The sequence below is a fragment of the Streptomyces erythrochromogenes genome (assembly GCF_040684695.1).
Taxonomy (GTDB): domain Bacteria; phylum Actinomycetota; class Actinomycetes; order Streptomycetales; family Streptomycetaceae; genus Streptomyces; species Streptomyces erythrochromogenes_C.
The window spans coordinates 112962-170632 of record NZ_JBFBGM010000014.1 but is presented as its reverse complement, the minus strand read 5'-3'; the positions used below and the strand labels follow the sequence as shown (position 1 = coordinate 170632).

Genomic DNA, 57671 nt, shown 5'->3' with positions numbered 1-57671 from the left:
CGGGCCGCACTCGACCTCCTGCTGGCGCACGGCCCGCTGTCCCGGACCCGCATCGGGACCCTGACCGGGCTGTCCAAGCCCACCGCCTCCCAGCTGCTGGCCCGCCTGGAGGCCGCCGGACTCGTCGTGGTCACCGGCACCGACGGCGGCCGCCCCGGCCCCAGCGCCCAGCTGTACGCGATCAACCCGCGGGCCGCGTACGTCGGCGGCCTCGACGTCACCCCGGGGCGCGTCCTGGCCGCCGTCGCGGACCTGACCGGCACCGTGACCGCCTCCCACGAGGTCCCGTACAGGGAGGGCGCGGCGGGCCTCGACCTGGTGACCGAGGCGCTCGGCGGGGCCGTCAAGACCGCCGGGCTGCACCTCTCGGACCTGCACCGGGTGGTCATCGGCACGCCCGGCGCCTTCGACCCGCAGACCGGCCGGCTGCGCTACGCCAGCCACCTCCCCGGCTGGCACTCCCCCACCCTCCTCGACGACCTGGCGGCAGCCCTGCCGATGCCCGTCGAGTACGAGAACGACGTCAACCTCGCCGCCGTCGCCGAGCAGCGCCTCGGCGCCGCCCGCGGGCACGAGGACTTCGTCCTGCTGTGGAACGAGGAGGGGCTCGGCGCCGCGCTGGTCTTCGGCGGCCGGCTGCACCGCGGCTGGACCGGCGGCGCCGGCGAGGTCGGCTTCCTGCCCGTGCCGGGCCGCCCCCTCGTCCGGCAGGTCACCCGGGCGAACTCCGGCGGCTACCAGGAGCTGGCCGGGGTGGAGGGGCTGCCGCGCCTCGCCGCGGAGCTGGGCGTCGAGACGGCCGGCCGCCCGCAGGGCCACCCCGACGCCGGCCCGCACGGCCCGGAGGTCGCCGCCGCCGTCGCGCTGCTCGCCCGCGCCGCCGCCTCGCCCGAGGGGGCACACCTGCGCTTCCTCCAGGAGTACGCCACGGCCCTGGCCACCGGTCTCGCCTCGCTGGTCGCCGTACTGGACCCGGAGATCGTGGTCCTGGCGGGCGCCGCGATCGCCGCGGGAGGGGAACCGCTGCGCGAGCTGCTGGAGGCCGAGCTCGCCGAGCTGGCCCCCTCCCGCCCCCGGCTGGTCCCGGGCGAGGTCCTCCGGCGGCCCGTCCTGCACGGCGCGCTGGAGAGCGCGCTGGCCGCCACCCGGGACGAGGTCTTCGACACCTCCCGCTGACCCCCGCGCCCCTCCCCGCCCGGCCCGGCGCCCTTCCTCCCCCCACACGCTCCGCCGGCACCGCACAGGCCCCCACCGGAAGTTCCCTCCCGCAGAGAGCGAGCCCCGCCATGCCCAGAACCGGACGCCTGACCACCGCAGCCGCCCTCCTCGCGGCGATATCCGTACTCGCCACGGCCTGTACGGGCCGGACCGCCGACTCCGCGACCGACGACCCGAAGGCGGACGTCACCCTCTCCTTCTGGCACGGCTGGTCCGCCCCGGGCGAGGTCAAGGCGATCGAGGACGGCATCGCCCGCTTCGAGAAGGCGCACCCGAACATCAAGGTCGAGGTCACCGGCAACATGACCGACGACAAGATCAACCAGGCGCTGCGCGCGGGCGGCGCCAAGGCCCCCGACGTGGTCTCCTCGTTCACCACGGACAGCGTCGGCAAGTTCTGCAACTCCCGCGCCTTCGCCGACCTGAACCCCTTCCTGCAGAAGTCCGGCGTCGACAAGACGAAGGTCTTCCCCAAGACCCTCCTGGAATACACGCAGTTCAAGGGCAACCAGTGCACCCTGCCGCTGCTGAACGACGCGTACGGCCTCGTCTACAACAAGACCGCCTTCGCCGCCGCCGGCATCACCGAACCCCCCAGGACCTGGAGCCGGTTCGTCGAGGTCGCGCAAAAGCTGACCACGGCGGACGCCACCGGCGACGGATACGAGCGGGTCGGCCTGATGCCCACCTTCCACGGCTACGAGACCACCCCCATGCGGCTCGCCGCGCAGTGGAGCCCCACCTACTTCGACGCCGACGGCCGCTCCAACCTCTCCCGGGACCCGGCCTTCACGAAGATGCTGACCGCGCAGAAGGACCTGGTGGCGGCGCTCGGCGGATACGAGAAGCTGGAGCGGTTCCGCAGCACCTTCGGCGACGAGTGGAGCGCGGAACACCCCTTCCACACCGGCCGGGTGGCCATGCAGATCGACGGCGAGTGGCGGGCCCCCATGGCCAAGGAGGCCGGCGTCGGCTTCGAGATCGGCACGGCTCCGCTGCCCGTCCCGGACGACCAGGCCGCCGACTACGGCAAGGGCTACCTCTCCGGCACGGTCATCGGCATCGCCTCCGGCAGCAGGAAGCAGAACGCCGCCTGGGAACTGGTCAAGTACATGACCACCGACACGGAGGCGGTGGTGGCCTTCGCCAACGCCATCCACAACGTGCCGTCCACGCTCGCCGCCCTGGAGTCACCGGACCTGGAGGTGACCCCGGAGCTGCGGACCTTCCTCGACATCGCCCGGCACCCGAAGTCCGGCACCACCCCGGCCCGGGCCGACGGCGGCACCTACCAGCTGACCTTCCAGGACTTCGCGTACACGGTCGAGAAGGGCGGGGTCGCCGACATCACGGCCGGTCTGGCCGGGGTCGACCGGCAGATCGACACGGACATCGCGAAGGCGGAGTAGCCGATGTCCGCCGCCCCCGCCCCGCGGTCGAGGCGCCTGCGGTCCGCCCTGCGCCCCGCGGCCTTCATGTCCCCCTGGCTGATCGGATTCTCGGTCTTCTTCGCCTACCCCCTGGTGTCCACCGTGTACTTCTCCTTCACGAAGTACGACGGCTTCCGCCCGCCCGCCTTCAACGGCACGGACAACTGGAGCTACGTCTTCACCGACTATCCGCTGTTCTGGCCGGCGATGCGCAACACCCTGTGGCTGGTGGTGGTGATGGTGAGCTGCCGCGTGGTCTTCGGCCTGGGCGTCGGCCTGCTCGTCACGAAGATCAAGACCGGAGTGGGGGTCTTCCGCACCCTCTTCTACCTGCCCTACCTGGCGCCGCCGGTCGCCGCGACCCTGGCCTTCGTCTTCCTGCTCAACCCCGGCACCGGCCCCGCCAACACCCTGCTGGGCGCGGTGGGACTGCCCGCGCCCGGCTGGTTCACCGACGCCGACTGGTCCAAGCCCGCGCTGACCGTCCTCGCGCTGTGGGGGGTGGGCGACCTGATGGTCGTCTTCATGGCCGCGCTGCTCGACGTACCGAAGGAGCAGTACGAGGCCGCCGAGCTGGACGGCGCCGGGGCCTGGGCGCGGCTGCGCCACATCACCCTGCCCAACATCTCGCCGATCATCATGTTCGCCGTGGTCACCGGGGTCATCCAGGCCATGCAGTACTACACCCAGCCGCTGGTGGCGGGGAAGGTCGCGGCCGGGGTGATCGGCGGTTCCGGCCAGCAGTTCGAGCCGGGCTACCCGGACCGGTCCACCCTGACCCTGCCCCAGCTCGTCCACAACCTCGGCTTCCAGCGCTTCGACTACGGTTCCGCATGCGTCGTGGCGCTGGTCCTGTTCGCCCTCTCCATGGCCTTCACCGCACTCCTGATGCGGCGCCGTGGCGGCCTGATCGGAGCAGGACGATGACCACGCACGCGCAGGGCGGCGCCGCCCGCCGCCGAAGGGCCGTACTGCACTGGATCGCGGTGCACTCGCTGGGCGTGGCCGCCGCCCTCTTCTTCGTCCTGCCCTTCGTCTTCCTCCTGCTGACCTCCCTGATGGGCGACCGGCAGGCGCTGACCCGCGACCTGTGGCCCGACACCTGGGAGTGGGGCAACTACGCCGAGGTGTGGCACACGCCGGGCTTCCTGACCTGGTGGCGCAACACGCTCCTGTACGCGGGAGTGGGCACCCTGTTGACCGTGGTCTCCTCCGTGCCCGTCGCCTACGCGCTCGCCAAGTTCCGCTTCCGCGGGCGCAACCTGTCGCTGATGCTGGTGGTCGCGATGATGATGCTGCCGCCGCAGGTGGTGGTCATCCCGATGTACCTCTTCTGGGCCAGGCAGCTCGACCTGTCGGGCAGCCTGTGGCCGCTGATCGTCCCGATGGCCTTCGGCGACGCCTTCTCGATCTTCCTGCTCCGCCAGTTCCTGCTGACCATCCCCGACGAGTACCTGGACGCGGCACGCGTGGACGGCTGCGGCGAGGTCCGCACCCTGCTGCGCGTGGTCGTGCCGATGGCCAGGCCCGGGATCGCGGCCGTCGCGCTCTTCCAGTTCTTCTGCGCCTGGAACGACTACTTCGGCCCGCAGATCTACGCCTCCGACAACCCCGCCGCCTGGACGCTCAGTTACGGACTGGAGTCCTTCAAGGGGGCGCACCACACCAACTGGAACCTGACCATGGCCGCGACCGTGCTGGTCATGGCCCCGGTGATCGTCCTCTTCTTCTTCGCCCAGAAGGCGTTCGTCGAGGGAGTCACCCTGACCGGCGTGAAAGGCTGACGACGTTGAAACTCGCAGTGGTGGGCGGCGGTTCCACCTACACCCCCGAACTGATCGACGGCTTCGCGCGGCTGCGCGACACCCTGCCGGTCGAGGAGCTGGTGCTGATCGACCCGGCCACCGAGCGGCTGGAGCTGATCGGCGCCCTGGCCCGCCGGATCTTCGCCCGGCAGGACCATCCCGGCCTGGTCACCACGACCACCGACCTCGACGCGGGCGTCGCCGGAGCCGACGCCGTCCTCCTCCAGCTGCGCGTCGGCGGACAGGCCGCCCGGCTCCAGGACGAGACCTGGCCCCTGGAATGCGGCTGCGTCGGCCAGGAGACCACCGGCGCGGGCGGGCTCGCCAAGGCCCTGCGCACCGTCCCCGTGGTCCTCGACATCGCCGAACGGGTCCGCCGGGCCAGCCCCGACGCCTGGATCATCGACTTCACCAACCCGGTCGGGATCGTCACCCGGGCCCTGTTGCGGGCCGGGCACAGGGCCGTCGGGCTGTGCAACGTCGCCATCGGCCTCCAGCGGAAGTTCGCCGCCCTGCTGGACCTGGCCCCGTCCGACGTCCACCTCGACCACGTCGGCCTCAACCACCTCACCTGGGAGCTGGGCGTGCGCCGGGGCGGCCCGGACGGCGAGGACCTGCTGCCCCGCCTGCTCGCCGCGCACGGGGAGGCCGTCGCGTCGGACCTGCGGCTGCCGCGGGAGGTGCTGGACCGGCTCGGCGTCGTCCCCTCGTACTACCTGCGCTACTTCTACTCCCACGACGAGGTCGTACGGGAGCTGGGCACCAAGCCCTCGCGGGCCGCGGAGGTCGCCGCGATGGAGCGCGAACTGCTCGCCCTGTACGCGGATCCGGCGCTCGACGAGAAGCCCGCGCTGCTGGCGAAGCGGGGCGGAGCCTTCTACTCGGAGGCGGCCGTTGACCTGGCGGCCGCCCTGCTGGGCGGCGGCGGCACGGACGTGCAGGTGGTCAACACGTACAACAACGGCACGCTGCCGTTCCTGCCCGACGACGCCGTGATCGAGGTCCAGGCGCGGGTCCGCGCGACCGGCGCCTCCGGCGGCTCCGGTCCGGTGCCGCTCCCCGTGCCGCGCCTGGACCCGCTGTTCGCCGGGCTGGTCGCGCACGTGACGGCGTACGAGGACCTCGCGCTGGACGCGGCGCTGCGCGGCGGACGCGAGCGGGTGTTCAAGGCGCTGCTCGCGCACCCCCTGATCGGCCAGTACGACCTGGCCGAAGGGCTGACCGACCGGCTGCTCGCCCACAACAAGGAGCACCTGCCATGGGCGTGACCCGCGTCGCCCTCCCCCCGGTGCTCGCGATCGACGCGGGCAACAGCAAGACGGACGTCGCGCTCATCGACCCCGACGGGTCCGTGCTGGCCACCGGGCGGGCCGGGGGCTTCCAGCCGCCCCGCACCGGGGTGGCCGCGGCCGTGGACGTGCTGGCCGAGGCCCTCGCCTCGGCGGGGGTGCCCGCCGCAGGCGGGTCCGGGCCCGTCGCCGAGCACGTGTCGGCCTGCCTCGCCAACGCCGACTTCCCCGTGGAGGAGCGGCGGCTGGCGGACGAGATCGAACGCCGCGGCTGGGGGCGCGCCACCGCGGTGCACAACGACACCTTCGCGCTGCTGCGCGCCGGCCTGCCCCCGGACGCCGAACCGCGGGGCGTCGCGGTGGTGTGCGGGGCGGGCATCAACTGCGTCGGGATGACCCCGGACGGGCGGACCGCCCGCTTCCCCGCGGTCGGGCGGATCTCCGGCGACTGGGGCGGCGGGGGCGGACTGGCCGAGGAGGCCCTCTGGTTCGCGGCCCGGGCCGAGGACGGCCGGGGCGCGCCGACGGAGCTGGCCCGGGCGCTGCCCGCCCGCCTCGGCCACGACTCGATGGCCTCGCTGATCGAGGCCGTGCACCTGGGGGACGTACCGGCCGGCCGGCGGCACGAACTGACCCCGGTGCTGTTCGAGGTGGCCGCCGCCGGGGATCCGGTGGCGCTGTCGCTGGTGCACCGGCAGGCCGACGAGGTCGTGGCCATGGCCGTGGTGGCCCTGGACCGCCTCGGCCTGCTGGACGCTCAGGTGCCGGTGGTGCTGGGCGGCGGGGTGCTGGCGGCCCGGCACCCCGCGCTCGACGAACGGATCGCGGCTCGCCTCGCCGAACGGGCCCCGCGCGCCCGGATCACCGTGGTCACGGCGCCTCCGGTGCTGGGCGCCGCGCTGCTGGGCCTGGACGCGCTCGGGGCCCCGGCGCGGGCCCACGGAAAACTCCGTGCCCATTTCGGGTGAACCCGCCCGGGAAGGCGCCCGGTCTGGAACCGTTACGGCCGTAAGGACGTATTGACGGTGAAGGGGTGACGAAAGGCACCCGCGGGGGCGGATCGCCCCGGATCCAGCACCGGGTGCTGTGGTCCACCGGCACTACGGCCATACTGCTGCTGCGCAGGGGGATCCCCCTGCGCCGGCTGGGGGACGACAGGACCGAGGGGGAGGTCACGGTGGCGATCACATCACGCGCGCCCGCGCCCGGGGGTGGTGCCTCCGCGCCGCCCTCCGGCGCGCCGGCGTCGCGGCCCGACGGGCCCCCGGGGCGCCGCACCGCCTGGTCCGAGGGAGTGCAGCGGCTGCGCGAGGCGGCCACCACCGAACCGGGCCGGCTGCGGATCATCGGCGCGGTACTGGCCGCCCTGATCGTGCTGTTCGGCGCGGTCAGCGTGTGGGAGATCTCCGACCGGGTCACCGCCGCCGACGACGTGGTGGGCCGCAGCCAGCCGCTGAGCGCCGACGCGGCCAGCATCTACCGCTCCCTCGCGGACGCCGACACCACCTCCTCCAGCGGCTTCCTCCTCGGTGCGCAGGAGCCGCGCGAGGTCCGCCAGCGCTACGAGAAGGACATCGCCAACGCCTCCCGCCTGCTGGTGAGCGCCGCCGCCAACACCGGCGGCAGCAAGGAGTCCCGCGAGCAGATCACCCTGCTGAGCGAACAGCTGCCGCGGTACACCGGACTGATCGAGCAGGCCCGGGCCACCAACCGGCAGGGCCTGCCGCTGGGCGGCGCGTACCTGCGCTACGCCAACGAACAGATGACCACCCAGCTGCTGCCCGCCGCGCAGCGGCTGTACGAGGCGGAGACCCGCCGGCTGCACACCGACGACGACGACGCCCGGTCCTGGCCGCTGGGTTCGCTGGGGCTCGGCGTGCTCGCCGTGGCCGCCCTGGTGTGGGCGCAGCGGCGCAACTACCGCCACACGAACCGGGTCTTCAACCACGGCCTGGTCGCCGCGACCGCCGCCTCCGTGGTGGTGCTGCTCTGGCTGTCCGTCGGCCACACCGTGGCGCGTTCCTCGCTGAGTGAGGCCCGCACGGACGGGCAGGAGTCGATGAAGGTCCTCAACGACGCGCGGATCGCCTCCCTCCAGGCCCGGGCGAGTGAGAACCTGACCCTGATCGCGCGGGGCGCCGTACTGGCCGAGGACAAGAAGTCCGACAAGTACGACGTGGACTTCACGAACAACATGAAGCAGCTGGACACGGGGCTCGCGACCGCGCTGCGGCTGGCCGACGACGAAGAGGGGCGTACGCCCGTGAGCCGGGCCGTGGACGGCGTCGGGCAGTGGAAGCAGCGGCACACGGCGGCCCGGGAGGCGGACTTGAAGGGCGACTACGAGGCCGCGCTGCCCCAGGTGGTCGGGGACGCGCAGCACAAGGAGAGCAGCGGCGCCGCCTTCGACACGGTGGACGCCTCCCTGGAACAGGCCGTCGCCCACGAGCAGCGGGAGTTCACCCGCGCCGCCCAGGACGGTCTGGGCGCGCTGGGCGGTCTGGTGACGGGCTCGGCGGTACTGGTGGTCATCGGCGCGACAGCGGCCCTGCTCGGTATCGGGCGCAGGCTTTCGGAGTACAGGTGAGAGCGATGCGGATACGGGCGAGGCGGGCCGCCGAGGGCCACGAGGAGTACCGGGAGCACGAGCAGCACCCGGAGCACGAGGTCCGCACCCGTGTCCCGGGCCCGGTCTCCGGGGTCCGGCGGGCAGCGCGCCGGCTGCGCGGCTGGGGCGGCGTGAGCGCGATGGCCGTCGCCTGCGCCGTGACGGCCGCGGTGGTGCTGCTGCCGCTGGCCCACGCGACGCCGGACACCACACCCGGTGTGCCCGCCCACGGGCCCGCCCCGGCGGCCCCGGCGGCGCCCTGGGTCCTCTCGGACACCTGCCAGGACCCCGAGGCCAGCCTGCGCCCCTCCGACGTGGACGGGGCGGCCATCGCGCGGATCAGGGCGGCGGGCAAGCTCGTCGCGGGCGTGGACCAGAACAGCTTCCGCTGGGGGTACCGCAACCAGACCGCGGAGGGCGGCCGCCTCGACGGCTTCGACATCGACCTGGTCAAGGCCATCGCCAAGGACATCCTGGGCGACGAGAACGCGGTCATCTACCGGGCCATCCCGACGAGCCAGCGCATCCCCGCCCTCCAGGAGGGCCGCGTCGACATCGTCGTGCGGACCATGACCATCAACTGCAAGCGGCTGGAGGACGTCGCCTTCTCGACGGCCTACTTCGAGGCCGGGCAGCAGGTGCTGGCACCCAAGGGCTCGCCGATCACCGGGTACGACGCCTCGCTGAAGGACAAGCGGATCTGCGTCGCGGCCGGTTCCACCGCCGAGAGCGCGCTCAAGGCGCAGTCCTACGGCGCGGCACCGGTCACCGTGGCCAACCAGCTCGACTGCCTGGTCCGGCTCCAGCTGGCCGAGGTCGACGGCATCATCACGGACAACGCCCTCGCCGCCGGCCAGGCGGCGCAGGACCCCTCGGTGCGGCTGGTGGGCTCGCCCTTCACCCGCGAGTTCTACGGGGTCGCGATGAACAAGGACGCCCCCGACCTGGTCCGCCGGGTCAACAAGGTGCTGGAGAACTACCGCGCGGGCGGCAATGACAGCCCGTGGATGAAGGCGTACCTCAAGCACCTCCAGCCCGTGCTGCCCGGCGTGACCGGGCCGCCCGCGCCCAAGTACCGGGACGGATGAGGCCGGTGGCGATTTCGGGCACGGGACCGGGCACGGGGTCGGACACGGAGGCGGACACGGGAGCGAACTCGGAGGCGGCGGCGGAAGCGGAGGCACAGTCGGTGGAGGCGGGGTCTGCAGTGATGGACCGGGACGGCGTCGACCGCGCCCTGACCAGGCTGGGCGCCGAGCACGAGGCCGTCGAGACCTCGCTGCTCGCCCTCCAGGACCACGCCGGGCGCCGGCTGCTGGAGGGCGCCGAGCTGGCCGGGCTCACCAAGGAGCGGTGGGCGGGGACCGACGCGGACATCACCCGGCTGTGGACGTACTTCGACGCCTACAGCGGGGCGCTGGCCGCCGCCCGCGAGATCCGTGAGCGGCGCCGCTGGCCGGGCCGCGACGACCTGATCGAGCTGACCGAGCGCCTGCGCGGGCCGGGGGTGCTGATCGCCGGGGCCGCCACCGAGGGCGCCGCGCTGGCCGAGCGGCTCTCCCTCGCCGAGCTCGTGGCCCGGATGAACGACCTCTACGCGCGTTCGCTGGACGTGGTGGTGGCGGCCGACGCCGTCTGGTCGGCGCTGCCCGCCCGGATCGACCTGCTCGCCGCCGAGCTGCACCGCACCCGTTCGCTGGCCCACTCGGTGGGCGTGCGCCCGGGCGAACACCCCTCGGGCGACGACCTGGAGTACATCACCGCCGAGCTCACGGACCTGCGCGCCCGGGTGATCGCGGATCCGCTGGCCTTCTGGCGGTCCGCCGCCGGGAGTTCCGCGCCCGGCGGCGGCCGCCCCGACACCGGGCGCTACGACCGGGCCGCGCTCGCGCTGGAGGACGTGCGCCGCGAGGTCGAGGCCGTGCTGGCCGTACGGCAGGACGCCGAGCAGCGGCTGATCAGCCTGCGCGACGTGCTCTCGCGCGCCGACCGGACCCTGGCGGAGGCGCGGACGGCCCGCGGCGAGGTGCTGGCGAAGATCGCCGCGTCCGAGGTGCCCGTGGTCAGCGGCCCGCCGACGGTGCTGCAGGAGCAGCTCGCGGCGGCGGCCGACCACCGGCGCCACGCCCGCTGGCACCGGCTCTCGCCGCTGCTGGAGTCCCTGGAGGAGCGGGCCGAGGAGGAACTGCGCAGGGCCCGTGAATCGTTGACCGCGGTGACGGCCCCGCTGGCCGTACGGGCCGAGCTGCGCGGGCGTCTCGACGCCTACAAGGCGAAGGTGGCCCGCCACGGGCTGGCGGAGGACCCCGTGCTCGTCGAGAGGTACGACACGGCCCGGCGGATGCTGTGGAGCGCACCCTGCGACCTGCGGGCCGCCGAACAGGCCGTCCTGCGCTACCAGCAGGCGGCGGCGGAAGCGCTGGTGGCGCAGCAGCGGACCGAGCAGGAGATCCAGCAGCACCGGGAAGAGCGGCCCGACGGGCCGGGGACGGAGGACGCATGAGACCGAGCGGCGCAGCGTGCGTGCGCCCCGGCTGCCCGGGAACGTACGAGGACATGGGCGGCGGCGAGCTGTACTGCGACACCTGCGGGCTGGCCCCGGTCGGCTCGGTCGCGGCGGGTGCGGAGGAGCTGGTGTCGCCGCCGACGGGGATGACCAGCGCGGCCCGCGGCTCCCTGGGGGCCAACGGGTCCCGGGGATCCCACGGGTCGCAGGGGTCGCACGGTTCGGCGCGGTCCTCGGCCTCGGCCCGTTCCTCCCGGTCCTCCTCCTCGCGCCGTTCGGTGTCGGGGCGGCTGTCGCGGTCCCTGACGGGACAGGCTTCCACCCGCTCGGTCTCGGTGCGCAGTTCGGGCTCGGCGGCCTCCTCCTCGGGGCGCAGCCGGCTGGGTGCGGGCCTGGTCAGCGTTCCGGAGGTGCCGCGCCCCGACCCCTCGGCGGCGGTCCTGGAGAACCCGGAGGTGCCCGAGCGCAAGCGCTTCTGCTCGCGTTCGGACTGCGGCGCCCCGGTGGGCCGGGCCCGCGGGGACCGGCCGGGCCGGACGGAGGGCTTCTGCACCAAGTGCGGGCACCCGTACTCCTTCGTGCCCAAGCTGCGCGCCGGTGAAGTGGTGCGCGGCCAGTACGAGGTGGCGGGCTGCCTGGCACACGGCGGCCTCGGCTGGGTGTACCTGGCGGTGGACCGGGCGGTCGCGGACCGGTGGGTGGTCCTCAAGGGCCTCCTCGACACCGGCGACCAGGACGCGATGGAGGCCGCGATCTCGGAGCGGCGCTTCCTCGCGGAGATCGAGCACTCCAACATCGTGCGGATCTACAACTTCGTGGAGCACCTGGACCAGCGGACCGGTTCGCTGGACGGGTACATCGTCATGGAGTACGTCGGCGGCAAGTCGCTGAAGGAGATCGCGAACGAGCGGCGCCGGCCGGACGGCCGGCGCGACCCGCTGCCGGTGGAACAGGCGTGCGCGTACGGCATCGAGGCGCTGGAGGCCCTCGGTCACCTGCACAGCAGGAACCTCCTCTACTGCGACTTCAAGGTCGACAACGCGATCCAGCAGCAGGACCAGCTGAAGCTGATCGACATGGGCGCGGTGCGGCGGATGGACGACGAGGAGTCGGCCATCTACGGCACCGTGGGCTACCAGGCCCCGGAGGTCGCGGAGCTGGGGCCGTCGGTCGCCTCCGACCTGTACACGGTGGCGCGCACGCTCGCCGTCCTGACCTTCGACTTCCAGGGCTACACCAATGTGTTCGTGGATTCGCTGCCGGATCCGGAGCACATCGAGGTGTTCCGGCGGTACGAGTCGTTCTACCGGCTGCTCGTCCGGGCGACCGACCCGGACCCGGGGCGGCGGTTCGCCTCGGCGCAGGAGATGGCCGACCAGCTGACGGGCGTGCTGCGGGAGGTGGTGGCGCTGCAGACCGGCATGCCGCGGCCGCAGCTGTCCACCCTCTTCGGCCCGGAGCTGCGGGTGCCGGACACCCGGCTGTTCACGGGTACGGACACGGCGGACACGGTCGTCTCCCGCCTGGGCGACCGCCCGATCGCCCCCCGGGGCGGCGGCCTGCGCGGCCTCCTGGGCCGCGCCCCCGCCCGGCCGGCGGCTTCGGCCCCGGGCGGACCCGGGGCCGCGGCCGCGGCCCCCGCCCACACCCCGCCGGGCGGCACGCCCACGCCGGGTGCCGCCTCCGCGTACCCGGCCGCCTCCGCGTACCCGCCCGCCTTCGGCGGAGGAACCCCGCCGGGCGGCGCACCCGGGGCGGCCTCCGGCACGCCGGGGCCGCGGCACGCAGCGCCCGCGCAGCCGACCCGGCTCGGCGTCGGCACACCGCCCGGCGGCGTGAGCCTGCCCGGGTCGGCGCCCGGCGCGGGAGACCCGTCCTTCGGCGGAGGCGGCCCGACCGGGGCGGCCCCCGGCAGGGGCGGGCTCGGGACCACCGCCACGCACGTGGCGGGGGCCGCCGTGCCCCGGGCACGGCAGGCTCCCGCGACCGCGACGGGTCCCGCACCCGTCGCCGTGGCCCCGCTGCCCGCCGGGCCCCCGCGGCCCGCCACGACCCTCGACGCCCGCGACACGGCCCTGGCGCTGCCGGTGCCGCTGGTGGACGCCGCCGACCCCAACGCCGGCTTCCTGACCGGCCTGCTGGCCTCCGCGCCCGCCGATCTGCTGGGCGCGCTGGCCTCGGCCCCCGCCGACTCGGCCGAGCTGCGGCTGCGAGAGCTGCGCGCCCGGCTGGAGCTCGGCGAACCGGCCGCGGCCGGGGACGCCCTGGCCGAGCTGGAGGCCCGCCACCCCGACGACTGGCGGGTCGTGTGGGCCCGCGGCATCGCCTCGCTGGCCACCGGTGACGACGAGATAGCGGCCCTGTCCTTCGACGCGATCTACGACGCCTTCCCGGGCGAGCCCGCGCCGAAGCTGGCCCTGGGGCTGTGCGCGGAGGTGCTGGGCCAACTGGACAACGCCGCCGAGTACTACCGCCTGGTCTGGATCACCGACCCGGGGTTCGTCAGCGCCGCCTTCGGGCTCGCACGGGTCCAACTGGCCGCCGGCGACCGGGACGGAGCCGTCCGCACCCTGGAATCCGTGCCGGAGGCGTCCATCCACTACACCGCCGCGCGGGTGGCGGCCGTACGCGCACGTCTGCGCGACCGGTCACCGCAAGAGCCGCTGCTGGCCGACCTGGCGGCCGCCGCCGACCAGGTGGAGGCCCTGCGGAGGTTCGGGCTGGACCCGGAACGGCAGGAGTTGCTGGCGACGGAGGTTCTGGGCTCGGCCCTGGACTGGGTACTGTCGGGTAGCCGGGGTGCCGACCCCGGCCGGACCTCGCTGCTCGGCAGTCAACTGGACGAGCGGGGCCTGCGCTTCGGACTGGAGCGCTCGTACCGCGTCCTCGCCCGGCTGGCACGGCGTGGCGAGGAGAGGATCGAACTGGTGGAACGGGCCAACCGTTTCCGTCCCCGGACGTGGGTGTGATTGATGTCGATGCATCGGCTGTCGGGCTGCCCCAGCTGCGCGGAACCCCTCGAAGAGGGTGACCGTTTCTGCGGTCTCTGCGGCTATGCCCTGACCCCTTCTCCCGCGGCCGCGTCCACGGACCACCCGACCGTGCCCATCCCACCGGCGCCACCGGCGCCACCCGCGCCACCGGCGCCGGCCGCCGCCCCCGCGCCCCCGGCCGCCGTCGCCGCGCCGGCCCAGGCCGCGCCCGCGGGCGGCTACGGCATCCCGGCCCCGGCCGGCGCGCACGGCTCGCCCGGCGCCGGCGAACCCGCCCCCGGCTGGGGCAGCGTGGCCGCGGCCGCGCCGACCCTGGTGGGGGATCCGGCCGACTGGGCCGCCCCGGCACAGCATCAGCCGGAGCCGGAACCGGAGCCTCGGCAGGGCCCGGCCGGAGCCGCGTACCCGGGCCCGGGCCACGAGAACCCGTACGGCACCGGCACGCCCCCCGAGGGCACTCCCCGGGGTGCGGCCGGCGCCGCCCGCCCGGGCCACGAGGACCCGTCGGACGGCCCCGAGACCCGCCACGACCGCCCCGGCGGCGACCCCGGCACGCCTCCCGGGGCAGCGCCCTGGGGCGCGGAGAACCCGTACGGGAACGGCTACGACAGCGCACCCCCGTCCGGCGCCGCGGCCGGCGCCGCACCCGGCGGGAAGACCTGCGTGGCCTGCCGGGCCGGGCACGTCGACACCGACGGGTACTGCGAGCACTGCGGGCACGCGCAGCCCCGCGAGCGCGACCACGTCGAGGAGGAACTGGGCAGCGTCGCGGCCGTCAGCGACCGGGGGCTGCGCCACCACCGCAACGAGGACTCCTTCGCCGTGTCGGCCACGGCCCTGCCCGACGGTTCGGCCGCCACCGTGGCCATCGTGTGCGACGGCGTCTCCTCCGCGAGCCGCCCCGACGAGGCCTCGGCCGCCGCGGCCGGCGCCGCCAACGAGGCCCTGTTGGAGGCCCTCCCCCGCGGCGCGCACCCCCAGGAGGCCATGCACGAGGCGATCCTGGCGGCCGCAGCGGCCGTCAACGCCCTGGCCCCCGAGGTCCCCGGCGCGCAGAACGCGCCCGCCTGCACCCTGGTCGGCGCCGTCGTCAGCGGCGGCCTGCTGACCATCGGCTGGGTGGGCGACAGCCGCGCCTACTGGGTGCCCGACGACCGTGCCGCGCTGCCCCGCCGCCTCACCGAGGACGACTCGTGGGCCGCCCAGATGGTCGCCGCGGGCCTGATGGGCGAGGCCGAGGCCTACGCGGACGTCCGCGCGCACGCCATCACCGGCTGGCTGGGCGCCGACGCGTACGAACTCGAACCGCACACCGCGATCTTCAAGCCGGACCACCCCGGCGTGGTGGTGGTCTGCACCGACGGACTGTGGAACTACGCGGAGTCCGCGCGGGAGATGGCCCAGGTGCTGCCCGCCGACGCCGCGGTCCGCCCGCTGCACAGCGCGCAGGTGCTCGTGGGACACGCCCTCGACGGCGGCGGCCACGACAACATCACCGTGGCCCTCGTGCCGTTCGCCACGCAGCCCGAACGGGAACCGGGAGCGGCCCCGCAGCCCGGCCCGGCAGCAGCACCGGAACCGGAAGTGGAAGCGCGCCCGCAGGTCTGACCCGCCTGCCCGAGCCCTCTAGGAGTCCAGCCGATGGCGAATTTCGCCAAGCCGAGCGCACCGCGCTTCAGCGTGGACGTGTACCAGAACGAGTTCCTTCCCGAAGGCGGGCGGGACGTCCACGCCATCGTCACCGTCACCGCCACCGGCGGCGGCAGCGTCACCCGCGGGAAGCCCGCCGACGGCACCGCCGCCGTCGTGATCATGGTCGACTGCTCCGGTTCCATGGAGTACCCGGCGGAGAAGATGCGCGGCGCCCGCGAGGCCACGGCGGCCGCCGTGGACACCCTGCGCGACGGCACCGCCTTCGCGGTGATCGCCGGCACGCACGTGGCCAAGGAGGTCTATCCCGGCCAGGGACGCCTCGCCGTCGCCGACCCGGCCACCCGCGCCGAGGCCAAGGAGGCCCTGCGCGGTCTCAGCGCCGGCGGCGGCACCGCCATCGGCACCTGGCTGCGCCTGGCCGACGGCCTGCTGCGCGGCTCCACCGCCGCCATCCGCCACGGCATCCTGCTCACCGACGGGCGCAACGAGCACGAGGAGCCGGCCGTCCTGCGCGCCACCCTCGACGCCTGCGCGGGCCGCTTCACCTGCGACGCCCGTGGCGTGGGCACCGACTGGGAGGTGAAGGAGGTCACCGGCATCGCGAGCGCCCTGCTCGGCTCCGCCGACATCGTGGCCGATCCGGCGCACCTCACCGAGGACTTCACGCGCATGATGGAGAACGTCATGGGCAAGGAGGTCGCGGACGTGTCGCTGCGCCTGTGGACCCCGGTCGGCGTGGAGATCCAGTACGTCAAGCAGGTCGCGCCGACCGTCCAGGACCTGACCGACCGCCGTACCGAAGCGGGCCCGCGCGCGGGCGACTACCCGACCGGGTCGTGGGGCGACGAGTCCCGCGAGTACCACGTGTGCGTGCGCGTCCCCGGTGCGGCCGTCGGCCAGGAGATGCTCGCCTCCCGCGCCACGCTGGTGCGGCCCGCGACGGCAGGTGAGCCCGAGGCCGCGCTGGCCCAGGGGCTGGTGCGCGCGGTGTGGACGAACGACCTGGCCGCGTCCACCGCCATCAACCCGCAGGTCGCCCACTACACCGGGCAGGCGGAGCTGGCGCAGGCTATCCAGCAGGGCCTCGAAGCCCGCAAAATGGGCGATGTCGATGGTGCTACGGCCAAACTCGGACGGGCCGTACAACTGGCCAGCGTCTCCGGGAACGCCGACACAGCACGACTCCTGTCGAAGGTGGTGGATGTGGTGGACGCGGTGGCAGGTACTGTGCGGCTGAAAGCGAAGGTTGCCGACGCCGACGAGATGACTCTCGAAACACGTTCGACGCAGACCGTCCGAGTGAAGAAGTTCTGAGAGCCTCCCGCGATGACGCAGGGAGAAGAAGGGGGAAGAGCCGCCATGCCGACCTGCCCGAACGGGCACCAGTCCGCCTCCGACGACTGGTGCGAGGTCTGCGGCCACCGCATGGGTGCCCAGGAGGGACCCCCCGCGGTGCCTTCCTACGGCTACGGCTTCCCCCCGACCGCCGGTGAACCGACCGCCCAGGCAGAGCTCTGCCCCCAGTGCCGCACCCCGCGCGAGGCCATGGCCCCGTTCTGCGAGGAGTGCCGGTACAACTACCTGACCCGTTCGGCGACCTCGTACGCGCCGCCGGCCGCCGACCCGGCTCCGCAGGCGCCGCCGGCGCACGGCACGGGCGCCCCGGGCGGGCCCCGCCCCGGCAGCCCGCCCCCGCCGCCCGTACCCGCGCCGGGCACGTACGCGCAGGACCACTTCGAGTACCAGGGCTCGCGGCCGTCCCGGGTCAACCGCCCGGCCGAGCCCCTGCAGCGCGAGGACGACTGGCTGCTGTCCCCGCCCTCGCACGAGCCGCCGCAGGCGTACCAGCAGGCCCCGCAGCCCCCGTACCAGCAGCAGCCCCCGCAGCAGCACCAGCGCGAGTACCAGCAGGAGTACCGGCAGCAGCCCCAGACGCCGCCGTACCAGCCCCTCCCGCCCCAGGGCGGGTCCTGGAGCGCGACGATCGGCCCCGACCGCTCGTACTTCATGGCGATGATGCAGCGCAGCGGGCCCGAGGCGACCGGGCTCAACCTGCCCGCGTACTCCCCGGAGCAGCATCTCCCGCTGTCCGGCGGCCAGATCACCATCGGCCGCCGCCGCGCCTCCACGGGCGAGTCCCCCGACATCGACCTGTCGGTGCCCCCGGAGGACCCGGGCGTCTCCCACCAGCACGCGGTGCTGGTGCAGCAGCCCGACATGAGCTGGGCCGTGGTGGACCAGAACTCCACCAACGGCACCACCATCAACGGCGGCGAGGACCCGATCCAGCCCTACGTCCCGGTCCCGCTCGCCGACGGCGACCGCGTCCACGTGGGCGCCTGGACCACCATCACCATCCGGCGCGGCTGATCACGCCTCCCCCAGGGGCCATACGTAGGGCCCCTGGGGATCGTCCAGCCACGACCACTGGCCGTCCGGGCCGACCGAGACGCCGAAGCGTTCACGGGCCGGGCGGCCCTCGCTGCGCCACAGGTCCAGGGCCTCCCGGGGGGTCAGCACCCCGGCGGTCAGCACCAGCATGAACTGGAAGCGCTCGTTCTCCACCAGCTCGTACGGGAGCCCGCGCACCATCGCCATCCGGTCGGGCGGCGGCACGGCCGTGGCCCCGCGCAACGGCACGAAGTAGGCGGCCGTGTGCAGGAAGCGGCCCTCCGCGAAATCGGCGTCCCGGACCGTGAGGGCGATCAGCCCGGTCGACAGCGGGGCCAGGATGCGCGCCCCCGGGCGGCACTGCCCGAGCCAGGCGTGCGGGACCAGCGGGAGCGTGCAGGTCACCAGGATCCGGTCGAAGGGGGCCCGGGCGGGGCAGCCGCGGGCGCCGTCGCCGGTGACCACGGTCGGGTGGCGGCCGAGCCGGGCCAGGTGGGCCCGCGCGGACTCGGTGATCTCCTCGTCCAGGTCCACGGTGGTGACGTGCTCGTCGCCGAGGCGGTGGCAGAGCAGGGCCGCGTTGTAGCCGGTGCCCGCGCCGATCTCCAGGACGTCGTCGCCGTCGCGCACGTCGAGGGCGGACAGCATCTTCGCCATCAGGGAGGGCTGGCTGCTGGAGGAGACCAGCCGGCCGTCGCGCAGCCGGGTCGCCAGCGGGGCGTCGACGTACACGCCGCGCAGCCAGCGGGCCCGGAGCTGCGGATCGGGGTCCTCGGCCCAGAGCCGTTCCTGGCCGGCGCCGCGCTCGGTCCAGAAGTAGGGGACGAAGACGTGCCGGGGGACGGCCGCGAACGCCGCCCGCCAGCGCGGGTCGTCCAGTACGCCGGCTGCCGCCAGCTCCCGTACCTGGGCGGCGTGCGCGGTCTCCCGCAGATCCCGCGTCCCGGTGCCTGCGGTGCGTGCGGTGTGTGCGCCCATGCCTCCACTGTCCTGCGCCCGGCCCGGACGTGCGAGCGCGAAGGCGCCCCCGGGCGGTACCGGGCGTCTGAGACGATGGTCGGGTGAATGAGATTCCGCGGGGCGGCCTTCAGGAGCAGACCTTCTACGAGCAGGTGGGCGGCGAGGACACCTTCCGTCGCCTGGTGCGGCGCTTCTACCAAGGGGTCGCGGAGGACCCGCTGCTGCGCCCGATGTACCCGGAGGAGGATCTCGGTCCGGCCGAGGAGCGGTTCGCGCTGTTCCTGATGCAGTACTGGGGCGGTCCGACCACGTACAGCCAGCACCGCGGCCACCCGCGCCTGCGGATGCGGCACGCGCCGTTCCAGGTGGACTCGGCGGCCCACGACGCCTGGCTGAAGCACATGCGGGTGGCGCTGGACGAGCTGGGCCTGGCGCCGGAGCACGAGGCGCAGCTGTGGAAGTACCTCACGTACGCCGCAGCGTCGATGATCAACACGGCGGGCTAGGGACGTACGGGGCAGGGCGCGGAAGGACGGGGCGCGGCGCGGCAGAACAGGGCGCGGCAGGACGGCGGGCCGCGGGCCGCGCGGCCCGCGGGTCAGACCGGGCGGACCTGGAAGGCGCCGAGGCCGCCGGTGGCACCGGGACGCCGGGTGGCGACGGAGCCGTACGGGGTGCGCAGCCGCAGCCAGCTCCCGGAGGAGAGCAGCGCGACCGGGTCGGGGGCGGCGGTGGACGCGGAGGCGGCCACGGCGGCCCGTACCGGCCGCAGGAAGCCCAGGGACTGCGCGGCGTGCGCGACGCGCAGCGGGAGCTCGGTGTCGCCCAGGGTGCGGGACCAGATCTCGCGGCCGATGCGGTCGCGCTCGGACCGGGTCCGGTGCTGTGCAGGCAGGGCCTCGTCACGGGCCCGGAACTCGGCGACGGAGGCCGCCACGGCCGCCGTGATCCCCTCGGGTCCGGGCAGCCCCGGCACCTGCCGCCAGCCGCCGCGGGGCGGGAGCACCCCGGTCCAGGGCGGTCCGGTGACCGGCCCGGGCACGGTGGCCGCGGCCGAGGCCTCGTCCACGGATTCCAGGAGCTCTCCGGCGGACACGGTCACGTCCAGCGGCGTCGCCACGGGGACGGCGAGCCGCACGGTTCGGATGGCCAGGACCTCGAAGGAGGGCGGCCGTCCGAACACGCCGAGCGCGCCGCCGCCCGCCTGGAGGCGGACGGCGGCGGCACGGTCGTAGTGCACCAGCCGGCCCAGGAAGGCGGCGAGGTCCGCCGCCTCCCCGGAATCGGCGAAGCGCAGCTGCTCGGTCATGCCGCGATGGCCTCGGACTGCGGCTCGTCGAGGTACTCCTCCAGGAAGTGCCTCTCCTCGGCCGTGATGCGGCGGGGCCGGCCCGCGGCGAGGTTGTAGGGCACGACCACGGTCTCCGCGCGCACGTAGACGGTCTCCGGCCGGTCCTCGGTCGCCTCGTCCTTGACCTCGTAGCGGATGGTCAGGGAAGCGGCGCCTATCCGGGTCACCCAGGACTCGATGAGGACCGGCTCGTGACGGTGCACGAGGGGCAGCTTGTAGTCGATCTCGTGGCGGGCCACAACGGATCCGCCCGTGAAGGACTCACTGCCCTCCCCCGGCGCGAGGCGGAACATGAAGTCGATCCGCGCCTCCTCCAGGTAGCGGAGGAAGACGACGTTGTTGACGTGCCCGAAGGCATCCATGTCCGCCCAGCGCAGGGGGCAACGGTATTGGTGTCTGGCCATGGCCGTGACCTCAGCTCTCCCCTCAGCCTCGGGTGAGCTTCTTGTAGGTGGCACGGTGCGGACGGGTGGCGTCCGGGCCGAGCCGCTCGATCTTGTTCTTCTCGTACGACTCGAAGTTGCCCTCGAACCAGAACCACTTCGACTCACCCTCGTAGGCGAGGATGTGCGTGGCCACCCGGTCCAGGAACCAGCGGTCGTGGGAGACGACCACGGCCGCACCGGGGAACTCCAGCAGCGCGTTCTCGAGCGAGCCGAGGGTCTCGACGTCGAGGTCGTTGGTGGGCTCGTCGAGGAGCAGCAGGTTGCCGCCCTGCTTGAGGGTCAGCGCGAGGTTCAGGCGGTTGCGCTCACCACCGGAGAGCACACCGGCCGGCTTCTGCTGGTCCGGCCCCTTGAAGCCGAAGGCGCTGACGTAGGCGCGGGACGGCATCTCGACGTTGCCGACGTTGATGTAGTCCAGCTCGTCCGACACGACCGCCCAGAGGGTCTTCTTGGGGTCGATGTTGGCGCGGCCCTGGTCGACGTAGGAGATCTTGACGGTCTCGCCGACCTTGATCTCGCCGGAGTCCGGCTTCTCCAGGCCCTGGATCATCTTGAAGAGCGTGGTCTTGCCGGCGCCGTTCGGGCCGATGATGCCGACGATGCCGTTGCGCGGCAGCGTGAAGGACAGGTCGTCGATGAGGACCTTGTCACCGAACGCCTTGGAGAGGTTGTTGACCTCGACCACGATCGAGCCCAGACGCGGGCCCGGCGGGATCTGGATCTCCTCGAAGTCCAGCTTGCGCATCTTGTCGGCCTCGGCCGCCATCTCCTCGTAGCGGGCGAGGCGGGCCTTGGACTTGGCCTGGCGGCCCTTGGCGTTGGAGCGGACCCACTCCAGCTCTTCCTTGAGGCGCTTGGCGCGCTTCTCGTCCTTCTTGCCCTCGACCTTGAGGCGCTCGGCCTTCTTCTCCAGGTAGGTGGAGTAGTTGCCCTCGTAGGGGTGCGCGCGGCCGCGGTCGAGCTCGAGGATCCACTCGGCGACGTTGTCGAGGAAGTAGCGGTCGTGGGTGACGGCCACGACGGCGCCCTTGTACTGGGCCAGGTGCTGCTCCAGCCAGTTCACGGACTCGGCGTCGAGGTGGTTGGTGGGCTCGTCGAGGAGCAGCAGGTCGGGGGCCTCCAGCAGCAGCTTGCAGAGGGCCACGCGGCGCTTCTCACCACCGGAGAGGTTGGTGACGGGCCAGTCGCCGGGCGGGCAGCCCAGGGCGTCCATGGCCTGCTCCAGCTGGGCGTCGAGGTCCCACGCGTTGGCGTGGTCCAGGTCGTCCTGGAGCTTGCCCATCTCCTCCATGAGCTCGTCGGTGTAGTTCGTCGCCATTTCCTCGGCGATCGCGTTGAACCGGTTGAGCTTCTGCTTGATCGGGCCGACGCCGTCCTCGACGTTCTCCAGGACCGTCTTGGACTCGTCGAGCTTCGGCTCCTGCATGAGGATGCCGACGGTGTAGCCGGGCGAGAGGAAGGCGTCGCCGTTGGACGGCTGCTCGATGCCCGCCATGATCTTCAGAACGGTGGACTTACCGGCACCGTTCGGACCCACCACACCGATCTTCGCGCCGGGCAGGAAGTTCAGGAAGACGTCGTCAAGGATCACCTTGTCGCCGTGTGCCTTGCGCGTCTTGCGCATGGTGTAGATGAACTCAGCCAAGAGAAACCGTCCGGCAGATCGATGGTGGGCAGATACACCCCATCTTGCCGTACGTCCATACCCGCGGGCGAATGGGTAGGTCAGAGCCCCTGAGCTGGGGTGGGCCCGCGGGCGGGTCCGGTCGGCCCGCGGGCGGGTCCGGTCAGGCGGTGTCCCGGCGCGCGGGCGCCTTGCGCGTGTTCACGCCGACGGCGACGAGCGCCAGCCCCACGGCGAGGATGCCGAGGTAGGCGGCGGACGGAAGGTCGACGATCTTGGGCACCCACCCCCACTCCGCGCCGAAGAAGGTCCGCGAGGCGAAGGTGACGGCTCCCTGGGCCCCTACGACGTAGCCGATGCTCTCGATGGTGTATCCGATGGTTGTCCTCACGGATCAACCCTCTCGCGGCGCCGCCGCGCAATCGTCCTCCACAGGACCGAGAACGCCGTAGGCCGAAGGATGCAGTGCGGTCGGTCGCCCGCCGGGAACACCGGTGTACCGGCCGTCCGGTGCGGCGGACGACCGGTACGGCGGTCAGAGGGGTCGGTAGACCGTGAGGGCTCCCGGGAGGGTGTCGAGGACCAGCTCGCCCGGCGCCTTGGCGTATTCGCCGTCGTAGGCGAGCGGGGTGCCCTTCGGGACGGCCGCGACCCGCAGGCTGCGCAGGTGGGTGGCCGCGTGGACCGGGGAGCGGCTCAGCGGGCCCGCGAACGCGGCGGCCAGCAGCCGGGGGCCGGGCCGCCCGCCGCCGTAGACGACCCGCAGGTCCAGCAGGCCCTCGCCGACGCTGTCGCGGCGGCCGGGGGTGGGTCCGGTGCCGTGGTAGGTGCCGTTGCCGGCGAAGAGCAGCCAGACGCTGCGGGGCCGCCCGGCCAGGCTCAGCCGTACGGGCCGCTCGGCGCGCAGGACCTTCCAGGCCGCCAGCAGCGCGGCCGGGCCGCCGCCGATGCGGGGGCCCCAGCGCAGCCGGTGGCGCAGCAGCTCCGGGTAGGCGCCGATGCTGAAGTTGTTCAGGAAGTAGCCGGGCTCGCCGTCCGGGCCGGGGCCCGGGGAGAAGCGGCCCACGCCGATGCGCACGGCCTCCCCGTGTTCCAGGGCCTCGCAGGTGCTCTCGGGTCCGAGGAGACCGAGGTCGAGGGAGAAGTGGTTGAGGGTGCCGCCGGGGAAGACGGCCAGGGGCATCCCGGCCCGCAGGGCGGCGGTGGCGGCCGCGTTTACGGTGCCGTCGCCGCCGCACACCCCGAGGACGGTGGCGCGCGAGGCGGCGTCCGCCAGCGCGGGCAGCAGCTCGGCGCCCTCGCACTCGACCACTTCGGCCTTGGGGAGGCGGGCGCGCAGGACGTCGCGCACGGCCGCGGCCGTGCCCGACCCGGTGTTGACCACCACCGTCAGCCCGGCCCCGTCGGGCAGCGCGGGCACCCCGACGGCCCTCGGCTCGTCGCCCGGTACGGCCCGGGCCTCCTTCACGTCCCGCGCGAGCCGGCGTACGACGAACGCGGCGGCGACGCCCAGTGCCGCGCCCGCGACCACGTCGGAGGGGTAGTGCACACCGGTGTAGACGCGGGAGAAGGCCACCGACGCGGCGACCGGCGCGAGGGCGGCGCCCAGGGCGGGGGCTTCCAGCGCCAGGCCGGCGGTGAAGGCGAAGGCGGACGCCGAGTGCCCGGACGGGAAGGAGGTCGTCTGCGGCTGCACGGCCAGCTGCCGCGCCACGGGCACGCCCTCCAGCAGGGGCCGGGGGCGGCGTACGGACCACTTGCCGATGGTGTTGATGGTCGAGGAGGCCAGCGCGAGCGAGGCCGCCCCGCGCAGGGCCGCCTTGCGCGCCCCGGCCGATCCGAAGACGGCGATGGCCGCGGCGGCCCCTCCCCACAGCACGCCGTGGTTGGCGGCCCGCCCCAGGCGCGGCAGCACCCGGTCGGCGCCGGGCCAGTGCCTGCGGGCCACGGCGTCGAAGAGCCGGCGGTCCCACCGCGCGAAGGCGCCGGTCCAGGTCAGTTCTTGATCAACCATTTCCTGCCTCTACCCCGGATCCCGTGCCGGAACCGGCCCGATGCTCCATGCCGGCCCCCTCCTTCTCTTCCCACCGCTCGTCCCACCGCTCCATCTGCCGCTTCTCGTGCCGCTCCTGCTGCCGCTTGCTCCTACTGCTCCTCATCGAGCGGGCGCTTGCGCAGCAGGAGGACGACCAGGCCGCCCAGTACGACCAGGCCCACCGCGAGGGAGGCGATGACGGGCGTGGCGGCCGAGCTGCCGCTGGTCGCCAGCCGTTCCTCGTCCGGTGAGGTCGTGGCGAGCGCCGCGGACTGCGCACCCAGGGCGACCGCCGCCGAGCCGGATTCCGCGTCCGCGACCGGGGTCGCACCGGCCTCGGGCGGCGCGGACGGCTGCCAGGCGGCCCGCGCCGTGGCGGCGGCCGCGGACTCGCTGGAGCCGGCCACGATCTGCGCCTGGGCGGGAACGCCACTGGTGAAGACGCGGCCGACCGGCACTCTGGTCGCCCCCTGGACGGTGACCGACGCCGTCCCGTCGGGGGTGCCCGGGGGCACCTCGAAGTAGATCCGGCTCCCGTTGACGGCCGTGGTCAGCGGCTGCCCGTCGGCGTCCACCACGCGCACCCCCATGGCGACGGCCGCCGCGTCCGGGACGACCGACACACTGCGCGCCCCGGTGCGCACGGTCACCGGGCCGAGCCGGGTACCCACCGGCCCCGAGACGTCGCCGGGGTCGAGCCCCAGCGAGGCGGGCGGTTCCGCCATCTGTCCCGCCGCCCGCTGGAGGTAGTCGGCGAGCTTCTCCGCGGACGGGTCCGCCGCCTCGACCCGCACGCCGTCCGCGAGCCGCCAGATCGCCACCTGGGTCCCGGCCGCCGCGCTCTCCGCGGTGAGCGACACGGCCCCGGCCGCCTTGGCCAGCCCGGCCAGGTCGTTCAGCTGCGGGTAGGAGTGCTCCAGCACCCAGCGGATCCGGCCTGCCTGCCCGTTGCCCGCCAGCGGGCTGCCGCTCCAGCCGCTCTCCGTGTACCGGGCCTGCGGCTGGGCGTTGCCCGCCACCCCGACCCCGTACGTCTGGAGCATCCCGCCACCGTCGACCCGCATCTCGTACAGCCCGGCGGGGATGTGCCGCACCGAACCGTCGCCGCCGTGGAGGACCGCCTGGCCGAAGGTCTTCAGCCCGTCCAGCACGGCGCTCGCGCCCTCCGGGGCCCGGGGCACCACAGGGCCGGAGTCGGCGGCGGCCCGGGCGCCGGGCGCGGCGGCGAGGGCCGCGGCCAGCAGGGCGGCCGCGAGCGGGCGGCGCGCGGAGCCCCGTACCGTCGCGGCGGGTTCGAGCGGGGCCGGAGCGGATGACGCAACGGCGGGTACGGGAGCAGCGGGAACAGGAGCGGGAGCAGCAGGGACAGGAGCAGCAGCAGGAGCGGAGGATGCGGGAACGGCAATCGACACAGTCTTCCCCTTCGGGCCAAAGACCCAGGTGCCCGTGAGTACCGGGGAATCCTAACCGCCTCGAACACTCAACCCACCGCTGCCTTTTGAGTGTCCATCAGCTGATGATCGGTTCTCACCACTCGCCTGAAGGCCGCCGTGCCGCGGTTCAGGTCATGGCCGATTGCGGTCGCGTCGATCTCCGCGCCGAACCGCCGGTTGCCCTCCCCGTCGGGCGGGTCGTCCCGCACGCGCAGCCGCCCGTGCACCACCAGCGGTTCGCCCACGGATACGGAACCGGCGAGGTTCACCGCGAGGGTGCGCCGCGCCCACACGGTGTAGAAGCTGGTGGTCCCGTCCGTCCAGGCGTCCTTGCGCCGGTCGAAGTACCGGGGCGTCACCGCGAAACGGAACCGCGCCGACGGACCGTTCACCGTCTCCTTGTAGTCGACCTGCGTGGCCACATGTCCCACCAGCGTCACCTGGGTGTCGTACATCCCGGCCGCCCTCCCCCGTCGTACCGGCCCGCACGGACCATCCGTACGGGCTAGGACCCATGCTGCGTCCGGCGGCCGGTCCCCCGCTGCGGCGTGTGGACTACTGGCGGGTTGTGGACAACCGGCTCCCCCCTGCGGCGACCGTCGCGTACTGCTCCCGCACCTCCCGGTAGCGCAGCAGCTCCGCCGCCACCGGTTCCAGCACCCGGGCCCGTCCGCACCCGGCCGCCGCCTGCCGCAGCCTGCGCTCCGCGTCCTGCCCGTACCGCCGCGCGGGGCCCCGGGCCGCGATGGAGCAGGCCCATTCCACGAGGGGCCCGCCGATGATGCCCGCCACCATCAGCAGCACCGGCGGCATCAGCTTCGGCTCCAGGACCCCGACGATCTGCCCGACGAGCCACAGTCCGCCGAAGATCTGCAGCAGCGTCATGGCCGCCTGCGCCAGCACCGCCACCGGCCACCACGCGGGCCGCGGCGGCTTGGCGTTCGGCGCCGCGGCGGCGGGCCCGAGGGTCAGCGCGATCTCGTCCAGGGCCTCCGGCAGCCGGTCGGCGCCGCGCACCGCCGTCTCCCGGACGGCCTGCGCCCACGGCTCGGGCAGGCCCGCGACCGCCTCGTCGGCGACGGCCCGTACGGCCTGCTCCACCCGCTGACGCGCGGTCACCTCCTCCTCGGCCGGCGCCGGGGCGACCGTCTGGCCCCGGCCGCCGATCGCCGCCAGCGCGGCCAGGCCCGCCAGCGTGCGCGGCGCGCGCCGGTTCTCGTACCAGCGCCACAGCCGCAGCCACGGGGTCCCGCACGCCTTGCCCGCGTTGCGCCGCCAGGCCCGCTCGGCCGCGAGTCCGGCCGCGCAGGCCCCGACCGCCTCGGCGAGCCGGTCCTCGAACTCGGCGCGCACCGCCTCCCCGATCTCGGGTCCGGGATGCCCGTCGGCGACGTAGAGCGGCCGCAGCCGGACGGCCGCGCGGTCCACGTCCGCCGAGATCCGCCGGGTCGCGGCGCCCTTCTCCTGGGTGAACTGCCCGAGGAGTTCGCGCAGCTCCCCGACGCCCTCGCCGGTCAGCGCGGACAGCCCGAGGACGGTGGCGCCGGGCTCGCCGTGCTCGCCGAGCGCGATGCCGTCCTCGTCGAGCAGCCGGCGCAGGTCGTCCAGGACGAGGTCGGCGGCCTCGCCGGGCAGCCGGTCCACCTGGTTGAGCACGACGAAGGTCACCTCGGCGTGTCCGGCCAGCGGCCGCAGGTACCGCTCGTGCAGCACGGCGTCGGCGTACTTCTCCGGGTCCACGACCCACACCACGGCGTCGACGAGGGCCAGTACGCGGTCCACGTGCTCGCGGTGCACGCCGAGCGCCGAGTCCAGGTCCGGGAGGTCCACGAGGACCATCCCCCGCAGGGTCTCGGCCTCGGAGGTCTCGCGGGGCCGGCGCCTCAGCCGCCCGGGGATCTCCAGCCGGTCCAGCAGCCCGGCGGCCCCGTCCGACCAGCTGCACGCGATGGGTGCGGCGGTGGTCGGGCGGCGCAGTCCGGTCTCGGAGATCTGCACCCCGGCGAGTGAATTGAAGAGCGTGGACTTGCCGCTTCCGGTGGCCCCGGCGATCGCGACGACCGTGTGCTGGGGTGAGAGCCCGCGGCGTGCGGCGGCCTCGTCCAGTACCCGACCGGCCTCGGCGAGGGTCTTGCCGTCGAGCCGGGTCCGGGAGAGCCCGACCAGCTGGCGCAGCGCGTCGAGGCGCTGGCGCAGGGCCTGCGCCTCGGGGCTGAGCGGGGGCGCCGACGACTTGCCTCCGTCGCTGCCGGCGCCGGAGACGGTGCCGGACACGGCCCGTACGAGCGCTTCGTCGCCCTCGTCGCCCGCGTCGGCGGCGTCCCCCTCGCCCGCTTCGACGGGGCGGGGACGGGAACGCGCGATGAACCCGTCGTCCCAGCGGTCGTCGGTGCGGTCGGTCAGGGCGGTCACGGCGTCACCTCTCCTTCTGCAGTACGGACAGCGCGGCGATCAGTTCGGCCTGCGGTTCCGGGGTCACTTCGAGTGCTTCCAACGGGGCGAGGCGGCGGTCGCGTTCGCCGCGCAGCACCTCGTCGAGGTGGTCGCCGACCAGCTCCCCGCCCTTGTCGCGCAGCCGCAGTGCGGCCTGGGCGCCGATCCGCTCGGCGAGCTTCTCCCCGGCGGGCCGGGCTCGTTTGCCGCCGAGCAGCGCGGCGGCGAGCAGGGCCGCGACGGCCTCGGCGTCGGGTGCGGGCTGCTTGTCGAGCCGGGCCACCTCCTCCTCGACGAGTTCCTCCAGCACGCGCCGCCAGCGGCGCACGGCCATGCCGATGCGCTCCCCAGCCTCCCGGTCGGGCGTGGGCAGGGTCAGCGCGCCGGAGGCCGGTTCGCGCCGCCAGACCTCGGCGATCCGCTCGTCGGCGGCGGCGACGGCGCACTGCAGGAGGGCGGCGAGGGACTCGGCGAGGGAGTCCAGCAGTTCGTCGGCGCTGGTGTCGAGGGGGTAGCCGCGCCACCGGGTGAGCGCGTCGCCGGCCAGTACGGCGCCGCGGTCGAGGCGGCCCCTGACCCGCTTGCCCTCGCGCCGGTACGCGTCCTCGACGGCCGAGGTCAGCCGTACGGCGGCAGCGTGCTGGGCGGCGACGGCGGAGGCGAGTTCGGGCATCCTGCGCCCCAGGGAGTCCAGCGCGCCGAGTGCGGTGCGCCCGACGGCGTACTGGCGCGCGGCCGGGTCCTGCGCGTGGTGGGCGAGCCAGGCGAACAGCGGGGCGACGGCGCTGGCGGGCAGCAGTCCGCCGCCGCCGGTCGACTCGGGCAGTTCGGGGACGGTGAAGCGCGGTACGTCGCCCAGTCCGGCCTTGGTGAGCAGGGCCCCGTACTGGCGGGAGACCTCGGCGAGCACCTGGTGCGGCACCCGGTCCAGGACGGTGATGAGGGTGGCCTTGTACTGCTTGGCGGTGCGCAGGAGGTGCCAGGGGACGGCGTCGGCGTACCGCGAGGCGGTGGTGACCATCACCCAGACGTCGGCGGCGCAGATGAGTTCGGCGGCGAGTGTCCGGTTGTCGACCACGAGGGAGTCGATGTCGGGGGCGTCGAGGATGGCCAGGCCGCGCGGCAGGCTGGTGACGGTCTCGATCCGCATCTCGCGGGTCTCGTGGCCGCCCTGGGCTCCGGTGTGGCCGCGGCCCGGGCGCCGGGGGGCGGCTCTGGGGGGCGCGTCGTCGTCCTCGTGCGGCACCCAGACCCGCATGAGGTCGGGCAGTACGCGCATCCCGGCGAACCAGTGGTGGTCGTCGGGGTGGCAGACGAGCACCGGTGTGCGGGTGGTCGGGCGCAGCACGCCGGCTTCGCTGACCTGGCGCCCCACGAGGGAGTTGACGAGGGTGGACTTACCGGCCCCGGTGGACCCGCCGACGACGGCGAGCAGGGGCGCCTCGGGCGCCTTCAGGCGCGGTACGAGGTAGTCGTCGAGCTGCGCCAGCAGCTCGGATCTGGTCTGACGGGCCCGTGGGGCGCCGGGCAGGGGCAACGGCAGACGTACGGACGCGACCCGGTCGCGCAGGGCGGACAGGGCATCGAGCAGCTGAGGCCGAACATCCAAGGTCACCACATGCGAAGAATGCCCAATTTAGGACCATTTTTGAAGCTTATACGCCCCCTGCGCGCCGACCGCGACTTCAGTGGGACATTCTGGGCACGACGGACGAGTGGGGCGCAGGCATAACGAGTGCACAACACCCAGGGCGCCGCGGCGCAAAAGCGATGCGAGAATCGCACCTGCCTGCGATTATCGGGACCGCTTCACCGAACCTCCACATCGTGGCACGCGAGTGAAGCAACCGGGACAAGGCAACCGGAGCCCTATCCTTGACCCGGCACGGACCGAAGTCCCACCCCCACCAGGGGCTCCAGGCCCACCAGGGCCACCTTCCGGCCCCCGTAGCTCAGTGGATAGAGCAGGTGCCTTCTAAGCACTTGGCCGCAGGTTCGAGTCCTGCCGGGGGCACACATTCTTCATCACCCGAAGCCCTCCCTCCGCGGAGGGCTTTCGTGCAGGTCGCAGCGGTGGGTGCGGCTTTGCGGGGCGGGTACGGGCGGGGGCGGCGCCGGGGTTCGGGCTTGCTCCGGACGCGCCGAGAGGGTGCTGCGCGGCACCCGTCGCCACGGTCGCGCGGGCCGAACTCGCCCGGACCGGGACACAGATCGACCGAAAATCGCCGTTCGGCGAAGCGTTCACCGGAAGGTGTCGCTCCTCTTCGGTGCGCCCGGGTCCGTCGGCGCCCGGGTCCGCCGGCTTCCCCGACTTGCGGCGAGCACCCGCGTGGGGTTGCGTCGGAAGAGCAGTGCGCGTGCTTTCGTCTCCCCGGGTTGGGGGTGAACCCCCGTGCTCTTCACCGACCGCGCGGACGCCGGAGAGCGGCTCGCCGAAGCCGTCCGCCATCTGGAGGGGGAACGTCCCGTCGTCCTGGGCTTGCCCCGCGGCGGCGTCCCGGTGGCCTTCCCCGTGGCGCGGGCCCTCGGCGCCCCGCTCGACGTGATCATGGTCCGCAAACTCGGCGTCCCGCACCACCGCGAACTCGGCTTCGGCGCGATCGGCGAGGGCGGCGTGCGGGTCATCAGCGAGGACATCGTCAGCAGCAGCCGCGTCACGCCGCAGGACCTGGCGGCCGTCGAGCGCGCCGAGGGGGCGGAGCTCGCCCGGCAGGCCCGCAGGTTCCGCGGCGACCGGCCCCGGGTGCCGCTCGACGGCCGGACGGTGATCGTCGTGGACGACGGGATCGCCACCGGCGCCACGGCCGCCGCCGCGTGCCGGGTCGTACGGGCCCAGGGCGCGGCCCGGGTGGTGCTGGCCGTCCCGGTGGCGGCGCCCGACGCGGTCGCCCGGCTGCGCGGCGAGACCGACGAGGTCGTGTGCCTCTCCGCACCGCGCACCTTCCGGGCCGTCGGCGAGTGGTACCGGAACTTCTCCCAGACCCCCGACGAGGAGGTCGTCACCCTGCTGGCGCGGGCGGCGGCCGGCACCGCGCGCCGGCCGGCGCCCCGGCCCGTCACGGTCGAGGTCGAGGTCGACGCCGGCGGCCTCGCCCTGGCCGGGGACCTGGCCCTGCCCGAGGGGGCCGGGGCCGTCGTGATGTTCGCCCACGGCTCCGGCAGCAGCCGCCGCAGCCCGCGCAACCGGACGGTCGCGGCGGACCTGAACGGGGCGGGGCTGGGCACCCTGCTCTTCGACCTGCTGACGCCCGCCGAGGAGGCCGACCGGGCCAAGGTCTTCGACATCGGGACCCTGGCCGGACGGCTCGCGGACGCCACCGGCTGGATGCGCCGCCGCGCGTCCCTCCCGATCGGCTACTTCGGGGCGAGCACCGGGGCCGCGGCCGCGCTGTGGGCCGCGTCCGCCGCCGACGCCGACATCGGCGCGGTCGTCTCCCGCGGCGGCCGGCCCGACCTCGCCGGGCCCCGGCTGGCCGCCGTACGGGCGCCCACGCTGCTCGTCGTCGGCGGCAGCGACACCACCGTGCTCGACCTCAACCGCGCGGCGCAGCGGGAGCTGCGCTGCGCGAACCGGCTGGAGGTCGTCCCGGGCGCCACGCACCTCTTCGAGGAGCCCGGCGCCCTGGAGCAGGTCTCCGCCCTGGCCCGCGCCTGGTTCGCCCGGCACCTGTGAGGCGGAGGCCCGCGGCGGGCGACGACGTGCCGCGCGGCGCGGGGCGCGCGACCATGGGGAGATGGACCAGGCGTCCGCGCGGGATGTGAGCGCCCCGGCGCGCATCGCCCCGGCCGGTGAGGGCATCGGCCAGGAGGAGTTGGCGCTCGCCGCCCGCAACCACGGGCTCCCGCTGGAAGCCCTGCGCTACGAGGTCACACCGCCCGGGCTGCACTACGTCCTGATCCACTACGACATCCCCGCCGCCGACGCGGACGGCTGGCGGCTGACCGTGGACGGCCGCGTCGGCACGCCGCTCTCGCTGGACCTCGACGCCCTGCGCGCGCTGCCCGCCGTCACCCACCGGGTCACCATGGAGTGCGCGGGCAACGGCCGGGCCCTGCTGTCACCCCGGCCGGTCAGCCAGCCGTGGCTGGTCGAGGCGGTGGGCACCGCCGACTGGACCGGGGTCCCGCTGGGCCTCGTACTGGACCGGGCGGGGGTGCGGCCCGATGCGGTCGAGGCCGTGTTCACCGGGGCCGACCACGGTGTGGAGCGCGGGGTCGAGCAGGACTACCGGCGCAGCCTGCCGCTGCCGTACGCCGCCTCGGACGACTCGGGGGTACTGATCGCCTACGCCATGAACGGCCTGCCCCTGCCGCCGCAGCACGGGTACCCGCTGCGGCTGGTCGTGCCCGGCTGGTACGGCATGGCACACGTCAAATGGCTGCGTGAGATCACCCTCGTCGACGCGCCGTTCACCGGCTTCCAGCAGTCCGTGGCCTACCGCTTCCGGTGGTCCGCCGACGAGCCGGACGATCCGGGCGAGCCGGTCACCCGGATCGCGCCGCGCGCCCTGATGGCCCCGCCGGGCTTCCCCGACTTCATGTCGCGCACCCGCGTCGTGCACCCCGGTCCCGTACGGCTGCGGGGGCGGGCCTGGTCCGGCCGCGGTGGCGTCGCCCGGGTGGAGGTGAGCGCCGACGACGGCCTGACCTGGGCGCGGGCCGAACTGGCGGCCCCGGATCCGCATCCATGGGCCTGGCAGGCCTGGAGCTGCCTGTGGACGGCCGTACCGGGCCGCCACACGCTCACCGTCCGCGCCACGGACGCCGTCGGGCGTACCCAGCCCCTCGAACAGCCGTGGAACCGCGGCGGCTTCGGCAACAACCTGGTCCAGCGGGTCCCGGTGCTCTGTGTCGCGGCTCCTCAGGAAATGCCCAGCAGCCTGACCGCCTGGTAGTACGTCCACGCGGTGCCGTCGCACGAGCGCTTGCGGTTGCCCGAGTAGCGGGCGCACACCCGCTTCAGGTCCGCGTGGAAGGCCTCGTCGAGCCGGGCCTTGGCAGCCGGAAACAGACCCGCCGCACGGTGGTTGCGGTAGCCGAAGTCGTGGCGGGCGCAGGCCGCCGCGAAGGGGAAGCCGAAGGGGTTGTCCGGGGAGGTGGTGCACTGGTCCGTCGACCAGTCGAAGGCGTACGCGGCCCAGGCGGCGCGGTGCTCGCGCGCGTCGGCCCAGGCCGCGTAGCTCGCGGCGCTGGGCTGCGTCCAGCGGCTCAGCACCTGCGGCTTGTCGACCGGGACCTCGGGCGCCGCCCAGGCGGTGGGCGCGAGGGCGAGCACGGCGGTGGCCGTGGCGGTGGCGAGTGCGGGGAGGAGGCGGCGACGGCGCATGGGGGTCCTCGGGGCCGGGCGGACGGTCATCCCGCCAACGGGGCCGGACGCCGCCCGGTTACTGGGCGTCGCCCAGCCCTGACCGGTGACCCTCCCAGGTATGACGCCGTGTGCGACCTTCGGCCAAGGCGCGGTTCGTTCTGAGGAGGGACGCGCGAGGAGGCGTTCCCGGCCGAGACTTGAAGGCATGAACCGCCGCCCGCTCGTCATCGCCGCCGCCACCGTGGGAGTCCTCGCCACCGCCGCCTTCGCCCTGCCCAACCTGCCGCCCAATCCCGTGACGGACACCATCGACCACAAGGTGTTCAAGGAGAAGGGCAAGCGCTTCGCGACCGCCGCCGATGCGCCGACGCGCACGGAAGCACCCTTCGCCCTGCCGTCCTGGATACCCAAGGACGCCACCGACGTCCGCATACGGGTCCGCACCACCGGCCACGACCGGCTCATACGGTTCGACCTCGGCAAGACCCCGCTCGACGGCCCGCAGTGCACGGCGGGCGCCCCGAAGCGGCAGGGGACGCCGGACCTGCACGCCAAGTGGTGGCCTCGGGCCGTGCGGGCCGAAGTGCGGCCCGAGTGCCGGGACTTCCACCAGTACCAGGTCGCGGTGCGCGGCAAGCGGGTCTACGCCTGGACCGACGGCACCCCTTCCCCGCACGCCCAGGGCTAGCGGGCCCGCGGCCCCACGGGCCACTCGCGGCCGGTTCACCCGCGAGCCCTTGCACAAGGTCCAACGGCTGTTCACCGGAGCCGAGTTCCCGTTCCGGGTGTGACGTTTCGCCACCCCGGTACGCCTTCTCACCGGCTCCCCTCCCGTCCCATACTCCCGGAGCACGGCGGCGGCTCCGGCCGGTCGCGGCTGCCGGTACGACGACCACGGGAACGGAAGCGGGACACGATGGGATCTGGGACGGTCGCGGCAGCGACGGCGGGCACCTGGAAGCTCGGGGATCTGGAGGTGAACCGCCTCGGGTTCGGCACGATGAGGCTGACCGGCAACGGGATGGGCGGCAACTCCGACGGCGCCCCGATCGACCGGGGGGTCGCCGTCGGGATCCTGCGGAGCGCGGTCGACCGCGGGGTGAACCACATCGACACCGCCTCGTTCTACTTCTCGCCGCTGCGCTCCGCCAACGAGCTCATCAACCGGGCCCTGGCGCCGTACCCCGACGACCTGGTCATCGTCACGAAGGTCGGACCGGGCCGGGACCCCTCGGGTGCATGGCTGGGGATGGCCGAGCCCGGGCAGCTGCGCGGACAGGTCGAGGAGAATCTGCGTCAGCTCGGCCGGGACCACCTCGATGTCGTCAACCTGCGCCTGAACGGCGTCGTGTCGCTCGCGGAGCACTTCGGCGCGCTGGCCGAACTCCGGCAGGCCGGGCTCATCCGCCACCTGGGCCTGTCCTGCGTCACGCCCGGCCAGCTCGCCGAGGCACAGGCCATCGCACCCGTGGTCTGCGTGCAGAATCCGTACGGTCTGGGAGAGCGGCGTGCCGACGCCAGCGGCCTGATGGACAGCTGCCGTCGGCAGGGCATCGCCTTCGTGCCGTTCTTCGCGATCTCGGGGCACCGGCGCGAGGCTCCCGCGGACGACGCCCACGACGAAGCGCTGCTCGCGGTCGCCCGCGCGCACGGTGCGGAACCCGCGCAGGTCCGGCTGGCCTGGACGCTGCACCGCGGGCCGAACGTCCTGGCCATCCCCGGCACCTCGAACCCCGCTCACCTGGCGCAGAACATCGCCGCCGGCGCGCTGCGGCTGTCGCCCGAGGACATGGAGCTGCTGGAAGCCATTCCCTAGCGGGCGGGGCCTGGAGGACGTCGCCTAGAGGGTCGCGCCCAGGGCCGCGGCGGTGGCCCGGGCGAAGGCTTCCGGGTTGTCCAGCATGATGTTGTGCCCGCAGTCGGGGACGGACACCACCGCGACGCCCGCGGCACGGAGGGCATCGGCGCCCGGGAGCGGGGCGTCCGCCTCGGGCAGCAGGAAGGTGCGCGGGATCTCCAGCCCCAGCAGCACCTCGCGCATGGTGGGGTTGGTGCCCGCGGCGAGGTGGACGGCGCTGCGGTACAGGGCGGTACGGCCGGCCAGCCGCATCGTGGACCACCAGTGCGCGCCCGCCCTGTCGCGGACCTCGGCCCAGCCGCCGGCGAGGAACTCCTCCTCGGTGTAGGCGGCGATCCCGCTGCTGCCGGGGGCGACGGGACGGGGCTGCACGGGATCCAGGTTGGCGTCGACGAGCACCAGCCGGGACACCAGGCGCGGGTGGCGGTCGGCCAGCACGATGGCCACGGCTCCGCCCATGCTGTGGGCGATCAGCTCGGCGCCCTCCGCTCCGGCCTCGTCGAGGGCGGCCGCCAGTGCGTCGGCGTGCTCTTCGAGGGTGTAGCCGAAGTCCTCGGGCCGGTCGCTGTGTCCGTGGCCCAGCAGGTCGACCAGCAGGGAACGCCGGCCCGCCAGCAGCGGGTGCGCGGCGCTCGCCGCGAAGTAGGCGGGCGAGGTGGCCCCCAGGCCGTGCACGTACACCCGGGCCGGGCCCCCGCCCGGAAGCTCCACCCAGCGGATCCGGTCGCCCCCCGGCGTGACCACGGCATTCCTCACGGCGCTCCCCCTCGGCCCTCAAGCCCCCAAGTCCTCCACGACCGGGACAGGTTGGTCGGCGTCGCGTCCGCCCGGCCGGGAGTTTCCGCGCGCCCGCCACGCCGTGCCCGGCTTCGCCCCGCCGCCGGCGCCGCGCGCACTATCGTGACCGCCATGGACATCCGCCGGGCCTTCACACCCGCCGAGCTCTCGGCCGCCGAATCCCTCTTCGACGGGCCCGCCCGCCAGGAATGGTCCGAGCGCTTCCTGACCGCCCCCGGGCACCTGATGCTCATCGCGTACGTCGACGGCGTGCCCGCCGGGATGGTCTCCGGCATCGAGATGGTCCACCCCGACAAGGGCACCGAGATGTGCCTGTACGAGCTCTCCGTGGACGAGGGGTACCGGCGCCGCGGCATCGGCCGCGCCCTGACCCGTGCCCTCGCGGACGAGGCGAGGGAACGCGGCTGCTACGGCATGTGGGTGGGCGTCGACACCGACAACGAGGCCGCGCTGGCCACTTACGACGCCGCCGGCGCCCGCGACGAGGGCGTGTTCGCGATGCGCGGCTGGCCCCTCGCCCGGTAGCCCCGGCGGCGGCGTGTCGTGCGCCCACTCGGCGCACCCTCCGCGCGCCCGCGCCGCCCCTCGCAGAGCATCGGCCGCATGACCGCCACCGCATTCGCCTCACTGATCCCAGCGGCCGCCCTGCTGGCCGCCGCCGTCACGGGCCCCCCGCCGGCTCCCGCCCCCCGCTCCGTGGCGGGCTCCACCGCCCCGTACGTCGTCGTCCTCAAGGACACCGCCTCCCGCGCGCCGGCCCGCGCCCTGGCCGCCGAGGCGGCGGACGCCGGGGACGAGGTCGGGTACGTCTACGAGGCGGCGCTGAACGGCTTCGCCGTCCGCACCACCGCCGCGCGGGCCGCCGCCCTGGCCGCCGACCCCCGGGTGGCCTCCGTGGAACCGGACACGGTCTTCCACATCTCCGGCGCCCGCGGCACCGCCGCCACCACGGGCACCGCCACCACCACGGGCACCACGGACACCGCCACCACCACGGGCACCACGGACACCGACGCCGCCGACACGCCCCAGGCCCGCCCGCAGGCACCCGCCCCCTGGACCCTGGACCGGATCGACCAGCGCGAACTCCCGCTCGACGGCTCGTACACGTACGCCACGAAGGCAGAGGGCGTCACCGTCTACGTCCTCGACACCGGGATCAACACCCGCCACCAGGAGTTCGGCGGCCGCGCCCGGACGGGGCACAACGCGGTGTTCCTGGAGAGTTCCCGCGACTGCAACGGCCACGGCACGCACGTCGCGGGAACGGTGGGCGGCGAGACGTACGGGGTCGCCAAGGGCGTCTCCCTCGTCGCCGTGAAGGTGGCCGACTGCCGCGGCGACGGACGCCTGTCGGCCATGATCAAGGGCCTCGACTGGGTGGTGAAGGACGCCGCCCGCACCCCGGGCACCCCGGCCGTGGCCAACATGAGCATGGGCGGCAGCCGCAGCCGCGCCCTCGACGCCGCCGTCCTGCGGGTCGTCTCCTCGGGCGTCACCTTCGTCGCCGCCGCCGGCAACGAGGGCAGGAACGCCTGCGGCGGATCCCCCGCCTCCGTCCCGCAGGCCCTCACCGTCGGCGCGACCGACGCCGCGGACCGCCGCGCGCCGTTCTCAAGTCACGGCGCCTGCGTCGACCTGTTCGCGCCGGGCGTGGCCGTCACCTCCGCCTGGAAGGACTCCGCCACCGCCACCGCCCGCTCCTCCGGCACCTCGATGGCCGCCCCGCACGTGGCGGGGGCCGCCGCGCTGCTGCTGGCCGGCGGTACGGCGCGCACCCCCGCGCAGGTCTCCGAGGCCCTGGTCCGCGGCGCCGTGCCCGGCCGGATCACCGGGCTGCCGGCCGGCACCCCGAACCTGCTGCTGCACGTCACGGCCGACCAGAACCCACCCGGGCCGACCGCCCCGAATACGGCCGGATAAGACCTGGACCGACGACCGGACCGCCCGACGCAGCCGTCACCCCGACCAGTCGGTATCCGATGGGCCATCAGCCCCTCCCTGATGGCCCATCAATTTCTGTGTGCTTCGCGCGAAAGCAAGTCATTGACTTCTCATCACCGTGACGCGTCAATATCGGCCACCGCACCGGCTCGGCCTCCCCCACACAGCGGGTGGGGGGAGGGTTCGTCATGACGAAGGAGTCGCGACCCAGTGAGTACGAGAACGCATCTCCGCAAGGTGCTGGCAGGGGCCGGGGCCCTGTCGCTGGCCCTGACCGGCGCAGTGGTGGGCCTGGCGGGCTCCGCGCAGGCCGCGACCAAGACCACGACCGTGTTCGAGAACTGCGACGCCCCGGCGCCCCAGCCGGACGGTTCCGGCAACCAGAACTGGACGGTCACGCTGCCCGACGGCGCCAAGGCCGGCGACGTCGTGCCGATCACGATCGACCCGGGTGCGAGCCCCCTGATCCCGTCGTTCTCCGTCACCACGGTGAACACGACCAAGATCACCCTCAAGGTCGGCGCCACCACCCAGGTGGTCACCAGCCCGCCGGAGACCGTCTCGGTCGTCGCCGGGCAGCCGCTCGACCCCAAGGCGTTCTCCGGAACCATCAGGATCCCGGACGGTACGGAGGGCACGACCGTCCAGGTCGCCCTCGACCTGGCGGTGACGGACGCGGACCTCTCCGGTTCGGTCTTCACCACCACCTGTACCCCGGCGCCCCGCCCGAGCGCCTCGCTCGGGTCGGTCGCCGTCGAGGCCCTGCCCAAGGACCCGGTCACCACGAAGCTGACGCCCAACAGCGGCCCGGCGGGCACCGCCGTCGTCGTCAACGGAGCCAACTTCCCGGCCGGCGCCGTCACCTGTTCCGCCCTGCTCGCCGGGGTGGCGACCGGTGACACCGGCACCGGTACGGCGGACGCGTCGGGCGCCACCACCTGCAACATCACGGTCACCAAGAAGGCCGACACGATCAAGATCGACGGTTCGATCACCCCGTACAAGGCCTTCGTCTTCCTGGAGGAGCAGGCCGGTGTGAAGAACCCGGTCGACGTCGAGGTCCTTCCCGGACCGCTGGGCCTGGGCCCGAAGGACGGCCAGCCGGCCGTCAGCTTCGGCTCGGTCACCATCAACGGCAAGGCCCAGTCGGTGGTCGGCGTCTTCAACGCCGCGACCGTCCAGGACTTCCGCGGCGGCTCCCTCGGCTGGGACGTGACGGCGACCCGTACGCCGTTCCTGAACCAGACCACCGGCCACTCCATGGCGAAGGCGCAGATCGGCATCCAGCCGTCCTGCACCGTGACCAACCCGGACAGCCCGAGCACCTGCACCGCGGGCACGCCCGGCGCGATCTCCGACGTCCCGATGAAGGTGGCCTCCCAGGCCGCCGGGGGCGACGAGCTGACCGGTGGTGAGTTCGCCGTCGGCGGCGCCGGGATGATCCAGCTCCCGCCGTTCATGTTCGCCGACACCTACCAGACGGTCGTGACCTTCTCGATCTCCTGACCGGCTCCCGCACGGCCCGCTCCACCAGGGTGGTGCGGCGCTCCGGCGCCGCACCACCCCTTCCCCTTTCCGCGCCGACTGGAGACCGCCCATGCGCCCCCGCCGCAGCACGCCCAGCCGCTCCCGCACCGGCACCCGCACCCGCGAAGGCGCCGGCACCCGCACCCGCGAAGGCACCCGCGCCGGCACCCGCGCCTCCCTGTACGGTCTGCTCCTCGGCCTGCTGCTCCTGGGCGCGGGCCTGCTGCCGGCCGGCCCGGCGGCGGCCGCGGACAACGGCACGTGGGGGGTGTTCCCGACGCCCGCGGCCGGCGCGGCCATGACCGATCGCGCGTACTTCTTCCACCAGGGCGAGGCCGGGAGCACGCTCTCCGACAGCGTGACGGTCCTGAACTCCTCCGACCGGGAGCTGACCTTCCAGGTCTTCGCCACCGACGCCGTGAACACCCCGGCCGGCGGCGCGTTCGCGCTGCTGCCGGTGGAGACGAAGCCGAAGGACGTCGGCACGTGGATCACCCTGGCGCCGGAGGCGGCGGGCACCGTCACCGTGCCCGCCAAGGGCCGCAAGGACATCCCCTTCACCGTGAAGGTCCCGGCGGACGCGACGCCCGGTGACCACGTGGGCGGCATCGTGGCGCTGGGCACCGCCGTGGAGGGCGTGCAGCAGGACGGCAAGGTCCAGGTCGGGGTGAGGCGTTCGGTGGGCGCCCGCCTCTACTTCCGGGTGCCGGGTCCCGTCACGCCCGGGCTGAGCGTGGAGGACGTGCGGGTCGACCGGTCCGCCCCGCTGCTGCCCTGGGTGCAGGACGCCCGCGCCACCGTCCGCTACGCGCTGGTCAACCGGGGCAACGTGGTGGTCGAGCCGAAGGTCTCGGTCTCCGCGGACGGGCTGTTCGGGCGCCGCGTGCTGGACCGGCCGGAACGCGAGCTGAGGCTGACCCTGCTGCCGGGCCGGCGGATCGAGCTGACCGAAGCCTGGCCGGACGCCCCCCAGTCCGACCGGGTGACGGTCAGGATCACCGCGGGGGCCGCCGCCCACCCCGATCTCGTCTCCCGGTCCGAGACCGTTTTCGTCGCCGTGCCGTGGCCCGCCCTGGGACTGCTGCTGGTGCTCGCCGGCGCGGGCATCACCGTGCGGGTGCTGCGCGGGCGCCGTCGCGCCGAGAGCGAACAGGATGAGGCCGTCCCGGACTTGGCTGGAACGCGCTGACCGGCAAAAGTGTCTCCCGGGTGACGGTAATCGGCCATCACCGGGTCAAGGGGGGACACCGTTGAGGGAACCACAGCACGGCGACGCTGCCGGGGGCATCGGACTGCTGACCCGCATCGAACGCGCCCTGGGCACCGGCACCGCCGCCTACCTGCCCGGCGACGGCTGGATCCGCCTCACCCTCCCGCTCGACGACGGCGGCCCGGCCCCCGTCACCGTGGACGTGGTCGCGGACACGGCCCGGGCACCGGAGGGGATCGCGTACCTGCTGCCCGGCGGCGGACTGAACTTCGCGGCGGAGTTCTTCACCCCGGGCACCCCGGGCGGCCGCAACCTCTCCCACACGCTGCGCCGCCGGGGCCTGCTCGTCGTCGGGGTCACCCCGCGCGAGGACGCCGCCGCGGCCGCCGACGTCTCCGCCGCGTGGGGGCTCGAAGCGCACCGCCGGGACCTGGCCCGGGTCGTGGACGCGCTGGACGGCGTCCTGGGGCTGCCGTACGAGTACGTCGGGCACTCGGCCGGGGCCGCCCTGGCGCTGGACGCGGCCTCGCACGACACCTCGCCGCGGCTGCGCCGGGTCGTGGCCCTGGACACGACCGGGCCGTACACCGGCGATCTCGCGCTGCGGGCGGCCGACACCCGGGACGCGTACGCCACCCAGCTCGCGCAGGGCTTCCCCGTCGTCGATCCGGGGCTCACGGCCGTGATCGCCAAGGCGGTGGCCGATCCGGGCGGCGTCTCCCCGGTGCCGTGGCCGCCGGACCCGGGCCGGCGCTTCACCCACGCCGGGCTCGCCCACTTCGCGCTGATCCGCACGGCCGCCCTCCCGGGACCGGCGAACTGGATCTACGCACAGGGGCACAGCGCCGGGACCTACGGCTTCGGCGCGACTCCCGCGGAGGACCGCTTCACGCTGACCCGCACCCCGCTGACGACCTGGCACGCGGCCACCTCGGCCCTCGGCAGCGGGCTCCTGCCGGCGGCGCTGATGCGGGACCTCGCCGCGGTCTGGGCGGGCGACGACGACACGTACCGGATCGCCTGGGACCGCATCACCGCCGAGGTGGTCTGGGTCAACACCGAGCTGGGCCGCGGGGACCACCCGCGCGGCGCGGAGCTGATCCGCGCCGGCGGCAACGAGCGCGTCTCCTTCACCGTGGTCCCGGACTACGGCCACGGCGACGCCGTCTGGTCCGGCACGGCCGCGTCGGACGTCTGGTCGCGCTTCTGACCCACCGGAAACCAGAACCCGCCCCCCGCAGCAGACACTGCGGAGGGCGGGCCGGTCCTGCGGGTCCTGCGGGTCCTGCTGTCCGGGGCGTGCGTCAGTGGTTGCGCGGGAAGCCCAGGTCCACGCCGGCGGGGGCGTCCGAGGGGTCCGGCCAGCGGGTCGTCACGACCTTGCCCCGGGTGTAGAAGTGGATGCCGTCGTTGCCGTAGATGTGGTGGTCGCCGAAGAGCGAGTCCTTCCAGCCGCCGAAGGAGTGGTAGCCCACCGGCACCGGGATCGGGACGTTGACGCCGACCATGCCGGCCTGGATCTCCAGCTGGAAGCGGCGGGCGGCGCCGCCGTCGCGGGTGAAGATCGCGGTGCCGTTGCCGAACGGCGAGGCGTTGATGAGGGCCACGCCCTCCTCGTAGGTCTCGGTGCGCAGGACGCACAGGACCGGGCCGAAGATCTCGTCGCGGTAGGCGTCGGAGTCGGTGCGGACGTTGTCGAGCAGCGACAGGCCGATCCAGTGGCCGTTCTCGTTGCCCTCGACGGTGTAGCCGGTGCCGTCCAGGACCACGTCGGCGCCCTGGGCGGCCGCGCCCTTGACGTACGAGGCGACCTTGTCGCGGTGGGCGGCCGTGATCAGCGGGCCCATCTCGGAGGTCGGGTCGTTGCCGGGACCGATCTTGATCTTCTCGGCGCGCTCGCGGATCTTGTCGACGAGGGTGTCGGCGATGGAGCCGACGGCGACGACGGCGGAGATCGCCATGCAGCGCTCGCCGGCCGAGCCGTAGGCGGCGGAGACCGCCGCGTCGGCGGCCGCGTCCAGGTCGGCGTCGGGCAGGACCAGCATGTGGTTCTTGGCGCCGCCGAGCGCCTGCACGCGCTTGCCGTTGGCGGAGGCGGTGGTGTGGATGTGCCGGGCGATCGGGGTGGAGCCGACGAAGGAGACGGCCGCGATGTCGGGGTGGGCGAGCAGCGCGTCGACGGCCACCTTGTCGCCGTGGACCACGTTGAGCACGCCCGCCGGCAGACCGGCCTCGGTCATCAGCTCGGCCAGCTTGTTGGAGGCCGACGGGTCCTTCTCGCTCGGCTTGAGGACGAAGGTGTTGCCGCAGGCGATGGCCAGCGGGAACATCCACATCGGGACCATCGCCGGGAAGTTGAAGGGCGTGATGCCCGCGACGACGCCCAGCGGCTGGCGGATGGCGGACACGTCGACCCGGTTGGACACCGACGTCGACAGCTCGCCCTTGAGCTGCGTGGTGATCCCGCAGGCCAGCTCGACGATCTCCAGACCGCGGGCGACCTCGCCCAGCGCGTCCGAGTGGACCTTGCCGTGCTCGGCGGTGATCAGCTCGGCGACGGCGTCGCGGTTGGCGTCGAGCAGCGCCCGGTAGGCGAAGAGCACCTTGGTGCGGGCGGCCAGCGAGGACTGGCCCCAGGACAGGAAGGCCTCCTTGGCGACCTGTACCGCGGCGTCGACCTCCTCGGCCGAGGCGAGCGCGACCTGCGTGGTGACCTCGCCGGTGGCCGGGTCGGTGACCGGGCCGTAGTTGCCCGACGCGCCCTCGACGGTCTTGCCACCGATCCAGTGGTTGACGGTCTTCATGCCTATTGCTCCTTCACAGATGGCGACGTCGCTGCGCGGCTTGCCGGTCGTACTCGTCACGGGCTCCGGCCGCAGCCTTGCGGGTCGCGGTCTCGGCCACAGGAACATCCCACCACGCCTGTGCCGGGGGTGGGCCCGACACAGTGTCGGGCGTTCGGGTCTGTACGTAGACACATGTGGGACGCGTCGCCGAGCGGGCCTCGGCGAGGGCTTCCCGCAGGTCACGCACGGTGCGGGCGCGGATCACGGCCATTCCGAGGGAGGCCGCGTTGGCCGCGAGGTCCACCGGAAGGGGGTCCCCGGTGTACGCGCCGTCGGGCGCCCGGAAGCGGTAGGCGGTGCCGAAGCCCTCGGCGCCGACCGCCCCCGAGAGGCCGCCGATGGAGGCGTAGCCGTGGTTGTCCAGGACGAGCAGCCTGATCGGGACGCCCTCCTGGACGGCGGTGACGATCTCGGTCGGGTTCATCAGGTAGGTCCCGTCGCCGACCAGTGCCCACACGGGCCGGCCGGGCGCGGCGAGCGCCACCCCGATCGCGGCGGGGATCTCGTAGCCCATGCAGGAGTAGCCGTACTCCAGGTGGTACTGGTCCGCCGACCGGGCCCGCCACAGCTTGTGCAGGTCCCCGGGGAGCGAGCCGGCCGCGTTGACCAGGATGTCGGAGCCGTCGACGAGGGCGTCGAGGAGCCCGAGCACCTGGGCCTGGGTGGGCGGGAGCTCCTCGTCGGCCGTGGTCACGGCGTAGGCGGCGTCGACGCGGGCCTCCCAGCGGGCGGCCTCCTGCCGGTACGCCGTCTCGTACGCGGTGTCGACGCGGTGGCCGGCCAGCGCCTCCCGAAGCCCGTCGAGGGCCTCGCGGGCGTCGGCGACCAGCGGGCGGGCGGCGAGCTTGTGGGCGTCGTACGGGTCCAGGTTGAGGCCGACGAACCGGACCCCGGGGTCCTGGAAGAGGGTCGCCGAGGCGGTGGTGAAGTCGCTGAGCCGGGTCCCGGCGGCGAGGACCAGGTCGGCCTCCCGGGCGAGGGCGGCGGCGGTGGCCGTGCCGGTGTGGCCGATCCCGCCGACGTCGGCGGGGTGGCCGTGCGGGAGCACGCCCTTGCCCGCCTGCGTGACGGCGACCGGGATCCCGGTCGCCTCGGCGAGGGCGGCGAGGGAGGCCTGGGCCGCGCTGTGCCGGATCCCGCCGCCGGCCACGATCAGGGGGCGCGCGGAGCCCCGTACGGCGTCCGCGGCGGCGGCGAGCTCGACGCGGTCGGGCCGCGGGCGGCGCACCCCCCAGACCCGCTCGGCGAAGAGCTCCTCGGGCCAGTCGTACGCCTCCGCCTGCACGTCCTGCGGCAGCGCGAGGGTGACGGCGCCGGTCTGCACCGGGTCGGTGAGGACGCGCACGGCCTGGAGGGCGGCCGGGATCAGCGCCTCGGGCCGGGTGACCCGGTCGAAGTGGCGGGAGACGGGCCGCAGGGCGTCGTTGACGGAGACGTCCCCGGCGTACGGGACCTCCAGCTGCTGCAGGACGGGGTCGGCGGGCCGGGTCGCGAAGGTGTCGCCGGGCAGCAGGAGCACCGGGATCCGGTTGATGGTGGCGAGGGCGGCGCCGGTGACGAGGTTGGTGGCGCCGGGGCCGATGGAGGTGGTGACGGCGTGGGTGGAGAGCCGGCCGCTCTGGCGGGCGTAGCCGACGGCGGCGTGCACCATGGCCTGCTCGTTGCGGCCCTGGAGGAAGGGCATGGCCTGCGGCCCGGACTCCAGCAGGGCCTGGCCGATGCCGGCCACGTTGCCGTGCCCGAAGATCCCCCAGGTGGCGGCGATCAGGCGGTGGCGGCGGCCGTCGCGCTCGGTGTACTGGGCGGCGAGGAAGCGTACGAGCGCCTGGGCGACGGTGAGCCTCATCGGGGGTCCTCCGCTCCTGCTCGGGGGAAGGGCAGCCGCGGGTCGACGTCCTGGCCCGCCCAGGTCCCGCGGATCCAGCCGTGGTCGGGGTGGTCGCGGATCAGCCACTCCCGCGGCCCGGCGCCGGCCGGTCCGGCCATCACGTTCAGGTAGTACATGTCGTGCCCGGGGGCGGCGATGGACGGCCCGTGCCAGCCGTCCGGGATCAGCACGGCGTCGCCGGTCCGCACCTCGGCCAGGATGTCGGTCTTCCCGGCCGGGGAGGGCGTGACGCGCTGGTAGCCGAGGCCGGGGACGTCCCCGTGGGGGGCGATCTCGAACCAGTAGATCTCCTCCAGGCGGGACTCCTCGCCGGGGAGGTGCTCGTCGTGCTTGTGCGGCGGGTACGAGGACCAGTTCCCTCCGGGGGTGAGGACCTCGACGGCGATCAGCCGGTCGCAGTCGAAGCCGTCGGGGCCCGCGGCGGCGAAGTTGTTGACCTGCCGCGAGCACTGGCCGGCGCCCCGCAGCTCGACGGCCACGCGCTCGGCCGGGCCGTACCGTGCGGGCAGCCTCGTCGTGCACCGGGCTCCGGCGAGCGCGAACCGGCCGCCTGCGGCGCTGCGGATCTCGGTGTGCGCGTCCCGGGGCACGTAGGCGAAGTCGGTCGGCCCGCCGAAGACCCCGCTGCGCCCCCGCAGTTCGAAGACGTGCGGCTCCGCCGCGGGGGCGCCGCCCCCGAACCCCCGCGCCTCAAACGCCGGCGGGGCTGATTTTGCCTGCGGTCCGCTCTCGGCGAGACCGGCTTCAATGCCGTCCGGCGACACATCAAGCCCCGCCGGCGTTTGAGGCGCGGGTCCGGGCAGAGCCCGGCAATGGACCTCGCACCCGCCCGACAGCGGGAGCACGATCCATTCGCAGTCCCCCGACGCGAACGCATACGCCTCCCCCGGCTCGAGGGCCAGCACCCGCAGCCGGGTCCACTCCATCTCCCACTCAGACACCACCGGCACGCCCCAGCACCTCCTCCACCTCGTGAGGGAACGGCATCGCGCTGGAGCACGCCAGCCGTGAGGCCACGATCGCCCCCGCCGCGTTCGCGTACCGCACGACACGCCCCAACTCCCATCCCGCCAGCAGGCCGTGGCAGAGGGCGCCGCCGAACGCGTCCCCCGCGCCCAGCCCGTTGACCACCTCGACCTCGACCGGCCGGGCGTCCACCACCGTTCCGTCGCGGTGGACCGCCAGGACGCCCTCCGGGCCCCGCTTGACCACCGCGAGTTCCACACCGGCCGCGAGCAGTGCCCGGGCGGCCGCGTACGGCTCGGACTCGCCCGTGGCGATCTCGCACTCCTCGGGGTTGCCGACGGCCACCGTCGCGTGCGCGAGCGCCCGCTCGTAGTACGGCTGCGGTTTCTCCCGCCACAGCATCGGCCGCCAGTCCAGGTCGAACACCGTCGTCCCCGACCGGCCCCGGGCCTCCAGCGCGGCCAGGGCCGCCGCCCGCGAGGGCTCCTCGCTCAGGCCCGTGCCCGTCATCCAGAACACGCGGGCCGCCCGTACCGCCTCCAGGTCCACCTCGTCCGCCGCGATCTGCAGGTCCGGGGCCTTCGGCAGCCGGTAGAAGTACAGCGGGAAGCGGTCGGGCGGGAACATCTCGCAGAAGGTGATCGGGGTGGGGAGGTCCGCGACCTCGCTCACCCACCGGTCGTCCACCCCGAAGCCCCGCAGCTCGGTGCGCAGGTACGCGCCGAAGGGATCCGCTCCGGTCCGGCTGATCAGTGCCGCCCGGCGCCCCAGGCGGGCCGCGGCGACGGCCACGTTCGCCGGGGAGCCGCCCAGGAACCTGCCGAAGGTGTCCGCCTCGGCCAGTGGTACGCCGGTCGCCAACGGGTAGAGATCCACCCCGATCCGGCCCATCGTGATCAGGTCGAACGGATACGGATCGCCGGTCCCGGTCACAGTCAGTCCTCCCACTCGTCCTCCACCCTAAGGTGGCCGTTATGACGTCCTCCCCGCCCGCGTTGACCCGTATCCGCATCGGTTCGGCTCCGGACTCCTGGGGTGTCTGGTTTCCCGACGACCCGCAGCAGACCCCCTGGCGGCGTTTCCTCGACGAGGTGGCCGACGCCGGGTACGAGTGGATCGAGCTCGGCCCGTACGGCTACCTGCCCACGGACCCCGCCCGGCTCACCGAGGAGACGGCCGCGCGCGGCCTGCGCGTCTCGGCCGGAACGGTCTTCACCGGACTCCATCACGGGCCCGCCGTGTGGGAGGAGACCTGGGACCACGTGTCGCGGATCGCGGCGCTGACGCAGGCCATGGGCGCGGCCCATCTCGTCGTCATCCCCTCCTTCTGGCGGGACGACAAGACCGGGAAGGTGCTGGAGGACCGCACCCTCACCCCCGCCCAGTGGCGCGAACTGGCCTCCCAGACCGAGCGGCTGGGCCGCGAGGTCCAGGACCGGTACGGGCTGCGGATCGTCGTCCATCCGCACGCCGACACCCACATCGACACCCCGGAGAACGTGGCCCGCTTCCTGGACGCCACCGACCCCGCGCTCGTCTCCCTCTGCCTGGACACCGGCCACTACGCGTACTGCGGCGGGGACAGCGTGCGGGCCGTGGAGACCTTCGCCGAGCGGATCGGCTACCTCCACCTCAAGCAGGTGGACCCGCGGATCCTGGCCGAAGTCGTCGCGGAGGAGCTGCCCTTCGGGCCGGCCGTGGGCCGCGGGGTGATGTGCGAGCCGCCGTCGGGGGTGCCCGCGCTGGAGCCCGTACTGGCGGCCGCCCAGCGGCTGGGCGTGGACCTGTTCGCCATCGTGGAGCAGGACATGTACCCCTGCCCGCCCGACCGGCCGCTGCCGATCGCCCGCCGTACCCGTGCCTACCTGCGCTCCTGCGGCGCCCGCTGACCCTCCGGAGGGAACACGACATGACCAGCACGCTCGGCATCGCCGTCATCGGCACCGGGAAGATGGGCGCGGACCACGTGCGCCGGTTCGGGCGGACCGTCGGTGGGGCCCGGGTGGTGGCCGTGGCCGACCCGGACGGGGACCGGGTCAAGGAGGTCGCGGGTGCCCTCGACGGCGCGAGTGCGCACACCGACCCGGCGGCGGCGATAGCCGCGCCCGGGGTGCAGGCGGTACTGATCGCGTCCCCCGGGCCGGCCCACGAGGAGGCGATCCTGCAGGCCCTGGCCCGGGAGCTGCCGGTGCTGTGCGAGAAGCCGCTGACCCCGGAGCCGGCGGGGGCGCTGCGCGTCATGGAGGCCGAGCAGCGGCTGGGGCGGCGCCTGGTGCAGGTGGGGTTCATGCGGCGGCACGACGCCGAGTACGAGCGGCTCAAGGAGCTGCTGGACGCGGGCGGGATCGGCCGTCCGCTCTTCCTGCACTGCCGGCACCGCAACGCCTCCTCGCCGTCGTTCTTCACCAGCGACATGCTGATCAGCGACTCCGTGGTGCACGAGGTGGACGCGGCCCGCTGGCTGCTGGGGCAGGAGATCACCGCGGTCACGGTGCTCTCGCCGCGGCCCACGTCGGCCGCGCCCGAGGGGCTGGCCGATCCCCGGATGGTGCTGCTGGAGACCTCCGGAGGGGCCGTCGTCGACGTGGAGATCTTCGTCAACTGCGGTTTCGGCTACCAGGTGCAGTGCGAGGCGGTCGGCGAGTCGGGCAGTGCCCGGATCGGTGACGGGCACGCGATGGTGGTGCAGGCGGCGGGCCGGTGGGGCGGCGAGATCGTCCAGGACTTCACGGTGCGCTTCGCCGACGCCTACGACCGGCAGCTGCGGCGCTGGGTGGCCGCGGCCGCGCGCGGCGCGGTGGCGGGGCCCGACGCCTGGGACGGGTACGCGGCGGCGGCCGTCTCGGAGGCGGGCCTGACGGCCGCGCGCAGCGGTGTACGGACGGTGGTGGAGCTGGCGGACCGGCCGCCCCTGTACCGCTGATCCCCTGTACCGCTGACCCCCAGTACCGCCGAGCCCCCGTACCGCCGACGCCCGAGCCCGGGCTGATCCCCTGATCCCCGGGCCGGTCCCCCGGTTGTTTCTCATCCGACCCCTGTGACTCTCCGGTCACAGGGGTCTCCTTTGTGTCACACATGTCCGCGTTACGCGGGTTTTCCGTCACAGGCGGTCGACAGCCCCTCCCCGGCCTTCGTCCGGCGTCGTTCCCCGGGCACTACCCGAGTGATCGTCAGCGTCCACGCGCCGGCTCCCCCGACGGCCGCCCGGCCGGCCCGGCGGTGTGGACCAGGAGGTGTCCCAGATGAGCGACCGACAGCTGTGGTCGTACAAGGAGATCGCTGCACACATCCGGGTCCAGCCGGACACCGTGCGCTCCTACCGCAAGCACGGACTTCTCCCGCCGCCCGACCACGTGGAGGGCGGCAAGCCCTATTGGTACGCAGACACGGTCCGCGCCTGGGTGGCCCGCCGGCCCGGCAACCGGGGGCGCAGGGAGGACTGAGCCCGCCACGGCGGAGAAAGACCGGATGCCGATGCTCGCTTTATACCCCCCAGGGGTATAGTCTCGGATCGTCGGGAGGACGGTGGAGTCATCGGCCACCCCTCCCGGTGACCGGACACACCCCTGAACGAGGAGAACGACATGACCGCCGAGACGGACACCCAGACCACCACCGTCTACCGGGTGACCGGCATGACCTGCGGCCACTGCGAGGGCGCGGTGACCACCGAGCTCGCCGCCCTGCCGGGCGTCGTCTCGGTCAAGGCCGTCGCCGCGTCCGGCGAGGTCACCGTGGTCTCCGCCGCCCCGCTCGCCGACGAGGACGTCCGCGCGGCCGTGGACGAGGCCGGCTACGAGTTCGCCGGTCAGGCCTGAGCCGCACCCGCTCCTCCCTTCGGCAGCACCCGCGGCACTTCGCAGCACCCTGCCGGGCCGTGCCGGCCAGCTCATACTGGACCCGTACGGCCCGGCCATCCCCCTGGAGCCGGAACATGACCAGCACAGTGCACGACGGACCGATAACGGCGGTCGAACTCTCGATCGGCGGGATGACCTGCGCCTCCTGCGCGGCCCGCATCGAGAAGAAGCTCAACCGGATGGACGGCGTCGAGGCCACGGTGAACTACGCCACCGAGAAGGCCCACGTCTCCTACGGCGGCGACGTCCGGGTCGCGGACCTGATCGCGACCGTCGTCAAGACCGGTTACACGGCCGAGGAACCCGCGCCGCCCGCCCCGCCCGCCCCCGCGGCCGGTGAGGAGCAGGAGCGGGCCGAGGCGCCCGACCCGGTGCTGTCCGCCCTGCGGCAGCGGCTCCTGGTCTCCGCCGCGCTCGCCCTGCCCGTCGTCCTGATGGCGATGGTTCCCGCGCTGCAGTTCGACAACTGGCAGTGGCTGTCGCTGACCCTCGCCGCGCCCGTCGTGGTCTGGGGCGGCTTCCCCTTCCACAAGGCCGCCTGGACCAACGCCCGGCACGGTGCCGCGACCATGGACACCCTGGTCTCGGTCGGCACGCTCGCCGCCTTCGCCTGGTCGCTGTGGGCGCTGTTCTTCGGCCACGCGGGCATGCCCGGCATGCGGCACGGCTTCGACTTCAGCATCTCCCGTACGGACGGCTCCTCCGCCATCTACCTGGAGGTCGCGGCCGGAGTCGTCACCTTCATCCTCCTCGGCCGCTATCTGGAGGCACGCTCCAAGCGGAAGGCGGGCGCGGCCCTCAAGGCCCTGCTGGAGCTGGGGGCCAAGGACGTCGTCGTCCTGCGCGCGGGCCGGGAGGTGCGCATCCCGGTGGCGGATCTCGCCGTCGGCGACCGCTTCGTCGTCCGCCCCGGCGAGAAGATCGCCACCGACGGCACGGTCGTCGAGGGCAGCTCCGCCGTGGACGCCTCCATGCTGACCGGCGAGTCCGTCCCGGTCGAGGTGTCCGTCGCGGACTCCGTCACCGGCGCCACCGTCAACACCTCCGGACGCCTGCTCGTCGAGGCGACCAGGGTCGGGGCCGACACCCAGCTCGCCCGGATGGCCAAGCTGGTCGAGGACGCGCAGAACGGCAAGGCCGAGGTGCAGCGCCTCGCCGACCGGATCTCCGGGATCTTCGTACCCGTCGTCCTGGTCCTCGCGCTCGGCACCTGGGTGACCTGGCTGCTCGTCACCGACGACGCGACGGCCGCCTTCACCGCCGCCGTGGCCGTCCTGATCATCGCCTGCCCGTGCGCCCTGGGCCTGGCCACCCCGACCGCCCTGATGGTCGGCACCGGGCGGGGCGCGCAGCTCGGCATCCTGATCAAGGGCCCCGAGGTGCTGGAGTCCACCCGCCGCGTGGACACCGTCGTCCTCGACAAGACCGGCACCGTCACCACAGGCCGGATGACCCTCACCGGCGTCGTCACCGCCGAAGGGGTCGACGAGCTCGAACTGCTGCGCCTGGCCGGGTCCCTGGAGCACGCCTCGGAGCACCCGATCGCGCGGGCCGTGGCCAGCGCCGCCGCCGAGCGGGCGGGCTCCCTGCCCGTGCCGGAGGGCTTCGAGAACCTCGCGGGGCTCGGCGTCCAGGGCGTGGTCGACGGGCACGCCGTCCTGGTGGGCCGGGAGCAGCTGCTGGCGGACTGGTCGATCACCCTGCCGGACGCCCTCGCACGGGCCAAGGCGGCCGCCGAGGCCGAAGGCGCCACCGCCGTGCTGGTGGCCTGGGACGGGGCGGCGCGCGGGGTGCTGACCGTGGCCGACGCGGTCAAGGAGACCAGCGCCGAGGCGGTCGCCCGGCTCCGGGAGCTGGGGCTGACCCCGGTCCTGCTGACCGGCGACAACCGGGCCGTGGCGGAGACGGTGGCCCGCGAGGTGGGCATCGACGAGGTGATCGCCGAGGTGCTCCCGCAGGACAAGGTGGACGTCGTACGCCGCCTGCAGGCCGAGGGCCGTACGGTCGCCATGGTCGGCGACGGGGTCAACGACGCGGCCGCGCTGGCCCAGGCTGACCTGGGGCTGGCCATGGGCACCGGCACCGACGCGGCCATCGAGGCCGGCGACCTGACCCTCGTACGGGGCGACCTGCGGGTGGCGGCCGACGCGATCCGGCTCTCCCGCCGGACCCTGGCCACCATCAAGGGCAACCTGTTCTGGGCCTTCGGCTACAACGTCGCGGCCCTGCCGCTGGCGGCGGCCGGCCTGCTCAACCCGATGATCGCGGGGGCCGCGATGGCCTTCTCCTCGGTCTTCGTGGTGACCAACAGCCTGCGGTTGAGGTCCTTCCGCTAGTGGATGACCTTCGCATCGTTCCCACAGTTCCTTCACGGGAGACGCAGATCACAGTGACCTCAACGTAACCATCCGGGGTCGTGACAGGTCTAATGGGGCGATGCCAGGAACGTCTTGGGGGACGTTCCACGGAAACCTTGGGGGTTTTCCGTGGCATCCGCCGGCCGGGACACGTGCCCGCGGGAGGCTTTGAGCGGCCCTCCCGACCCGAACGGGTCCCGGCTCAAGGACGCCCCGATCCGGGTCCCGTGGGGGGAATCCGTTTCGGGGGGAAAAGGGAAGCGCCCCGACCGTCGACCCGTGGGGGGATCGACGGCGGGGCGCTTCTCGTGTGCCTGGGGCGGCGCCGCACGGTCCTGCGCGGCGCCCGAGGGCCTCGGGTCAGCGGGCCTCGACGGGAACGAAGTCGCGCAGGACCTCGCCCGTGTAGATCTGGCGCGGGCGGCCGATGCGGGAACCCGGCTCCTTGATCATTTCCTGCCACTGGGCGATCCAGCCGGGGAGGCGGCCGAGCGCGAAGAGCACGGTGAACATCTCGGTCGGGAAGCCCATGGCCCGGTAGATCAGACCGGTGTAGAAGTCCACGTTCGGGTAGAGGTTGCGCTCGACGAAGTAGGAGTCGGCCAGCGCGTGCTCTTCCAGCTTGAGCGCGATGTCGAGGAGCTCGTCGCTCTTGCCGAGCGCCGAGAGGACGTCGTGCGCCGCCGCCTTGATGATCTTCGCCCGGGGGTCGAAGCTCTTGTAGACGCGGTGCCCGAAGCCCATCAGGCGGACGCCGTCCTCCTTGTTCTTCACCTTGCGGATGAAGGCGTCGACGTCGCCGCCGTCGTTCTTGATGCCTTCCAGCATCTCCAGGACGGACTGGTTGGCGCCACCGTGCAGCGGACCCCACAGGGCCGAGATGCCGGCGGAGATCGAGGCGAACATGTTCGCCTGCGAGGAGCCGACCAGGCGCACGGTGGAGGTGGAGCAGTTCTGCTCGTGGTCCGCGTGCAGGATCAGCAGCTTGTCGAGCGCGGAGACCACGACCGGGTCCAGGTCGTACTCCTGGGCCGGCACGGAGAAGGTCATGCGCAGGAAGTTCTCGACGTAGCCGAGGTCGTTGCGCGGGTAGACCACCGGGTGGCCGACCGACTTCTTGTACGCGTAGGCCGCGATCGTCGGGAGCTTGGCCAGCAGCCGGATCGTCGAGAGGTGGCGCTGCGTCTCGTCGAAGGGGTTGTGGCTGTCCTGGTAGAACGTCGACAGCGCGCTGACGACCGAGGACAGCATCGCCATCGGGTGGGCGTCGCGCGGGAAGCCGTCGTAGAAGCGCTTGACGTCCTCGTGCAGCAGCGTGTGCTGGGTGATCTCGTTGCGGAACGACGCGAGCTGGTCGACGGTCGGCAGCTCACCGTTGATCAGCAGGTAGGCCACCTCGATGAAGGAGGAACGCTCCGCCAGCTGCTCGATCGGGTAGCCGCGGTAGCGCAGGATGCCCTGCTCACCGTCGAGGTAGGTGATCGCGGACTTGTAGGCCGCGGTGTTGCCGTAGCCGCTGTCCAGCGTGACGAGCCCGGTCTGGGCCCGCAGCTTCGAGATGTCGAAGCCCTGGTCGCCGACGGTGCTCTCAACCACCGGGTAGGTGTATTCGCCGTCCGCGTACCGGAGTACTACAGAGTTGTCGCTCACGTCATCCCTCACCGACGTAGTGCCTCTTCTTCGAGGTGCCCTGACTGCCTCTACCTTCCCCCATTTGGCGCAGGAGAGTGCACTCGGGGTCGGCCTTTGGTCTTTCTGACGGCACTGAGTGCCGCCAACCTGCTCATCCTGCCCCCTCCGCACGGCGGCGGGAACCCCAAATGATCGATCATCTAGGTGATGTTTCCCACCGGTATCCGTCCGGACAGCCTCGGCGCGACCGCCGTGTACCTCCTGCCTGCGGAAACGGTACGCACGGCCTGCCCGAGGGCCTTCCGGGACCCGACGAGGACGACCAGTTTCTTCGCCCTGGTCACCGCCGTGTACAGCAGATTTCGCTGGAGCATCATCCAAGCTCCGGTGGTGACCGGGATCACCACGGCGGGATATTCACTCCCCTGGGAGCGGTGGATGGTGACGGCGTACGCGTGGGCGAGCTCGTCGAGCTCACCGAATTCGTACACGATCTCCTCGTCCTCCTCCGTCCGCACCGTCAGGCGCTGTTCGTCCGCGTCCAGGGCGATGACCACGCCGACCGTGCCGTTGAAGACCCCGTTGGCGCCCTTCTCGTAGTTGTTGCGGATCTGGGTGACCTTGTCGCCCACCCGGAAGACCCGGCCGCCGAACCGCTTCTCCGGCAGGTCGGGCCGGGCGGGCGTCATCGCCTGCTGGAGCAGCCCGTTGAGGTTGCCGGCGCCCGCCGGGCCGCGGTGCATCGGGGCGAGCACCTGGACGTCGCGCCTCGGGTCGAGGCCGAACCTGGCCGGGATCCTGCGGGCCGCCACGTCCACGGCCAGCACGCCCGCCGCCTCGGTGTCCTCCTCGGGGAAGAGGAAGAAGTCCGGCAGTCCGTCGGTGATCGGGGGCAGCCCGGTGTTGATGCGGTGCGCGTTGGTGACCACGCCCGACTGCTGGGCCTGGCGGAAGATCCGGGTCAGGCGGACCGCGGGCACCGGGCCGCCCTCCGCCAGCAGGTCCCGCAGCACCTCCCCGGCGCCGACCGACGGCAACTGGTCCACGTCCCCCACCAGCAGCAGGTGGGCACCCGGCGCCACCGCCTTGACCAGCTTGTTGGCCAGCAGCAGGTCCAGCATCGAGGCCTCGTCGACCACGACCATGTCGGCGTCCAGCGGCCGGTCCCGGTCGTACGCGGCATCCCCGCCCGGCTTGAGCTCCAGCAGCCGGTGGACCGTGGAGGCCTCGGCCCCGGTGAGCTCGGCGAGCCGCTTGGCCGCCCGGCCGGTGGGCGCGGCCAGCACCACCTTGGCCTTCTTGGCCCGGGCCAGCTCGACGATGGAGCGCACGGTGAAGGACTTGCCGCAGCCGGGGCCGCCGGTGAGGACGGCGACCCTGCGGGTCAGCGCCAGCCTGACCGCGTCGCGCTGTTCGGGGGCGAGGGTGGCCCCCGTACGCCCGGCGAGCCAGCCGAGGGCCTTGTCCCAGTCCACGTCCCGGAAGGACGGCATGCGGTCGTCCTCGGCGTTCAGCAGCCGGCGCACCTGCCCGACCAGGGACAGCTCGGCCCGGTGGAAGGGCACCAGGTACACGGCGGTCAGCGGGTCGGGCCCGCCCTGCGGGTCCGGCACGGACTCCCGCACGACCCCCTCCGGGTCGGCGGCGAGCTCGGCCAGGCACTCGATCACCAGCCCGGTGTCGACCTGGAGCAGCTTGACCCCGTCGGCGATGAGCTTCTCCTCGGGCAGGAAGCAGTGGCCCTGGTCGGTGGACTGGGACAGGGCGTACTGCAGTCCGGCCTTGACCCGTTCGGGGCTGTCGTGCGGGATCCCGACCGCCTGGGCGATGCGGTCGGCGGTCAGGAAGCCGATGCCCCACACGTCGGCGGCGAGCCGGTAGGGCTGGTTGTTGACGACGGAGATGGAGGCATCGCCGTACTTCTTGTAGATGCGCACCGCGATGGAGGTGGAGACGCCGACGCCCTGCAGGAAGACCATGACCTCCTTGATGGCCTTCTGCTCCTCCCAGGCGGCCCCGATCAGCTTCGTCCGTTTGGGGCCGAGCCCGGGCACCTCGATCAGCCGCTTCGGCTCGGCCTCGATCACATCGAGCGTGCCGGTGCCGAAGTGCTCCACGATCCGGTCGGCGATCTTCGGTCCGATGCCCTTGATCAGGCCGGATCCGAGGTAGCGGCGGATGCCCTGGATGGTCGCGGGCAGGACCGTCCGGTAGTTCTCCACGGCGAACTGCCTGCCGTACTGCGGGTGGGAGCCCCAACGGCCCTCCATGCGCAGCGATTCGCCGGGCTGCGCCCCGAGCAGGGAGCCGACCACGGTGAGCAGGTCGCCGCTGCCGCGGCCGGTGTCGACGCGGGCGACCGTGTAGCCGCTCTCCTCGTTGGCGTAGGTGATGCGTTCGAGGACGCCCTCGACCACCGCCAGCTGCACCGCCGCCCGTACCCCGTCCGTTGCCATGACCCGAAGCTACCGGGCGGCGCCGACATCCCGTCAGGCCTGTGGACAACGCCCGGACAGCGCGAAGGGGGTCCCGCCTCGCGGCCGGACCCCCTCACGGTTACCCCTCCCTCGTCGGACTTCCCGATCCCCCCAGATCCCTCCCCGGAAGTGCCGACGCAACATACGACCCGCGGTACCCCCGGAGGGTTGCATCCGGAGTTGCAGATTTACATTTCCGTTACCCAACGCCTACCCGAGGTGCTGGCGAATCGGTACAGAAGTAGCGTTTTCGGCATGAGCGAATCTTCTTTCCAGGACGACGTGCTGGGCGAGCTCGGCGACGACCGGCTGAACGAGATCGCCTCGCTGCTCGGCACGGACACCGCCGGCGCGCGCGACACCGTCACGACCACGGTCGGGGCGATGACCGGCGACCTCCAGCAGAAGGCCGGAGCCGACGACGAGGACGGGGCGGAGGTGCGCCAGGCCTTCGCCGAGGTGGCCGAGCCCCCGCTGCAGGGCGTCTCCACGCTCGGCGGCGGTCTCGGCGGGCTGCTGAGCGGCGGGATGATGGCCGGGGTGCTGGCGAAGCTGAGCAGGCCCGTCGCCAACGCCGTCTCGAAGAAGACCGGCATCCCCGCGGCCAGCGTCAGCCGGGTCATCGAGATGCTGATCCCGGTCCTGCTGGCGGTGTTCGCGAAGCGCGCGGCCTCCCGCAAGGCCCCCGGCGGCACGGCGGCCGGTACCCCGTCCGGCGCAGCGCCCGGCGCGGCCCCCGCGGGCGAGGGCGGCCTCGGCGACCTGCTGGGCCAGATCCTGGGCGGCGGCAAGAAGTAGCCCGCCGCGGCGACCCGTACGGCGCAG

Annotated in this window: 47 protein-coding genes and 1 tRNA gene (1 of these 48 only partly in view); 30 read left to right on the top strand and 18 right to left on the bottom strand. The window is 73.7% G+C overall.

The window, feature by feature from the left end; translation table 11 throughout:
- From AB0O53_RS21655 to AB0O53_RS21595, 13 genes are all read left to right on the top strand, one after another.
- A protein-coding gene (locus AB0O53_RS21655) for an ROK family transcriptional regulator (RefSeq protein WP_365197520.1) crosses the window boundary here: on the top strand, window positions 1-1176 show its 3' portion. Its footprint begins 51 nt before the window's first position; only the last 1176 of its 1227 coding nucleotides appear in the window; its start codon lies beyond the left edge, outside the window; it ends in the stop codon at window positions 1174-1176.
- Between the two features lie 110 nt (window positions 1177-1286).
- A complete protein-coding gene (locus AB0O53_RS21650) occupies window positions 1287-2627 on the top strand; it encodes an ABC transporter substrate-binding protein (RefSeq protein ID WP_350995311.1) in 1341 nt (446 codons plus the stop codon).
- Between the two features lie 3 nt (window positions 2628-2630).
- Complete coding sequence (locus AB0O53_RS21645) at window positions 2631-3575, top strand: carbohydrate ABC transporter permease (protein WP_350995309.1); 945 nt, start codon at window positions 2631-2633, stop codon at window positions 3573-3575.
- The gene (locus tag AB0O53_RS21640; protein WP_350995307.1) at window positions 3572-4432 is read left to right on the top strand and encodes a carbohydrate ABC transporter permease; all 861 of its coding nucleotides are present in this window, start codon (window positions 3572-3574) and stop codon (window positions 4430-4432) included. Before AB0O53_RS21645 ends, AB0O53_RS21640 begins: the two co-directional genes overlap by 4 nt.
- Before the next feature lie 5 nt (window positions 4433-4437).
- On the top strand, window positions 4438-5721 hold the full coding sequence (locus AB0O53_RS21635) for a 6-phospho-beta-glucosidase (protein ID WP_350995305.1): 1284 nt from the start codon (window positions 4438-4440) through the stop codon (window positions 5719-5721).
- Entirely contained in the window at window positions 5712-6710 is a 999-nt protein-coding gene (locus AB0O53_RS21630; RefSeq protein ID WP_350995303.1) for an N-acetylglucosamine kinase, read from the top strand. Before AB0O53_RS21635 ends, AB0O53_RS21630 begins: the two co-directional genes overlap by 10 nt.
- 209 nt (window positions 6711-6919) lie before the next feature.
- Complete coding sequence (locus tag AB0O53_RS21625) at window positions 6920-8329, top strand: GlnX family signal transduction membrane protein (RefSeq protein WP_403139234.1); 1410 nt, start codon at window positions 6920-6922, stop codon at window positions 8327-8329.
- 161 nt (window positions 8330-8490) lie between these two features.
- The gene (locus AB0O53_RS21620) at window positions 8491-9438 is read left to right on the top strand and encodes a glutamate ABC transporter substrate-binding protein (RefSeq protein WP_350995425.1); all 948 of its coding nucleotides are present in this window, start codon (window positions 8491-8493) and stop codon (window positions 9436-9438) included.
- A gap of 122 nt (window positions 9439-9560) precedes the next feature.
- Window positions 9561-10853, top strand: coding sequence for a coiled-coil domain-containing protein (locus AB0O53_RS21615; RefSeq protein WP_350995424.1), 1293 nt, complete (start codon window positions 9561-9563; stop codon window positions 10851-10853).
- Window positions 10850-13825, top strand: a complete 2976-nt coding sequence (locus tag AB0O53_RS21610; protein WP_350995302.1) for a serine/threonine protein kinase — start codon at window positions 10850-10852, stop codon at window positions 13823-13825. Before AB0O53_RS21615 ends, AB0O53_RS21610 begins: the two co-directional genes overlap by 4 nt.
- Before the next feature lie 132 nt (window positions 13826-13957).
- Window positions 13958-15457, top strand: a complete 1500-nt coding sequence (locus tag AB0O53_RS21605) for a PP2C family protein-serine/threonine phosphatase (protein ID WP_434094439.1) — start codon at window positions 13958-13960, stop codon at window positions 15455-15457.
- Window positions 15458-15490: 33 nt separating this feature from the next.
- Window positions 15491-16816 carry a VWA domain-containing protein gene (locus tag AB0O53_RS21600; RefSeq protein WP_350995299.1) on the top strand — a complete coding sequence of 442 codons (1326 nt, stop codon included), beginning with the start codon at window positions 15491-15493 and terminating at the stop codon, window positions 16814-16816.
- Between the two features lie 45 nt (window positions 16817-16861).
- The gene (locus AB0O53_RS21595) at window positions 16862-17872 is read left to right on the top strand and encodes an FHA domain-containing protein (RefSeq protein WP_350995297.1); all 1011 of its coding nucleotides are present in this window, start codon (window positions 16862-16864) and stop codon (window positions 17870-17872) included.
- On the opposite strand, the gene AB0O53_RS21590 is transcribed toward AB0O53_RS21595, so the two are convergent.
- On the bottom strand, window positions 17873-18871 hold the full coding sequence (locus AB0O53_RS21590; protein ID WP_350995295.1) for a methyltransferase domain-containing protein: 999 nt from the start codon (window positions 18869-18871) through the stop codon (window positions 17873-17875).
- Window positions 18872-18954: 83 nt separating this feature from the next.
- Here AB0O53_RS21590 and AB0O53_RS21585 point away from each other — a divergent pair, with 83 nt between their 5' ends.
- On the top strand, window positions 18955-19359 hold the full coding sequence (locus AB0O53_RS21585) for a globin (protein WP_266501086.1): 405 nt from the start codon (window positions 18955-18957) through the stop codon (window positions 19357-19359).
- Between the two features lie 92 nt (window positions 19360-19451).
- On the opposite strand, the gene AB0O53_RS21580 is transcribed toward AB0O53_RS21585, so the two are convergent.
- The 9 genes from AB0O53_RS21580 to AB0O53_RS21540 form a co-directional block, all read right to left on the bottom strand.
- The gene (locus AB0O53_RS21580) at window positions 19452-20162 is read right to left on the bottom strand and encodes a DUF8010 domain-containing protein (RefSeq protein ID WP_350995293.1); all 711 of its coding nucleotides are present in this window, start codon (window positions 20160-20162) and stop codon (window positions 19452-19454) included.
- Window positions 20159-20608 carry an acyl-CoA thioesterase gene (locus AB0O53_RS21575; protein ID WP_350995291.1) on the bottom strand — a complete coding sequence of 150 codons (450 nt, stop codon included), beginning with the start codon at window positions 20606-20608 and terminating at the stop codon, window positions 20159-20161. The genes AB0O53_RS21580 and AB0O53_RS21575 overlap by 4 nt, the downstream gene beginning before the upstream one ends.
- 22 nt (window positions 20609-20630) lie before the next feature.
- On the bottom strand, window positions 20631-22295 hold the full coding sequence (gene ettA / locus AB0O53_RS21570) for an energy-dependent translational throttle protein EttA (protein ID WP_078906349.1): 1665 nt from the start codon (window positions 22293-22295) through the stop codon (window positions 20631-20633).
- A gap of 142 nt (window positions 22296-22437) precedes the next feature.
- Window positions 22438-22665 carry a hypothetical protein gene (locus AB0O53_RS21565; protein WP_350995288.1) on the bottom strand — a complete coding sequence of 76 codons (228 nt, stop codon included), beginning with the start codon at window positions 22663-22665 and terminating at the stop codon, window positions 22438-22440.
- 144 nt (window positions 22666-22809) lie between these two features.
- Window positions 22810-24288: a bifunctional phosphatase PAP2/diacylglycerol kinase family protein gene (locus AB0O53_RS21560; RefSeq protein ID WP_350995286.1), complete on the bottom strand. Its 1479-nt coding sequence runs from the start codon at window positions 24286-24288 to the stop codon at window positions 22810-22812.
- Window positions 24289-24419: 131 nt separating this feature from the next.
- Window positions 24420-25721 (bottom strand): thioester domain-containing protein, encoded by a 1302-nt coding sequence (locus tag AB0O53_RS21555; protein WP_350995284.1) that lies wholly within the window; start codon window positions 25719-25721, stop codon window positions 24420-24422.
- A gap of 68 nt (window positions 25722-25789) precedes the next feature.
- Entirely contained in the window at window positions 25790-26197 is a 408-nt protein-coding gene (locus tag AB0O53_RS21550) for a single-stranded DNA-binding protein (protein ID WP_350995282.1), read from the bottom strand.
- A gap of 100 nt (window positions 26198-26297) precedes the next feature.
- Window positions 26298-28154 carry a GTPase gene (locus tag AB0O53_RS21545; RefSeq protein ID WP_350995280.1) on the bottom strand — a complete coding sequence of 619 codons (1857 nt, stop codon included), beginning with the start codon at window positions 28152-28154 and terminating at the stop codon, window positions 26298-26300.
- Window positions 28155-28158: 4 nt separating this feature from the next.
- A complete protein-coding gene (locus AB0O53_RS21540) occupies window positions 28159-29784 on the bottom strand; it encodes a dynamin family protein (RefSeq protein ID WP_365197508.1) in 1626 nt (541 codons plus the stop codon).
- A gap of 332 nt (window positions 29785-30116) precedes the next feature.
- Here AB0O53_RS21540 and AB0O53_RS21535 point away from each other — a divergent pair.
- The 3 genes from AB0O53_RS21535 (at window position 30117) to AB0O53_RS21525 (ending at window position 33070) form a co-directional block, all read left to right on the top strand.
- A tRNA-Arg gene (locus tag AB0O53_RS21535) sits at window positions 30117-30189 on the top strand.
- A gap of 378 nt (window positions 30190-30567) precedes the next feature.
- Window positions 30568-31848, top strand: a complete 1281-nt coding sequence (locus tag AB0O53_RS21530; protein WP_365197506.1) for a phosphoribosyltransferase family protein — start codon at window positions 30568-30570, stop codon at window positions 31846-31848.
- Between the two features lie 61 nt (window positions 31849-31909).
- Window positions 31910-33070 carry a sulfite oxidase gene (locus tag AB0O53_RS21525; protein WP_365197503.1) on the top strand — a complete coding sequence of 387 codons (1161 nt, stop codon included), beginning with the start codon at window positions 31910-31912 and terminating at the stop codon, window positions 33068-33070.
- Here the strand turns inward: AB0O53_RS21525 and AB0O53_RS21520 are convergent.
- Window positions 33037-33501 carry a phospholipase gene (locus tag AB0O53_RS21520; RefSeq protein ID WP_365197500.1) on the bottom strand — a complete coding sequence of 155 codons (465 nt, stop codon included), beginning with the start codon at window positions 33499-33501 and terminating at the stop codon, window positions 33037-33039. The genes AB0O53_RS21525 and AB0O53_RS21520 overlap by 34 nt on opposite strands.
- Before the next feature lie 187 nt (window positions 33502-33688).
- On the opposite strand from AB0O53_RS21520, the gene AB0O53_RS21515 reads away from it, so the two are divergent.
- Together AB0O53_RS21515 and AB0O53_RS21510 are read left to right on the top strand one after the other, a co-directional pair.
- A complete protein-coding gene (locus tag AB0O53_RS21515) occupies window positions 33689-34171 on the top strand; it encodes a hypothetical protein (RefSeq protein WP_350995270.1) in 483 nt (160 codons plus the stop codon).
- Window positions 34172-34399: 228 nt separating this feature from the next.
- Window positions 34400-35299 carry an oxidoreductase gene (locus AB0O53_RS21510; RefSeq protein WP_365197497.1) on the top strand — a complete coding sequence of 300 codons (900 nt, stop codon included), beginning with the start codon at window positions 34400-34402 and terminating at the stop codon, window positions 35297-35299.
- A gap of 24 nt (window positions 35300-35323) precedes the next feature.
- Here the strand turns inward: AB0O53_RS21510 and AB0O53_RS21505 are convergent, their stop codons facing one another.
- Window positions 35324-36097: an alpha/beta fold hydrolase gene (locus tag AB0O53_RS21505; protein ID WP_365197494.1), complete on the bottom strand. Its 774-nt coding sequence runs from the start codon at window positions 36095-36097 to the stop codon at window positions 35324-35326.
- A 153-nt stretch (window positions 36098-36250) separates the two neighbouring features.
- Here AB0O53_RS21505 and AB0O53_RS21500 point away from each other — a divergent pair, with 153 nt between their 5' ends.
- From AB0O53_RS21500 to AB0O53_RS21480, 5 genes are all read left to right on the top strand, one after another.
- Window positions 36251-36664 carry a GNAT family N-acetyltransferase gene (locus AB0O53_RS21500; protein WP_350995264.1) on the top strand — a complete coding sequence of 138 codons (414 nt, stop codon included), beginning with the start codon at window positions 36251-36253 and terminating at the stop codon, window positions 36662-36664.
- A gap of 78 nt (window positions 36665-36742) precedes the next feature.
- Window positions 36743-38062 (top strand): S8 family peptidase, encoded by a 1320-nt coding sequence (locus AB0O53_RS21495; RefSeq protein WP_365197491.1) that lies wholly within the window; start codon window positions 36743-36745, stop codon window positions 38060-38062.
- Between the two features lie 231 nt (window positions 38063-38293).
- Window positions 38294-39589, top strand: coding sequence for a hypothetical protein (locus AB0O53_RS21490; protein ID WP_365197488.1), 1296 nt, complete (start codon window positions 38294-38296; stop codon window positions 39587-39589).
- A 91-nt stretch (window positions 39590-39680) separates the two neighbouring features.
- Entirely contained in the window at window positions 39681-40799 is a 1119-nt protein-coding gene (locus tag AB0O53_RS21485) for a WxL protein peptidoglycan domain-containing protein (protein WP_365197486.1), read from the top strand.
- A gap of 61 nt (window positions 40800-40860) precedes the next feature.
- Entirely contained in the window at window positions 40861-42030 is a 1170-nt protein-coding gene (locus AB0O53_RS21480) for a hypothetical protein (RefSeq protein ID WP_365197483.1), read from the top strand.
- A gap of 94 nt (window positions 42031-42124) precedes the next feature.
- Here AB0O53_RS21480 and AB0O53_RS21475 read toward each other — a convergent pair whose 3' ends face one another.
- From AB0O53_RS21475 to iolC, 4 genes are read right to left on the bottom strand one after another with little or no spacing between them, the layout of a single operon-like run.
- On the bottom strand, window positions 42125-43624 hold the full coding sequence (locus AB0O53_RS21475) for a CoA-acylating methylmalonate-semialdehyde dehydrogenase (RefSeq protein WP_365197481.1): 1500 nt from the start codon (window positions 43622-43624) through the stop codon (window positions 42125-42127).
- Window positions 43625-43637: 13 nt separating this feature from the next.
- Complete coding sequence (gene iolD / locus AB0O53_RS21470; protein ID WP_365197478.1) at window positions 43638-45512, bottom strand: 3D-(3,5/4)-trihydroxycyclohexane-1,2-dione acylhydrolase (decyclizing); 1875 nt, start codon at window positions 45510-45512, stop codon at window positions 43638-43640.
- Window positions 45509-46480: a 5-deoxy-glucuronate isomerase gene (iolB, locus tag AB0O53_RS21465; protein WP_350995423.1), complete on the bottom strand. Its 972-nt coding sequence runs from the start codon at window positions 46478-46480 to the stop codon at window positions 45509-45511. Before iolB ends, iolD begins: the two co-directional genes overlap by 4 nt.
- Window positions 46481-46487: 7 nt before the next feature.
- Window positions 46488-47468: a 5-dehydro-2-deoxygluconokinase gene (gene iolC, locus AB0O53_RS21460; protein WP_434094438.1), complete on the bottom strand. Its 981-nt coding sequence runs from the start codon at window positions 47466-47468 to the stop codon at window positions 46488-46490.
- A gap of 26 nt (window positions 47469-47494) precedes the next feature.
- Between iolC and AB0O53_RS21455 the strand changes: the two genes are divergently transcribed.
- The 5 genes from AB0O53_RS21455 to AB0O53_RS21435 all read left to right on the top strand — a co-directional run bounded on the left by AB0O53_RS21455 (window position 47495) and on the right by AB0O53_RS21435 (window position 52716).
- Window positions 47495-48409, top strand: a complete 915-nt coding sequence (locus AB0O53_RS21455) for a sugar phosphate isomerase/epimerase family protein (protein ID WP_350995250.1) — start codon at window positions 47495-47497, stop codon at window positions 48407-48409.
- A gap of 20 nt (window positions 48410-48429) precedes the next feature.
- Complete coding sequence (locus AB0O53_RS21450; RefSeq protein WP_350995248.1) at window positions 48430-49443, top strand: Gfo/Idh/MocA family protein; 1014 nt, start codon at window positions 48430-48432, stop codon at window positions 49441-49443.
- Between the two features lie 319 nt (window positions 49444-49762).
- A complete protein-coding gene (locus tag AB0O53_RS21445; protein ID WP_030710687.1) occupies window positions 49763-49963 on the top strand; it encodes a helix-turn-helix transcriptional regulator in 201 nt (66 codons plus the stop codon).
- Between the two features lie 141 nt (window positions 49964-50104).
- A complete protein-coding gene (locus tag AB0O53_RS21440) occupies window positions 50105-50338 on the top strand; it encodes a heavy-metal-associated domain-containing protein (protein ID WP_350995246.1) in 234 nt (77 codons plus the stop codon).
- A 116-nt stretch (window positions 50339-50454) separates the two neighbouring features.
- Complete coding sequence (locus AB0O53_RS21435; RefSeq protein WP_365197473.1) at window positions 50455-52716, top strand: heavy metal translocating P-type ATPase; 2262 nt, start codon at window positions 50455-50457, stop codon at window positions 52714-52716.
- 381 nt (window positions 52717-53097) lie between these two features.
- On the opposite strand, the gene AB0O53_RS21430 is transcribed toward AB0O53_RS21435, so the two are convergent.
- Together AB0O53_RS21430 and recD2 are read right to left on the bottom strand one after the other, a co-directional pair.
- Complete coding sequence (locus AB0O53_RS21430; RefSeq protein ID WP_350995241.1) at window positions 53098-54387, bottom strand: citrate synthase; 1290 nt, start codon at window positions 54385-54387, stop codon at window positions 53098-53100.
- Between the two features lie 182 nt (window positions 54388-54569).
- Window positions 54570-56825: an SF1B family DNA helicase RecD2 gene (gene recD2 / locus AB0O53_RS21425; RefSeq protein WP_365197469.1), complete on the bottom strand. Its 2256-nt coding sequence runs from the start codon at window positions 56823-56825 to the stop codon at window positions 54570-54572.
- 276 nt (window positions 56826-57101) lie between these two features.
- Between recD2 and AB0O53_RS21420 the strand changes: the two genes are divergently transcribed.
- Complete coding sequence (locus AB0O53_RS21420) at window positions 57102-57644, top strand: DUF937 domain-containing protein (protein WP_350995236.1); 543 nt, start codon at window positions 57102-57104, stop codon at window positions 57642-57644.
- Window positions 57645-57671 lie beyond the last annotated feature (27 nt).

What these genes read in the sequence shown, in the direction of transcription:
- AB0O53_RS21640 (WP_350995307.1), top strand. Translation starts at nt 3,572, where the DNA reads ATGACCACGCACGCGCAGGGCGGCGCCGCCCGCCGCCGAAGGGCCGTA.
- AB0O53_RS21550 (WP_350995282.1), bottom strand. Translation starts at nt 26,197, where the DNA reads ATGTACGACACCCAGGTGACGCTGGTGGGACATGTGGCCACGCAGGTC.
- AB0O53_RS21650 (WP_350995311.1), top strand. Translation starts at nt 1,287, where the DNA reads ATGCCCAGAACCGGACGCCTGACCACCGCAGCCGCCCTCCTCGCGGCG.
- AB0O53_RS21620 (WP_350995425.1), top strand. Translation starts at nt 8,491, where the DNA reads ATGGCCGTCGCCTGCGCCGTGACGGCCGCGGTGGTGCTGCTGCCGCTG.
- AB0O53_RS21500 (WP_350995264.1), top strand. Translation starts at nt 36,251, where the DNA reads ATGGACATCCGCCGGGCCTTCACACCCGCCGAGCTCTCGGCCGCCGAA.
- AB0O53_RS21495 (WP_365197491.1), top strand. Translation starts at nt 36,743, where the DNA reads ATGACCGCCACCGCATTCGCCTCACTGATCCCAGCGGCCGCCCTGCTG.
- AB0O53_RS21510 (WP_365197497.1), top strand. Translation starts at nt 34,400, where the DNA reads ATGGGATCTGGGACGGTCGCGGCAGCGACGGCGGGCACCTGGAAGCTC.
- AB0O53_RS21575 (WP_350995291.1), bottom strand. Translation starts at nt 20,608, where the DNA reads ATGGCCAGACACCAATACCGTTGCCCCCTGCGCTGGGCGGACATGGAT.
- AB0O53_RS21435 (WP_365197473.1), top strand. Translation starts at nt 50,455, where the DNA reads ATGACCAGCACAGTGCACGACGGACCGATAACGGCGGTCGAACTCTCG.
- AB0O53_RS21520 (WP_365197500.1), bottom strand. Translation starts at nt 33,501, where the DNA reads ATGCGCCGTCGCCGCCTCCTCCCCGCACTCGCCACCGCCACGGCCACC.
- AB0O53_RS21590 (WP_350995295.1), bottom strand. Translation starts at nt 18,871, where the DNA reads ATGGGCGCACACACCGCACGCACCGCAGGCACCGGGACGCGGGATCTG.
- iolD (WP_365197478.1), bottom strand. Translation starts at nt 45,512, where the DNA reads ATGAGGCTCACCGTCGCCCAGGCGCTCGTACGCTTCCTCGCCGCCCAG.
- AB0O53_RS21525 (WP_365197503.1), top strand. Translation starts at nt 31,910, where the DNA reads ATGGACCAGGCGTCCGCGCGGGATGTGAGCGCCCCGGCGCGCATCGCC.
- AB0O53_RS21485 (WP_365197486.1), top strand. Translation starts at nt 39,681, where the DNA reads ATGCGCCCCCGCCGCAGCACGCCCAGCCGCTCCCGCACCGGCACCCGC.
- AB0O53_RS21645 (WP_350995309.1), top strand. Translation starts at nt 2,631, where the DNA reads ATGTCCGCCGCCCCCGCCCCGCGGTCGAGGCGCCTGCGGTCCGCCCTG.
- AB0O53_RS21455 (WP_350995250.1), top strand. Translation starts at nt 47,495, where the DNA reads ATGACGTCCTCCCCGCCCGCGTTGACCCGTATCCGCATCGGTTCGGCT.
- recD2 (WP_365197469.1), bottom strand. Translation starts at nt 56,825, where the DNA reads ATGGCAACGGACGGGGTACGGGCGGCGGTGCAGCTGGCGGTGGTCGAG.
- AB0O53_RS21515 (WP_350995270.1), top strand. Translation starts at nt 33,689, where the DNA reads ATGAACCGCCGCCCGCTCGTCATCGCCGCCGCCACCGTGGGAGTCCTC.
- AB0O53_RS21445 (WP_030710687.1), top strand. Translation starts at nt 49,763, where the DNA reads ATGAGCGACCGACAGCTGTGGTCGTACAAGGAGATCGCTGCACACATC.
- AB0O53_RS21580 (WP_350995293.1), bottom strand. Translation starts at nt 20,162, where the DNA reads ATGACCGAGCAGCTGCGCTTCGCCGATTCCGGGGAGGCGGCGGACCTC.
- AB0O53_RS21420 (WP_350995236.1), top strand. Translation starts at nt 57,102, where the DNA reads ATGAGCGAATCTTCTTTCCAGGACGACGTGCTGGGCGAGCTCGGCGAC.
- AB0O53_RS21630 (WP_350995303.1), top strand. Translation starts at nt 5,712, where the DNA reads ATGGGCGTGACCCGCGTCGCCCTCCCCCCGGTGCTCGCGATCGACGCG.
- AB0O53_RS21560 (WP_350995286.1), bottom strand. Translation starts at nt 24,288, where the DNA reads ATGGTTGATCAAGAACTGACCTGGACCGGCGCCTTCGCGCGGTGGGAC.
- AB0O53_RS21475 (WP_365197481.1), bottom strand. Translation starts at nt 43,624, where the DNA reads ATGAAGACCGTCAACCACTGGATCGGTGGCAAGACCGTCGAGGGCGCG.
- AB0O53_RS21610 (WP_350995302.1), top strand. Translation starts at nt 10,850, where the DNA reads ATGAGACCGAGCGGCGCAGCGTGCGTGCGCCCCGGCTGCCCGGGAACG.
- AB0O53_RS21595 (WP_350995297.1), top strand. Translation starts at nt 16,862, where the DNA reads ATGCCGACCTGCCCGAACGGGCACCAGTCCGCCTCCGACGACTGGTGC.
- iolB (WP_350995423.1), bottom strand. Translation starts at nt 46,480, where the DNA reads ATGGAGTGGACCCGGCTGCGGGTGCTGGCCCTCGAGCCGGGGGAGGCG.
- AB0O53_RS21600 (WP_350995299.1), top strand. Translation starts at nt 15,491, where the DNA reads ATGGCGAATTTCGCCAAGCCGAGCGCACCGCGCTTCAGCGTGGACGTG.
- AB0O53_RS21440 (WP_350995246.1), top strand. Translation starts at nt 50,105, where the DNA reads ATGACCGCCGAGACGGACACCCAGACCACCACCGTCTACCGGGTGACC.
- AB0O53_RS21615 (WP_350995424.1), top strand. Translation starts at nt 9,561, where the DNA reads ATGGACCGGGACGGCGTCGACCGCGCCCTGACCAGGCTGGGCGCCGAG.
- AB0O53_RS21450 (WP_350995248.1), top strand. Translation starts at nt 48,430, where the DNA reads ATGACCAGCACGCTCGGCATCGCCGTCATCGGCACCGGGAAGATGGGC.